Origin of the sequence: Maritalea sp., assembly GCF_051251695.1 — a bacterium.
Lineage (GTDB): Bacteria > Pseudomonadota > Alphaproteobacteria > Rhizobiales > Devosiaceae > Maritalea.
Map to the genome: position 1 here is coordinate 114,978 of NZ_JBPOEU010000001.1, position 56,592 is coordinate 171,569.

Annotated in this window: 59 protein-coding genes, 1 tRNA gene and 1 pseudogene (2 of these 61 running past the window's edge); 28 read left to right on the plus strand and 33 right to left on the minus strand. The window is 49.2% G+C overall.

Annotated features, from left to right (window positions below; all coding sequences use genetic code 11):
• Positions 1–2,933 carry the 3' portion of an alpha-mannosidase gene (locus ACSHWX_RS00560; RefSeq protein ID WP_435666221.1) on the plus strand. 193 nt of this gene lie to the left of the window's left edge, so the window shows 2,933 of its 3,126 coding nt (coding positions 194–3,126); the start codon falls outside the window, past its left edge; the stop codon is at positions 2,931–2,933.
• 2 nt (positions 2,934–2,935) lie between these two features.
• Here ACSHWX_RS00560 and ACSHWX_RS00565 read toward each other — a convergent pair whose 3' ends face one another.
• From ACSHWX_RS00565 to ACSHWX_RS00595, 7 genes are all read right to left on the minus strand, one after another.
• Positions 2,936–3,952, minus strand: a complete 1,017-nt coding sequence (locus ACSHWX_RS00565) for a LacI family DNA-binding transcriptional regulator (RefSeq protein ID WP_435666222.1) — start codon at positions 3,950–3,952, stop codon at positions 2,936–2,938.
• 150 nt (positions 3,953–4,102) lie between these two features.
• A complete protein-coding gene (locus tag ACSHWX_RS00570) occupies positions 4,103–5,173 on the minus strand; it encodes an ABC transporter ATP-binding protein (protein WP_435666223.1) in 1,071 nt (356 codons plus the stop codon).
• Between the two features lie 81 nt (positions 5,174–5,254).
• Positions 5,255–6,082: a carbohydrate ABC transporter permease gene (locus tag ACSHWX_RS00575; protein ID WP_435666224.1), complete on the minus strand. Its 828-nt coding sequence runs from the start codon at positions 6,080–6,082 to the stop codon at positions 5,255–5,257.
• A complete protein-coding gene (locus ACSHWX_RS00580; protein WP_435666225.1) occupies positions 6,079–6,972 on the minus strand; it encodes a carbohydrate ABC transporter permease in 894 nt (297 codons plus the stop codon). The genes ACSHWX_RS00575 and ACSHWX_RS00580 overlap by 4 nt, the downstream gene beginning before the upstream one ends.
• A gap of 91 nt (positions 6,973–7,063) precedes the next feature.
• Positions 7,064–8,383: an ABC transporter substrate-binding protein gene (locus ACSHWX_RS00585; protein WP_435666226.1), complete on the minus strand. Its 1,320-nt coding sequence runs from the start codon at positions 8,381–8,383 to the stop codon at positions 7,064–7,066.
• Positions 8,384–8,653: 270 nt separating this feature from the next.
• Positions 8,654–8,727 (minus strand) — tRNA-Gln (locus tag ACSHWX_RS00590).
• A gap of 191 nt (positions 8,728–8,918) precedes the next feature.
• Complete coding sequence (locus tag ACSHWX_RS00595; RefSeq protein ID WP_435666227.1) at positions 8,919–9,503, minus strand: biotin transporter BioY; 585 nt, start codon at positions 9,501–9,503, stop codon at positions 8,919–8,921.
• A 73-nt stretch (positions 9,504–9,576) separates the two neighbouring features.
• On the opposite strand from ACSHWX_RS00595, the gene ACSHWX_RS00600 reads away from it, so the two are divergent.
• Positions 9,577–10,494, plus strand: a complete 918-nt coding sequence (locus ACSHWX_RS00600) for an MBL fold metallo-hydrolase (RefSeq protein WP_435666228.1) — start codon at positions 9,577–9,579, stop codon at positions 10,492–10,494.
• A 78-nt stretch (positions 10,495–10,572) separates the two neighbouring features.
• Complete coding sequence (locus tag ACSHWX_RS00605) at positions 10,573–11,127, plus strand: DUF2867 domain-containing protein (protein WP_435666229.1); 555 nt, start codon at positions 10,573–10,575, stop codon at positions 11,125–11,127.
• Here the strand turns inward: ACSHWX_RS00605 and ACSHWX_RS00610 are convergent.
• From ACSHWX_RS00610 to ACSHWX_RS00625, 4 genes are read right to left on the minus strand one after another with little or no spacing between them, the layout of a single operon-like run.
• Complete coding sequence (locus ACSHWX_RS00610) at positions 11,096–11,848, minus strand: DUF1499 domain-containing protein (protein WP_435666230.1); 753 nt, start codon at positions 11,846–11,848, stop codon at positions 11,096–11,098. The two genes, ACSHWX_RS00605 and ACSHWX_RS00610, sit on opposite strands and share 32 nt — an antisense overlap.
• Positions 11,849–11,879: 31 nt before the next feature.
• On the minus strand, positions 11,880–12,509 hold the full coding sequence (pdxH, locus tag ACSHWX_RS00615) for a pyridoxamine 5'-phosphate oxidase (RefSeq protein WP_435666231.1): 630 nt from the start codon (positions 12,507–12,509) through the stop codon (positions 11,880–11,882).
• Between the two features lie 52 nt (positions 12,510–12,561).
• Positions 12,562–14,028 (minus strand): aminotransferase class V-fold PLP-dependent enzyme, encoded by a 1,467-nt coding sequence (locus tag ACSHWX_RS00620; protein WP_435666232.1) that lies wholly within the window; start codon positions 14,026–14,028, stop codon positions 12,562–12,564.
• Positions 14,012–14,821, minus strand: coding sequence for a class II glutamine amidotransferase (locus tag ACSHWX_RS00625; RefSeq protein WP_435666233.1), 810 nt, complete (start codon positions 14,819–14,821; stop codon positions 14,012–14,014). Before ACSHWX_RS00625 ends, ACSHWX_RS00620 begins: the two co-directional genes overlap by 17 nt.
• Before the next feature lie 99 nt (positions 14,822–14,920).
• Between ACSHWX_RS00625 and ACSHWX_RS00630 the strand changes: the two genes are divergently transcribed.
• Both ACSHWX_RS00630 and ACSHWX_RS00635 read left to right on the plus strand, forming a co-directional pair.
• The gene (locus tag ACSHWX_RS00630; protein ID WP_435666234.1) at positions 14,921–15,385 is read left to right on the plus strand and encodes an Lrp/AsnC family transcriptional regulator; all 465 of its coding nucleotides are present in this window, start codon (positions 14,921–14,923) and stop codon (positions 15,383–15,385) included.
• Between the two features lie 127 nt (positions 15,386–15,512).
• Positions 15,513–16,451: a DnaJ C-terminal domain-containing protein gene (locus ACSHWX_RS00635; RefSeq protein ID WP_435666235.1), complete on the plus strand. Its 939-nt coding sequence runs from the start codon at positions 15,513–15,515 to the stop codon at positions 16,449–16,451.
• A 3-nt stretch (positions 16,452–16,454) separates the two neighbouring features.
• On the opposite strand, the gene ACSHWX_RS00640 is transcribed toward ACSHWX_RS00635, so the two are convergent.
• Positions 16,455–17,408, minus strand: coding sequence for an L-threonylcarbamoyladenylate synthase (locus ACSHWX_RS00640; protein ID WP_435666236.1), 954 nt, complete (start codon positions 17,406–17,408; stop codon positions 16,455–16,457).
• 73 nt (positions 17,409–17,481) lie between these two features.
• Here ACSHWX_RS00640 and ACSHWX_RS00645 point away from each other — a divergent pair, with 73 nt between their 5' ends.
• The 5 genes from ACSHWX_RS00645 (at position 17,482) to ACSHWX_RS00665 (ending at position 20,362) form a co-directional block, all read left to right on the plus strand.
• Entirely contained in the window at positions 17,482–18,450 is a 969-nt protein-coding gene (locus ACSHWX_RS00645; protein WP_435666237.1) for a histone deacetylase family protein, read from the plus strand.
• Positions 18,451–18,455: 5 nt separating this feature from the next.
• Complete coding sequence (locus tag ACSHWX_RS00650) at positions 18,456–18,704, plus strand: exodeoxyribonuclease VII small subunit (RefSeq protein ID WP_435666238.1); 249 nt, start codon at positions 18,456–18,458, stop codon at positions 18,702–18,704.
• A 2-nt stretch (positions 18,705–18,706) separates the two neighbouring features.
• On the plus strand, positions 18,707–18,925 hold the full coding sequence (locus tag ACSHWX_RS00655; protein ID WP_435666239.1) for a DUF6500 family protein: 219 nt from the start codon (positions 18,707–18,709) through the stop codon (positions 18,923–18,925).
• Between the two features lie 101 nt (positions 18,926–19,026).
• Entirely contained in the window at positions 19,027–19,629 is a 603-nt protein-coding gene (locus tag ACSHWX_RS00660; protein ID WP_435666240.1) for an SCO family protein, read from the plus strand.
• Positions 19,622–20,362, plus strand: a complete 741-nt coding sequence (locus ACSHWX_RS00665; protein WP_435666241.1) for a TlyA family RNA methyltransferase — start codon at positions 19,622–19,624, stop codon at positions 20,360–20,362. Before ACSHWX_RS00660 ends, ACSHWX_RS00665 begins: the two co-directional genes overlap by 8 nt.
• A 100-nt stretch (positions 20,363–20,462) precedes the next feature.
• On the opposite strand, the gene aroC is transcribed toward ACSHWX_RS00665, so the two are convergent.
• From aroC to ACSHWX_RS00680, 3 genes are all read right to left on the minus strand, one after another.
• Entirely contained in the window at positions 20,463–21,572 is a 1,110-nt protein-coding gene (gene aroC, locus ACSHWX_RS00670; protein WP_435666242.1) for a chorismate synthase, read from the minus strand.
• Between the two features lie 108 nt (positions 21,573–21,680).
• A complete protein-coding gene (locus tag ACSHWX_RS00675) occupies positions 21,681–22,289 on the minus strand; it encodes a histidine phosphatase family protein (RefSeq protein ID WP_435666243.1) in 609 nt (202 codons plus the stop codon).
• Positions 22,290–22,339: 50 nt separating this feature from the next.
• Positions 22,340–23,137: an enoyl-ACP reductase FabI gene (locus tag ACSHWX_RS00680; protein ID WP_435666244.1), complete on the minus strand. Its 798-nt coding sequence runs from the start codon at positions 23,135–23,137 to the stop codon at positions 22,340–22,342.
• A 104-nt stretch (positions 23,138–23,241) separates the two neighbouring features.
• Here ACSHWX_RS00680 and ACSHWX_RS00685 point away from each other — a divergent pair, with 104 nt between their 5' ends.
• On the plus strand, positions 23,242–24,660 hold the full coding sequence (locus ACSHWX_RS00685) for an FAD-binding oxidoreductase (protein WP_435666245.1): 1,419 nt from the start codon (positions 23,242–23,244) through the stop codon (positions 24,658–24,660).
• A gap of 9 nt (positions 24,661–24,669) precedes the next feature.
• On the opposite strand, the gene ACSHWX_RS00690 is transcribed toward ACSHWX_RS00685, so the two are convergent.
• Complete coding sequence (locus tag ACSHWX_RS00690) at positions 24,670–25,413, minus strand: SOS response-associated peptidase (protein WP_435666246.1); 744 nt, start codon at positions 25,411–25,413, stop codon at positions 24,670–24,672.
• 67 nt (positions 25,414–25,480) lie between these two features.
• Positions 25,481–26,377: a DMT family transporter gene (locus ACSHWX_RS00695; protein WP_435666247.1), complete on the minus strand. Its 897-nt coding sequence runs from the start codon at positions 26,375–26,377 to the stop codon at positions 25,481–25,483.
• A gap of 118 nt (positions 26,378–26,495) precedes the next feature.
• On the opposite strand from ACSHWX_RS00695, the gene ACSHWX_RS00700 reads away from it, so the two are divergent.
• From ACSHWX_RS00700 to ACSHWX_RS00725, 6 genes are all read left to right on the plus strand, one after another.
• Positions 26,496–26,927, plus strand: a complete 432-nt coding sequence (locus ACSHWX_RS00700; protein ID WP_435666248.1) for an Lrp/AsnC family transcriptional regulator — start codon at positions 26,496–26,498, stop codon at positions 26,925–26,927.
• On the plus strand, positions 26,924–27,331 hold the full coding sequence (locus ACSHWX_RS00705; protein ID WP_435666249.1) for an NUDIX hydrolase: 408 nt from the start codon (positions 26,924–26,926) through the stop codon (positions 27,329–27,331). The genes ACSHWX_RS00700 and ACSHWX_RS00705 overlap by 4 nt, the downstream gene beginning before the upstream one ends.
• An 87-nt stretch (positions 27,332–27,418) precedes the next feature.
• Positions 27,419–28,429, plus strand: coding sequence for a DUF3179 domain-containing protein (locus tag ACSHWX_RS00710; protein ID WP_435666250.1), 1,011 nt, complete (start codon positions 27,419–27,421; stop codon positions 28,427–28,429).
• A gap of 60 nt (positions 28,430–28,489) precedes the next feature.
• Positions 28,490–28,867: a TIGR02301 family protein gene (locus ACSHWX_RS00715; protein ID WP_435666251.1), complete on the plus strand. Its 378-nt coding sequence runs from the start codon at positions 28,490–28,492 to the stop codon at positions 28,865–28,867.
• A 92-nt stretch (positions 28,868–28,959) separates the two neighbouring features.
• Complete coding sequence (locus ACSHWX_RS00720; RefSeq protein ID WP_435666252.1) at positions 28,960–29,220, plus strand: hypothetical protein; 261 nt, start codon at positions 28,960–28,962, stop codon at positions 29,218–29,220.
• Positions 29,221–29,280: 60 nt separating this feature from the next.
• A complete protein-coding gene (locus ACSHWX_RS00725; RefSeq protein ID WP_435666253.1) occupies positions 29,281–29,967 on the plus strand; it encodes a hypothetical protein in 687 nt (228 codons plus the stop codon).
• 14 nt (positions 29,968–29,981) lie between these two features.
• Here the strand turns inward: ACSHWX_RS00725 and ACSHWX_RS00730 are convergent, their stop codons facing one another.
• Positions 29,982–31,313: a dihydroorotase gene (locus tag ACSHWX_RS00730; protein WP_435666254.1), complete on the minus strand. Its 1,332-nt coding sequence runs from the start codon at positions 31,311–31,313 to the stop codon at positions 29,982–29,984.
• An 88-nt stretch (positions 31,314–31,401) separates the two neighbouring features.
• Between ACSHWX_RS00730 and ygfZ the strand changes: the two genes are divergently transcribed.
• The 3 genes from ygfZ to ACSHWX_RS00745 all read left to right on the plus strand — a co-directional run bounded on the left by ygfZ (position 31,402) and on the right by ACSHWX_RS00745 (position 33,494).
• A complete protein-coding gene (gene ygfZ, locus ACSHWX_RS00735; protein ID WP_435666255.1) occupies positions 31,402–32,199 on the plus strand; it encodes a CAF17-like 4Fe-4S cluster assembly/insertion protein YgfZ in 798 nt (265 codons plus the stop codon).
• A 26-nt stretch (positions 32,200–32,225) separates the two neighbouring features.
• Positions 32,226–32,837, plus strand: coding sequence for a hydrolase (locus tag ACSHWX_RS00740; RefSeq protein ID WP_435666256.1), 612 nt, complete (start codon positions 32,226–32,228; stop codon positions 32,835–32,837).
• A 117-nt stretch (positions 32,838–32,954) separates the two neighbouring features.
• A complete protein-coding gene (locus tag ACSHWX_RS00745) occupies positions 32,955–33,494 on the plus strand; it encodes a hypothetical protein (protein WP_435666257.1) in 540 nt (179 codons plus the stop codon).
• 9 nt (positions 33,495–33,503) lie between these two features.
• Here the strand turns inward: ACSHWX_RS00745 and ACSHWX_RS00750 are convergent.
• Both ACSHWX_RS00750 and ACSHWX_RS00755 read right to left on the minus strand, forming a co-directional pair.
• Positions 33,504–33,905, minus strand: a pseudogene (locus tag ACSHWX_RS00750) (cell wall hydrolase); the annotation flags it as partial.
• 799 nt (positions 33,906–34,704) lie between these two features.
• The gene (locus ACSHWX_RS00755; RefSeq protein WP_435666258.1) at positions 34,705–36,978 is read right to left on the minus strand and encodes a putative PEP-binding protein; all 2,274 of its coding nucleotides are present in this window, start codon (positions 36,976–36,978) and stop codon (positions 34,705–34,707) included.
• A gap of 131 nt (positions 36,979–37,109) precedes the next feature.
• Here ACSHWX_RS00755 and ispH point away from each other — a divergent pair, with 131 nt between their 5' ends.
• The 4 genes from ispH to ACSHWX_RS00775 all read left to right on the plus strand — a co-directional run bounded on the left by ispH (position 37,110) and on the right by ACSHWX_RS00775 (position 40,553).
• Positions 37,110–38,063, plus strand: coding sequence for a 4-hydroxy-3-methylbut-2-enyl diphosphate reductase (ispH, locus tag ACSHWX_RS00760; protein ID WP_435666259.1), 954 nt, complete (start codon positions 37,110–37,112; stop codon positions 38,061–38,063).
• Positions 38,063–38,581, plus strand: coding sequence for a GNAT family N-acetyltransferase (locus ACSHWX_RS00765; RefSeq protein WP_435666260.1), 519 nt, complete (start codon positions 38,063–38,065; stop codon positions 38,579–38,581). Before ispH ends, ACSHWX_RS00765 begins: the two co-directional genes overlap by 1 nt.
• The gene (rnhA, locus tag ACSHWX_RS00770) at positions 38,574–39,011 is read left to right on the plus strand and encodes a ribonuclease HI (RefSeq protein WP_435666261.1); all 438 of its coding nucleotides are present in this window, start codon (positions 38,574–38,576) and stop codon (positions 39,009–39,011) included. The genes ACSHWX_RS00765 and rnhA overlap by 8 nt, the downstream gene beginning before the upstream one ends.
• 114 nt (positions 39,012–39,125) lie before the next feature.
• A complete protein-coding gene (locus ACSHWX_RS00775; RefSeq protein WP_435666262.1) occupies positions 39,126–40,553 on the plus strand; it encodes a hypothetical protein in 1,428 nt (475 codons plus the stop codon).
• Positions 40,554–40,567: 14 nt separating this feature from the next.
• Here ACSHWX_RS00775 and ACSHWX_RS00780 read toward each other — a convergent pair whose 3' ends face one another.
• From ACSHWX_RS00780 to ACSHWX_RS00825, 10 genes are all read right to left on the minus strand, one after another.
• Entirely contained in the window at positions 40,568–40,852 is a 285-nt protein-coding gene (locus ACSHWX_RS00780; RefSeq protein ID WP_435666263.1) for a hypothetical protein, read from the minus strand.
• A 94-nt stretch (positions 40,853–40,946) separates the two neighbouring features.
• On the minus strand, positions 40,947–41,756 hold the full coding sequence (gene speB, locus ACSHWX_RS00785; protein ID WP_435666264.1) for an agmatinase: 810 nt from the start codon (positions 41,754–41,756) through the stop codon (positions 40,947–40,949).
• A gap of 24 nt (positions 41,757–41,780) precedes the next feature.
• Positions 41,781–43,871: a glycine--tRNA ligase subunit beta gene (gene glyS / locus ACSHWX_RS00790; RefSeq protein WP_435666265.1), complete on the minus strand. Its 2,091-nt coding sequence runs from the start codon at positions 43,869–43,871 to the stop codon at positions 41,781–41,783.
• Between the two features lie 90 nt (positions 43,872–43,961).
• On the minus strand, positions 43,962–45,950 hold the full coding sequence (locus tag ACSHWX_RS00795) for a DUF2207 domain-containing protein (RefSeq protein WP_435666266.1): 1,989 nt from the start codon (positions 45,948–45,950) through the stop codon (positions 43,962–43,964).
• On the minus strand, positions 45,913–46,464 hold the full coding sequence (locus ACSHWX_RS00800; RefSeq protein ID WP_435666302.1) for a LemA family protein: 552 nt from the start codon (positions 46,462–46,464) through the stop codon (positions 45,913–45,915). The genes ACSHWX_RS00795 and ACSHWX_RS00800 overlap by 38 nt, the downstream gene beginning before the upstream one ends.
• 71 nt (positions 46,465–46,535) lie before the next feature.
• Positions 46,536–46,715, minus strand: a complete 180-nt coding sequence (locus ACSHWX_RS00805; RefSeq protein ID WP_435666267.1) for a hypothetical protein — start codon at positions 46,713–46,715, stop codon at positions 46,536–46,538.
• 75 nt (positions 46,716–46,790) lie between these two features.
• Complete coding sequence (locus tag ACSHWX_RS00810) at positions 46,791–47,690, minus strand: glycine--tRNA ligase subunit alpha (protein ID WP_435666303.1); 900 nt, start codon at positions 47,688–47,690, stop codon at positions 46,791–46,793.
• 137 nt (positions 47,691–47,827) lie between these two features.
• Entirely contained in the window at positions 47,828–48,055 is a 228-nt protein-coding gene (locus ACSHWX_RS00815; protein ID WP_435666268.1) for a hypothetical protein, read from the minus strand.
• Positions 48,056–48,076: 21 nt separating this feature from the next.
• On the minus strand, positions 48,077–48,946 hold the full coding sequence (locus tag ACSHWX_RS00820; RefSeq protein WP_435666269.1) for a S49 family peptidase: 870 nt from the start codon (positions 48,944–48,946) through the stop codon (positions 48,077–48,079).
• Positions 48,947–49,004: 58 nt separating this feature from the next.
• On the minus strand, positions 49,005–49,790 hold the full coding sequence (locus ACSHWX_RS00825; protein ID WP_435666270.1) for a tRNA1(Val) (adenine(37)-N6)-methyltransferase: 786 nt from the start codon (positions 49,788–49,790) through the stop codon (positions 49,005–49,007).
• A gap of 179 nt (positions 49,791–49,969) precedes the next feature.
• On the opposite strand from ACSHWX_RS00825, the gene ACSHWX_RS00830 reads away from it, so the two are divergent.
• Positions 49,970–50,986, plus strand: coding sequence for a polyprenyl synthetase family protein (locus ACSHWX_RS00830; protein ID WP_435666271.1), 1,017 nt, complete (start codon positions 49,970–49,972; stop codon positions 50,984–50,986).
• On the opposite strand, the gene ACSHWX_RS00835 is transcribed toward ACSHWX_RS00830, so the two are convergent.
• The 3 genes from ACSHWX_RS00835 to ACSHWX_RS00845 all read right to left on the minus strand — a co-directional run bounded on the left by ACSHWX_RS00835 (position 50,983) and on the right by ACSHWX_RS00845 (position 54,167).
• Positions 50,983–51,456 (minus strand): BLUF domain-containing protein, encoded by a 474-nt coding sequence (locus ACSHWX_RS00835; RefSeq protein ID WP_435666272.1) that lies wholly within the window; start codon positions 51,454–51,456, stop codon positions 50,983–50,985. The two genes, ACSHWX_RS00830 and ACSHWX_RS00835, sit on opposite strands and share 4 nt — an antisense overlap.
• 116 nt (positions 51,457–51,572) lie before the next feature.
• Positions 51,573–52,439, minus strand: coding sequence for a 4-(cytidine 5'-diphospho)-2-C-methyl-D-erythritol kinase (locus tag ACSHWX_RS00840; RefSeq protein WP_435666273.1), 867 nt, complete (start codon positions 52,437–52,439; stop codon positions 51,573–51,575).
• 6 nt (positions 52,440–52,445) lie between these two features.
• Positions 52,446–54,167, minus strand: coding sequence for a tetratricopeptide repeat protein (locus ACSHWX_RS00845; RefSeq protein WP_435666274.1), 1,722 nt, complete (start codon positions 54,165–54,167; stop codon positions 52,446–52,448).
• Positions 54,168–54,336: 169 nt separating this feature from the next.
• On the opposite strand from ACSHWX_RS00845, the gene ACSHWX_RS00850 reads away from it, so the two are divergent.
• The 3 genes from ACSHWX_RS00850 to ACSHWX_RS00860 form a co-directional block, all read left to right on the plus strand.
• The gene (locus ACSHWX_RS00850; protein WP_435666275.1) at positions 54,337–55,158 is read left to right on the plus strand and encodes a uracil-DNA glycosylase; all 822 of its coding nucleotides are present in this window, start codon (positions 54,337–54,339) and stop codon (positions 55,156–55,158) included.
• Positions 55,159–55,269: 111 nt separating this feature from the next.
• Positions 55,270–55,806, plus strand: coding sequence for a molybdenum cofactor biosynthesis protein B (moaB, locus tag ACSHWX_RS00855; RefSeq protein ID WP_435666276.1), 537 nt, complete (start codon positions 55,270–55,272; stop codon positions 55,804–55,806).
• Positions 55,807–55,950: 144 nt separating this feature from the next.
• A protein-coding gene (locus tag ACSHWX_RS00860) for a PA0069 family radical SAM protein (protein WP_435666277.1) crosses the window boundary here: on the plus strand, positions 55,951–56,592 show its 5' portion. 513 nt of this gene lie beyond the right edge of the window; the window shows 642 of its 1,155 coding nt (coding positions 1–642); the start codon lies at positions 55,951–55,953; its stop codon lies beyond the right edge, outside the window.

Below are 56,592 nucleotides of genomic sequence, written 5' to 3' on the forward strand. Positions count from 1 at the left end.
GTCACCACTGGTTCGCAGCAGAGCTGGCTGTACCTAAGGCCCAATCTGGGATCACCCCTTTTGTGAAGCTGATCGCTAAAAATGAGATCCTTCTAGGTCGCACTGATCCACAATGTCAGGTCTGGCTCGATGGAAAACTCTGCCAAGCGTTTGATGGTTATCACCGAGAGCTTTATCTTCCCAAGTCAACTATGGCGACAGGAAAAGCAACCATTCACGTCAATGCTTACACCGCTGAGATCGAACGCCAATTGGGCATTTCATTGGCATGGTGTGAACAACATGATGATGCAGCAGACCTATATTATGATTTGTCCATATCGTTTGAGGCCGCCGTTCGCTTGAATGAAAATGATGCGCGTCGACACAAGATGTTCAATCTCATCGACAAGGCACTGAACACAGTTGATATGCGGAGCCGTAACGAACTGTTTTCAACTTCTGTCAAACAAGCCCTTGCGATTGCGAGCGAGCTATTTGACGGGGGAACTAACACAGATAAACCGACTCTTTCGTTGGTGGGGCACACCCACATTGACGTGGCATGGCTTTGGCCAATTTCGCAGACGCGGGAAAAAATGGTGCGGTCCATGTCAACCGCATGTAAACTGATGGACGAGTATCCAGAGTTCGTCTTCATGTACAACCAATGCATCCTGTTTGAATGGTTGAAAGAAGATGCACCCGAACTGTTTGAACGGATTAAAGTTCACGTTAAATCGGGCCAGTTTGAAATAGAAGGCGCGATGTGGCTGGAGCCGGATGTTAATCTCATTTCCGGTGAATCTTTAGTCCGCCAAATTACGCGCGGCGTTGCCTTTCAACAAAAAGAATTCGGCATCACCCCTCGCATTTTGTGGCTACCAGACACGTTTGGTTATACCGCAGCCATTCCGCAGCTTATGACCCAAAGCGGGTTAGATATATTTGTTACGTCCAAATGTTCATGGAACGACGCAAACCGCATGCCTTACGATACGTTTGATTGGCAGGGCATTGATGGCTCCAGCGTTACCGCTTTTCTCATCACCGCTCAAACTGACGACAAGGGCGAACGCGGGGATCACCGGACCGACTATGGCCCTCACCTTGACGTCAGTTCGGCAGTCGGCGCTTGGAACAGATATGAGCCAAAAGCACTAAACCAAAACGTTCTTGTTCCTTATGGCCATGGCGACGGTGGTGGTGGGCCTTGTAAGACGATGCTTGAAAACGCCAAACGCATGCAAAAAGGTGTCCCTGGACTACCTAACGTCAAGCTGGAAGGTATCAGCCCCTATTTTGATCGTTTGCGTAACACAATCGAAAATAGCGACAAACAGTTTCCGCGATGGGTCGGCGAGTTATACTTCGAGTACCATCGTGGCACCCTCACCTCGCTGGCCAAAAACAAACGCCACAATGCCAATGGCGAACATATGTTGCGTGAGCTGGAATTGCTTACAGTTTTGGGCAAGCTAAATGGAAGCGACATCGATCAAGCACTCACTGAAATTGATGCGCTTTGGAAGATATTACAGCTCAACCAGTTCCATGACATTCTGCCCGGCACGTCAATTCCTGAAGTTTATGAGGACAGCGACAACGACTACGCAAACATGTTTGCTCGTGGCGAAACGCTTTATGCTTCGCTCGCATCTCTAGCCCTTGGCGACAGCAAATTGTTAAACAGCGTTGGAATTCAGCGCCGAAATTGCCTTGTGCATTTTGACGCCAATCAAAAAGCTAAAGCTGTCTTAGTCGGCACCAAAGAGCGTTCCCTGCAGACCATCCACCGTGCGGACGGCACATCGCTGCAGGCTGTACCGTTGGCAATTGTCGCACCTTTAGCGCAGCTCAGCGTTCAAGCAGCCGACGCAGCGGACAATGAACTTGTTGAATTGGCAATCGACGACCAACGTTTAGAGAATGCCTTTTTGCGTGTCACATTGGACCAGAATGGCGAGATCACCTCAATTTACGACAAAACTGCCAAACGAGAAGTGTTACGCGAAGGCACGTTGGGCAATCAGTTACGCGTTTATGAGGACAAACCATTAAATTGGGACGCTTGGGATGTCGATTGGTTTTATGAAGAACAATCTTGGCCTGTTGATCAAGCAACCAATATCGAAGTAATCGAAACCGGACCCCACCGCGCAGCATTGCGAATTGAGCGTCAGTACAACCAATCAAAAGTGGTTCAGATCATCTCTTTGGCCGCCGATGCGCGCCAAGTAGAGTTCGATTTTTACGCCGATTGGAAAGAAAGCCAATCCTTATTGAAGGCTGAGTTTGAATTCGACGTGGTCACCGATCATATCAAATCCCAAATTCAATTTGGGCACGTTAGTCGTCCCACGCACCGCAACACAAGTTGGGACGAGGCTCGATTTGAAGCAAGCATGCACCGTTGGGTGGCTTTTGCGGAAACGGATTTTGCCGTCGGCGTGCTCAATGATTGCAAGTATGGCTATGGTGCTAAAGACACTCAATTTGGCATTACATTGATTAAATCAGGCATCTATCCGCACCCATCTGCAGATCAGGAAGAACATCTTTGTCGCTACGCCATTACAATCAAAGATGGGCCGAATTTAGTTGAACAAATCAACCGAAAAGCCATGGATTTTTCCTCACCCCTTACTTTCAAAGGCGAAATCGGATCAACCGCACCAGAAGCATCAATCCCACCAATCACCTGGGATGCAGACAATGTCGTTCTCCACGCGGCAAAATTGGGTGACAATGGCTTAGATGCTGTTTTCAGACTCTGTGAAGAGGCAGGAAAACGCACGCGTTTCACTGTGCAGCTAGATAGTCGCTTGAAAGAAGTACGTATCGTCAATCTGCTTGAACAGGATATTTCTTCGTGCCCCATTAATCAGCATGGTACGCTCGAAATTGAATTGAAGCCGTTTGAAATTATTACCCTAGCCGCAGCTTTTGGGTAATTCTACCAACTCAAAGCGGGCGGACTTATGAATTGAAGTTCCTCTGGGTCCGCTCCCTTAATACGTTGCAACAAAAACTGCGCCAAATGTTCGCCTGCTTGAATCAAATCTTCTTCGACCCACTCAATGCGGGGGTGAAGATATTCAAGCAGAGATGAGGTCTTCCTGGAGATGATTTTTACGTCATGTCCCACTTTACCACCTGCCGAACTGACGCCGTCAATTACCGCCATTGCCGCCATTTCGCCCGAGCAGATCACACCTTGGGGCATTGTCCCGTTTTGCATAGCACAAAGCGTTTCTTCGCGTAGCCAACGCACATAGTCGCCACCAGGTTGAGCTTGCGCCCGAAAACTTGAAATTTCGCAGCTGGTTTCTTCAACAACTTGGTGTAGTCCAGCCAGCAAGTGCTGATAGTAAGTTAAGTCTTTTTCTGGTGCCAGCAGACCAATTGATTTGCAACCCAATTCAGCCAAACGCATTCCTGCAAGATAGGCGAACATTTGGTTGTCAAAATCGTAAAAGGCGTGCGCGGTTTCAATGCAGGTTCGACCGTGGGTGACCACGGGAAAATTGTGTTCCTGCGCGTATAAAATGCGCGGATCATTCGGCGCAGTTTGAGCTAAAACCAACCCGTCCGCCGAGCGGTTTCGCACGATTTTTTTGATTTCATCTAGTTCAGTATGATCGGGTAAAATGGGGTGGAACACCAATTCATATGGCGTCCGCTCCAAAATGCGCGCCATGCCCAAAATCAAACGACGTGAAAAATCCGAAATCTCATGCTCAAGCGGCATAAGCAAAACGATTTTGTTTGTTTTGCCAGTACGCAACGACACGCCGGCACGGTCTGGTTGATACCCCAATTCATCAGCAATGCTGCGCACATATTGTTTTGTTTTTTGCGAAATATTGGGCGCATCGCGCAGCGCCTTTGAAATGGTGGTTACAGCAAAGCCAGTGCGCTCAGCAATCATTTTGAGAGAGGGCTGTTTGGTCAATAGCTTAAGCCAGTTCATTTCAATTGGTGTGCATATACTCACATGTTGATTTACTTGTTTAGCAAGTGCATGCGCGAACGCCAAGCGCTAACCACTATGGTCGCCCATACAACTCGTACTGTCGCTCAGCACTTCCGAAAAAACGACATATAGCAAAGCCTGACTAATTCAGGCAATGCGGCTGTCGTTGCTGTCGAACAAATGCGCGCTTTTCGGGTTAAAGCTGAGATTTACTTCATCTCCCACCTTGCAGTCGATGGCGTGGTAGAAGCGCCCAGTGATCCGCTGTTCTCCGGCGATGAAATGAACAATTGATTCATCACCCAAACTCTCAATCAGGTCGACCGTTGCGAGTAGATTACCCCCTGCATCATCATTTGAAAGGGACAAGTGCTCGGGTCGAATGCCCAACGATTTAGCGTTGCCCAATTGGGTTTTATCCATGCTGTTTGCGAGCACTAGCTTTGCGCCTTCGCTCGTCGACATCGTGCCGTCTTCAATGTTGGAAAGTTCAAACACGTTCATTTGTGGCGAACCGATAAAGCTGGCAACGAAGGTGTTTGCCGGTTTTTCGAACAAGTTCTTCGAACTGTCAAATTGCCGGATATATCCCTTTTCCATCACCGCAATTTTGTCGGCCATGGTCATCGCTTCAACCTGATCGTGCGTCACATATATTGACGTGATGTTATGGCTGCGATGAAATTTCATCAGCTCCATCCGCATTTCCACACGCAATTTCGCGTCAAGGTTAGACAATGGCTCATCAAACAAAATGATACGTGGTTTACGCACAATCGCGCGTCCAATGGCGACACGTTGGCGTTGCCCGCCAGATAGATGAGCGGGCCGGCGCTGAAGCAACGCGTCAAGTTGGAGTTTATCGGCGACCTCATGAACAGCATCTGCAATTTGTTTTTTGTTGCGGCCCTCGAGTTTCAAGCCAAAGCCAATATTGTCGAAAACCGTCATATGCGGATAAAGCGCGTATGACTGAAACACCATTGAAATGCCACGCTCACGCGGGTGCAAATTGTTCGCTTTGCGCCCGTCGATTAGCAGTTCGCCATCAGTTATCTCTTCCAATCCAGCGATCATGCGCAACAACGTTGATTTGCCACAGCCAGATGGCCCCACCAAAACCGTAAAGTCACCTTCGTTCACTTCGAAATTGAGATCAGAAATAACATTGACCTCACCGTAGTTCTTTTTCAAATTTTTAGCTGAAAGAACGGCCACTATTTCTTCCCTTCAATTTCGTGCAGCGATGCAATTTTGCGTGTGCCCGTTTGGGCCATTTGTTTAATATCAACCATCAGATTACCCCTTAACGCCCACACCAGCGAAGCCCGTGGTTAAGTTGCGTTTCAAAAGGAAATACACAACCACAGCAGGTGCGGTGTAAATGATTGAATAGGCTGTCAAAAACCCATAATTGGTGGCGCCATATTGACCAAATGCGGAATATAGTCCCACCGCCATCGGGAAATCTTGGTCACTTCGCAACATCAAGAACGGAAACAAAAACTCATTCCATGCGCTTGTGAACGACATGAACCAAATCACCGAAAGCCCGGCGCGGGACAGGGGTAAAACGATATGGGTGATAGATTGGCGCAAGGTTGCGCCTTCCATATAGCTTGCCTCTTCCAGTTCGGTCGGAATGGCATCAAAAAAGTTCTTCAACAGCAGAACAGCAAACGGCAAATTCAGCAATGTCATCACCATAATTACGCCGCCAGCGTTCAACAGTCCCAACACCCGCCCCGTTAGGAACACCGGAATAATAATCGCTGTTGCAGGCAAAATTCGCAGTAACGCGAGGCCCCACAGCAACGTATTCTTGTAGGGGATGTTAAGACGGGAAAATGGGTATGCCGCCATGGTCGCCAAAATGGTCGTTAGCGTTGCCGTGATGACAGCAATCACTAGCGAGTTAATGAATTGGCGCAAAGATGTGCCCGTCATAACCGTCGCAAAATGCTCTAAGCTGAACCCCGTTGGGAATGCAAAACTGCCTGTGGCGCTTGGATTTATCGATGTCATCACCAGCCAGCTTAACGGGCTTAGCCACGCAAAGATAACAAAGATCAACAACAGGTTCAAAAACCCTAGTTGAGTTGGTGATTGTTTTACGCCAGTCATCATTTGCTCTTCTCCTGAGATTGACGCACGTAAAGAATTGATAGCCCACCAACAATCACCATCATGGCGATAGCCACGGCACTGCCGTAACCAAGCTTACCGACATCAAAGGCTTGCTTGTACATGTAGATCGAGATCACTTCTGTTTCTCTGCCCGGTCCACCACCTGTTAAGGCGTAAATGAGCGAGAAGAACGCATAGGTCCAAATGGTTACGAACAGGAGGTTGGTGGCAATTTGCGCCCGTAAAAGTGGCAACAACACATAGCGCAGGCGTTGCAGGGCGTTGGCCCCATCAACGTACGCTGCTTCCAACACCTCGCGCGAAACTGTATCGAGCGCTGCAGAGAACAATAGATATGACCACGCCGTGCCTTTCCAGACATTGGCAATGATCACCACTTCCATGGCATATTCGTTAAGCAAGTTGACCTTATCAAACCCGAGTGGGGACAATATCAATTCGTTTATAAATCCATCAGAACTTGCAAAGGCGTTCCACATAAACGCGCCCACAACATCTGGCGCAAGCCAGCCAAATAAGAGCGCAAATTCTACAAAACCTTTTAGTCGCGTTTTTGCATTTTTGAGCAGCAGTGCGAGAATAAACCCGATACCGCATTGCCCAACAATTGCCGAGAAAAAAGTGAAAACTGTCGTGGTCCACACCGATTCCATGAAGCCACGTCTGGTGAACAAGCGAACATAATTGTCGAACCCGACAAAGCTGGGATCAATTGCCTTTCGACCTAACAATGCCAAGTCGGTAAAACTGACATAAATGGTCCACCCGGCATAAAACATGAACAGCATAATGAACAGAACGGCAGGGATCGCGGCGATGGCGATTTGCCCCGCAGATCGACGCAGCCAAGCATGCGATGTGGTTATCATGGCGACTAACCTTTTTTGCGATGATTTAGTGAGCCGCTGCGAAAACCGCGCAGCGACCCACAGGAGGAAGTCGTATTAAAATACGGCTCAATTAGTCGATTGTTTTGACGTTTTCTTCGCCGAACTCGTCAACCATGTTGAGGTTGAACTCTTCAACAACTTCATCAACCGAACTGCCCTCAAGGATAGAGGTTGTCGCTTGCTGTACGAAAGCGGAAACCGACGAATAGCCTGGGAACGTATCCCGGCCCGTTGTTTTTTCTACGAGTGGAGAAATTGCTGCAAGATAATCGTCCGACTTATAGGCTTCAGTTTCAAGCGCATCTTTACGCACCGATACACGGCCCTGTTCAGCAACCCAACTCGCATAGCTATCTGCTTCCAGAATGGTCTCAATCAGCTGCCAGCCCAAATCTTTTTTGTCAGATTGTGCGGCCACTGCCAAATTCCAGCCACCAGAGATATTGCTGTATTCAGGTGCATTTGCTGAGCCGTCACCAGGGAAAGGTGTCCAAGCCATGAACTCAGATTTTTCTTCCTCGGTTTTTTCAATGCCAGCTGCACGCCAAACAGAACCAAACTCCCAAGAGCCATTGGCCATGATGCCGATTTCGCCACCTGCAAAGGCACGACGCATGTCGCCCCAAACATCAGGCGTATAGTAAAGTTCTCGACTTGAAAGCTCGCGGTTGACGAAGATATCTTGATAAAGACCAAGAACTTTACGGATAGCAGGACTATCGCCAATCCATTTACCTTCTTCCCAATCACGCAAGCGGTTTGCACCGCCTTCTGTACCGTCAGCGCCGAGCAATGCCATGTAGAAACCCTGCATGGTTGTCGCTTCGCCAAGCTTTGTGCCGACTGGGAAGTAAATTGGGTAATCAACTTCTGGAACATTTGCCTTCACTTTTTCAGCGGCGTCCAAAATGTCGGTCCAGTTTTTTGGCTCCCAAGGCAATTCAATGCCAGCTTGTTTCAACACAGCACGGTTGTACCAAAGCATACGAACGTCAGTGTAAACAGGAATACCGCGTACTTCATTGTTGATTGTTGAAATGCTTTTCAACGAACCAAAATAAAGCGACCAATCTTCCCAGCTTTGCGTGTAAGCGGTCAAGTCCGCTAGGTACTCACTTTCAGTATATTCTGCGGTACGATAGCTATCGTAAACGATAACATCTGTTGAAGCGCCGCCGGCGAAATCAACTGTAATCCGCTGATCCATATCTTTTGGCACCACCGTTGCTACAACCTTCTCGCCCGTCTTCTCCTCGAAGGCTTTAAAAGCTGGCTCCATTAACCCTTCCCATCCAGACGGATAGGTAATTGAAATATCCGCATATGCAGCGTTCGCGGTTACACTAAGTGTCACACTCGCCAATAATGCCATTGTTCTAAATTTTTGCATCTGTTCCTCCCAACATTAGTACAACGTTGTACATTTACAATCCCAGATGTACAACGTTGTACTACCTCAGTCAATATCTGACGTTGTTTGCCTGAGCTCCCACCACCATAATTTGGCGAATTGGTTGTCCCGACCCAGATTCATTGCCGTGGATAGGGATCAGCATAAATGAAAATAGACATCGTTATGAAAGGCAGTTAATCTTTCGAACAACCAAAACAACTCTGTCGCTCAAGATGTTAGGTTACGAATTCAACCCTACGAGAAAGATGGCTGGGGCGCCTGGATTCGAACCAGGGATGGCGATACCAAAAACCGCTGCCTTACCACTTGGCCACGCCCCAACAATGTTCAGTGAAATTTTATGACCGAACGGTGCGGTCTATACGCGGTTTAAACTCAACGTGCAAGCGTTCAGGCGATGGTTTTTCATACTTTTTTTTAAAGATCACAGATTTTGAAATTTCTGCAATAAAATAGGGCCCGCAACTGCATGCGAGCCCTGCAAATATATTTGCTATCTAGTTGGCCTAAATTACTTTTTTGCCAAAGTAGATACGCCACCAAATACAAGCGTTGCAGCGATTGCTGTTTTAAGCAGGTCACCCAAAATGAATGGCTGTACGCCAAACATCCAAGATTTTTCTACGCCGATTAGGTTAGCCAACCAGCTAAAGCCTAGGGCGAACATAACGACCTCACCCACCAGCATAGCGGCGAACAAAAGCACAATGTTTTTGCCCATTCCACGATCAACTGACCAACCGACAATCGCGGTGAGAGCAATATAACCTGCAAGGAAGCCACCTGTTGGGCCGGCCATATAGGCAAGACCAGCGCCAGTTGCGAAGACTGGAAGTCCTAACGCGCCTTCCAGCAAATAAAGGGCGATCGTTGCCAAACCAAGACGAAACCCGTATGTGCCGGCAATTACAAGAATTGCTAGGGTTGTTAGGGTCATTGGAACGGGGAAGAAAGGCACTGCCACTTTAGCGGCGGCTGCAAGCACGATTGTGCCGGCCACTGCCATTAGAGCATACCCCAAAAGACGTCCCACGCCTTCAGCTGGTAAAAACTGTTCGGCCAATGATAGTTTGCGTGAAGCGGTAGTTGCAGCCATTCTCATTTCCTTTTATTGAATTGGTTATCGCCCTTTTAATCGCTCAAACGTTCAAGAGCAAGCTTGGCAGAACATGCAAACCCAATCCGTGCCGAATTACAATAAGACTTTTGATCCAGAAGTGGGCAAATCCCAAATTCTGACGCCGGGCATCAAGCGCATTGTCGCGCCAAATGGTAGTCCATATACTTTTAGGGGTACGAACAGCTACATAGTTGGTTTTGACGATGTGGTGATCATTGATCCAGGTCCAGAAGATGATCATCATTTGCAAGCGTTGCTTGACGCTGCTGTGGGCAGGAAATGTAAAGGCATATTGCTTACCCACACCCACAAAGACCATTCGGCCCTTGCGCCCAAACTGGCGGCTGAACTGCGCGCGCCCCTAATATTTGAGGGCCCACATCGCCCCTCTAGACCAATGAAAAAATTTGAGCGGGACCCGCTGAAAAATTCTAGCCATTATGGTCTAAACCCACAATATGTGGTTCGAGATGGCAGCAAGATCGATTTAGGGGAAATGGGCTTAATTGTTCATACGACCCCGGGGCACTGTGCCAACCATATTGCTGTTTCAATTGATGGTTCAAACCACATCTTCACGGGCGATCACATCATGGGCTGGTCCTCCACTCTGATCTCTGACCCTGACGGCAGCCTAGAAGACTATTTTTCCTCTATGGAAAAGGTCATCAACCTGCCCCAAACTTGCTACCTGCCTGCCCATGGTGGGCGAATCGATGATGGTCGCACCTATGCGCAGCAATTGCTTGCGCATCGCCACTCGCGCAACGAGCAAATCATCAAGGCATTACATGCCGGACCGAAATGGACATTGCAGTTATTGTCAGCCGTTTACCCAGAGATTAGCGCGAATTTGAAACCAGCAGCCTTGCTCACCCTCAATGCGCATTTACACTATCTCAAAAACAAGGGTGACATTAAATCCAGCGAATATTTTTGGGGTAAGCGCTATTCTCTACCAACCTAAACTGATGCGACAATCCGCTTCCCCATCAATGGCCAACATGGGCTAATCTACCCTCGTAGACCGAGATAGGGAAAGCTCATGGCGAATAGATCCACTCTTCCAGAAGATAGCGTGATGCAAAGCTATGCTCGACCGCAAGACTACGCTGATAGTTTTGCAGTTGATATCAGCGGCAACACTGACTTAATCAATTGCGATATTCGAGAATTAGCCACGCAATTCTGCGTAATTGAATTGGGATGGGCAAAAGCCCTGCTTTCCCTGCGCAATAAATTGGTGAGGCCGTTAAAAATGAAAACGGCGGATGACCATCCATCCGAGGCTGTTAACAAACCCACTTTAGAAAAACAAGTTGGTGATCGGATTGGCTTTTTCAAAATTTACGCGATCCGCGACAACGAGATCATTTTGGGCGAAGACGACTGGCACCAAGATTTTAGGACTTCGATTTATCGCAAACTTGGCGAAAAATCAGAAGCCATTATGAGTACAGTTTGTCAGCGACATAATTTATTTGGACATTTTTATCTCGCTACCATTTTGCCAATTCACATACTGGGGGTGCGGACGACCTTGAATGACGGTGCTACCAAACCGTTGGTTACGAATCGCTATCCTGCACCGTCTCGCTAATCACAAGGCTTGACGTAAGTTCATCCAGCCGAAGCAGGAACTCTTCGATACGCGTTGAGTTTCTGCCCAAGTCATGTTGGCCAAACCTTGATGCTGAACGGACATCAACCACCACAGCGCTGTCCGATCTGCGCACTCGAAGTGTAATATCGTCAACAAACCCCAAAAGGGTTTTTGCCTCAAAAAACTGGTAGGTTTCGCCTGCCGCGCCCTGCTCGCTTGCGACTTCTTTCCAGCCGAAATCACGCGTGGCTTGGCCAATGAGCTCATCTGCAAATTCACCCGGCAACTGGAGCTGACGCGTCGCGGCATTGGGAAAAAGCCCTTTATCTAAACTGTCTGGCGTAGATGACGGGGCGACACGATCTTCCCACAAGGGAAGGGACATGTCCGTCGCAACATCCATTGTTTGCGGAAATTTAGCGCCATAGAACATGACAACGCCCAAAAGCACCAATGCAGGAATACCCATCAAAACGGCACCACTGGCCGTCCGCCATCCCGCATCGCCATTGTACCAAATGCGGATATAGGCGACGAGACCAAGTAGCAGCGCGACCAAACTGAGGGTAATCGCGAGCATGATCACCGTAAAAAAGACAGGGCTCGATATAATGCCTAAATAGTGCAAGCCAATTGAGAGAACCACCAGTGGCAGCACCGGACGCTTTATACGGGCAGCCCAAATGGCCCAACTTGAAGTTTGAATGAAAAAACGCATATTGCCCTGACTTGCTACTCTTGAGGTGAGATTAAGGGTAAAGGCGTTGTCTTGTCCAAGGCTGGTTTAGGTTTTCACGCGAAAATTGCACACGGTCATGCAGCCTGAATTCACCATCACACCAAAATTCGATTTGGGTTGGTTCAACGGTAAAACCGCTCCAGTGTTTCGGGCGGGGTACATTTTCACCAAACTCGTTTTCATATTTTGCTACCCGGTCCATCAATTCTTGCTTTGTTTCCAGTGGACGCGACTGATCCGAAGCGTGGGCGCCAATGCGAGAACCATAGGGCCGCGATTGATAATAAGCGTCAGCGACTTCGTCAGTTACAGGCACAACATCACCGCGTATGCGCACTTGCCAGTTTAGCGATTTCCAGTAGAACCCAAGGGCCGCCTTTGGGTTAGCAGCAAGTTCACTACCCTTTTGACTTTGTTTGTTGGTGTAAAACGTAAAGCCATTTGCCGCGCGCTCTTTAAGCAAAACAATTCGTGAGTCTGGAAGACCATTTTGGTCAACCGTCGCTAAAGACATTGCATTGGCCTGAGGCTCTTCTTCAGACGCAAGTTCAAGCCATTTGTCGAACAGCAAATAGGGATCGATTTCCCCTTCAAACTTATGGTCAAACAGTTGCTTATTTAGGGTTGGAACATCAGACATGGGTGCGCTCACTCGAGTTGGTCATTGGTGCATGGCAACCAGTTGCCCCAAATCAGCAAACAGCGGCTTTCAACTCGTCGGAAAGCGCCAATTCACTTTGATGGATGTAGCTTCCAGTTGCTTTTACAAAGACATAATCGTCAATATATTTGCCTGCACTATTGGCCAATTCAGCAACAGATTCAATGATGAAATTAGCTTTTTCATCATCGAGCAAATAGCTAAAGTTCAGCCGCACCCAACCTGGACGTGCAAGCGCGTTTCCTTGTTTTATCTCATCGCGCATAACAGCCGATTGATCAGCGTCAATCGCCAGCAATTCATGACCATATGGCCCAGCACAGGCGCACCCGCCCCGCGCTTGAATGCCATACATATCCGACAGCATCCGGGTAAAGTGTTGGTGATGAATAAGTTCACCATCATTGTCCATGATTTGGAAGGAGAAGATGGGCAAGCGCTCTGCCGTTTGGTGGCCGAGTATGTTGATACGATCATGGTTTTGCCAAGCGTTGAACGCGCGTTCTTTTAACTCTTTTTGACGTTGGGCGAGCAGGTCAGCGCCAATGGCATCTTTGACCATGAAACACAGTGCGGCGCGGATGTCACCGATGACATTTGGTGTGCCCGCTTCTTCGCGAGAAGATAGTGAAGAAACATAATCATGGTTCCACGGCGATACATAGGTCACCGTGCCACCGCCGGGCCAACTGGGGCAATTGCTGGCGCTTAACTTATCTCTTACCACCAGAATGCCCGACGCTGCAGGTCCGCCAGGAAACTTATGAGTCGATAAAAACATCGCATCCAGTTCAACCTCTTCAGCCTTCACACTAATTGGCAAATATGGCGCGCCACCCGCATAGTCCCAAATCGCTAGAGCCTGATTTTGTTTCAGAACACGCGTTACGGCTGCCACATCGGTAACGATGCCGGTTACATTTGAAGCGGCAGAGAAAGAGCCGATTTTTAGCGAACACGATTGGTGATTTGCCAATTCAGCTTTCAGCACTTCTAGGTCAGGGCCGCCCTCTTCCGCTTCGGGAATGATGACCACTTGTGCGCCTGTTTCGCGCCACGGCAAGATGTTGGAATGATGCTCATACGGTCCGATAAAGACGACCGGTTTGATGCCAGAGCGTACCGCATTTTCAACGCCCAAAATCTTGACCAGTCGATTGACCGCAGCGGTTGCGCCTGCACCTGTGAACACAACAGAGTAATCCTCACTCGCCCCAATCGATTTCGCAATTTCTTCACGGGCCAATTCGCGCATTTGCGTCATATAGGCACCGCAATAGGACGAGCGGGTGTGGGAATTCGCGTAATAGGGCAACACGTTATTTGCGATAAAATCTTCGATTTGGCGCAAGGCTCTGGCGGAGGCAACATAGTCTGCATAAACCAGCTTCTTTGCACCGAACGGTCCGGGAATGCTGATCCCGTCGCCAATTAGGCCGCCACGCAGCTCACCAATAAGGTTGTCGCTCACTAATTGTGATTTAAACTGTTCGAACATTTTGCACCTCTTCGACGAAAAGCGTCTGAATTTGAATTTTCGTGATCTGATCATCGCCACGCTTAAGATTAATCAATGAGTTGGGGGTGATTTCGCACCAATTTTGCACCTCGCCATCCAGTGGCTCCGACGCCAAAAGGACATCCCCATCCAAATTGCGTTGATAAAGGGATGGCGCATATTCATCGCTCGACCATCTAACAGCCCAGATTTCGTCGCCGTTTGAAACGGCAAATGTTGCCCGAAACGGCTCCTCAATGTTCGACTTCACAGACAAATCATTTATTGTTTCGATGGTTTTTCGGATGGCCGTGGGCGCACATTCATACAATCCGTAAGTGACCAGCAGTCCAAACATCAACTCGCTATCAGTGGTGCCGTTGATCGCTTTATATGCTTCATCGCTGATCAACCGCTCAATCTGGCGTTGCAGCTTGGAAAATCCACCGATTTGGCCGTTATGCATAAACAGCCAATGGTCCATTCTAAACGGATGGCAATTCACGAAGGTGTTGGGAGCGCCAGTGGAAGCGCGAACATGGCCAAAAAATAACTTAGCTTTTAGCTGTGCGGTTAGTTCTCGAAGGTTTGGATCTGCCCATGCAGGCCCAGCGTTGCGATAAAGACCAGGACATTTGTGATCGCCATACCAACCCAGTCCGCCGCCATCGCCATGCACACCCAACTTTGCTTTGTGAGAATGCTGTGCCTGTGCGCAAAGGGAGCGCGTCCCGTCATACAAAAAATCATGTATGTAAGTAGTTTGGCCCAAATAGGCGATCCAACGACACATAAACCCTCACCACCGCGTTAAGCTAAGATACCACCTCAAAATGTAATTATTTCACCATTTTACTTGCGTATACCGCCATTTGTGTTGTCAAATGATCGAATGAATGGTGTAAAACTAGATCAACATGACAGAAATATTCTGAAAATCCTGCAAAGGGATGCTTCAATTTCTCAGCGCGAGCTGGCGGATAGAATCAATCTGTCGCAAAATGCGTGCTGGCGGCGAATAAACGCGTTGCGCGATGCGGGCCTTATCCTGAACCAATCCATGATGCTCAACCGGCGCCTGCTTGGGCTTGGCCTCGTGGTTTTTGTGATGGTTAAAACCAGACATCACTCGGCGGACTGGCTCGAAAAATTCCGCAATCATGTTTCAACACTGCCCGAAGTGGTTGATTTTTACCGGATTGGCGGCGATTACGACTATTTCCTCAAAGTCGTGACCAACGATATGGACAGTTATGATGAAGTCTATCAACGACTGATTGCAAAGGTTGAATTGGACTCGGTGACGTCCTATTTTGCCATGGAAGCGATTGAGGAACAACGTCCGCTGCCGCTCTAAACCTGTTATCGCAAGGCCTGCACTAGACAATTTGACCTTGGATCGCCATATATGTCGCAACAAGTGAATATATCCGCGCCGGTGCTGTTTTTAGTGCTGATTGCGCGTTGATCGGAGACAATTTAAAATGCGTGATCCTTATAGCGTATTGGGTGTGCCAAGGTCCGCGAGCGATAAAGACATTAAACTCGCTTACAGAAAACTCGCAAAGACCTATCATCCAGACCAAAATAAAGACGACCCAAAGGCGCAAGCCAAGTTTACCGAAGCGTCCAACGCTTACGACTTTTTGTCTGACGGCGAAAAACGAGGACAATATGATCGCGGTGAAATTGACGCCGAAGGTACACCGAAAATGGCCGGATTTGATTTTTCCGGTTTTGGTGGCGGCGGCCAACGGGGTGCAAGAAGTAGCGGCGGATTTGGCGGGCGCGCAGGCGTAAACCCAGAAGATATTCTGAAAGAATTTATGGGCGGCATGGGCGGTCGTGGCGGCGGTTCTGGCCCAATGGGTATGGGCGGAGCTGGTGGTTTTGGCGGTGCAGGACGCGCGGCCAAAGGCCAAGATGTGAAAGTTGGCCTTAAAGTCACGCTAGAGCAAATCAGCGCGCGCCAACCTGTACCCGTTCGCTTGCCAAACGGTAAAACCCTATCAGTTAACTTGCCTTGGCCACTGGAGAGTGGACAACAGGTCCGCCTAAAAGGTCAAGGCGAAGCACCAGCCATGGGCGGCAGCAAAGGTGATGTGTTGGTGAATGTGCGCATTCAACCGCACAAGCATTTCCGCAAAGATGGCGAAAACCTTCGCGTGGATGTACCCCTCACCCTTTACGAAGCAATACTTGGTGGCAAGGTGCGCGTTCCAACGCTTTCAGGTGCAGTGGAGCTGAACATTCCCGCAGGCGTCGACACAACAAAAGCCATGCGCCTGAAAGGCAAAGGCCTTTTCGGCGAAGGCGATCTCTATGTGAATTTGCGCATTCAGCTGCCCGAGCAAAGCGACCCGGATCTGGAAAGCCTGATGCGGTTTTGGCGAGATCAAAAACCTTACAATCCGCGCGGCTAAGGTCTAGCTTGAGCGGTCTGCAGACGCCCTCTTCAATCTATCATTGATTGCAAGTCCGATCCCGATTTCAGGGATCGGCGCGACGGCGATGGTTTGCACGTCGCTGGCATCAAGTTTACGCAAGTGGCCAAACAGGTTTTTCGCTGCCTCATCTAGATCGCCAACAGCCGAGAGATTGAGAACTGTTGGTCCTGACGCATTCGTTGCCCCAAACGCCAAATAGGCTTCGCCGGGCTGCGGGGTAGTCACGTTAAGGCGCACTGACGCGTTGGGCGCGTAGTGAGATTTAAGCATGCCCGGTGCTAAAATCTTAGCGTCAGATGCAAAATAAACAGTCACCCCCAACGCCGCCGTGATCATCTCGTCCGTAATACTGCCTGGGCGCAGCAAGGTGAGTTGCTCGTTAGATATGGCGAGAATCGTTGATTCAAGCCCCGTTTCACACGCCCCCCCCTCAACCACCGGCACCGCGCCATCAAATGCGTTGATGACGTGTTCAGCCGCGGTTGGGGAAAGCTTGCCTGACGGGTTCGCTGATGGGGCTGCGACTGGCTGCCCCAGTTTGCGCAACAGTTCTTTTGCCAGCGGATGCCGTGGCAATCGCACAGCAACAGTTTCAAGACCAGCGGTGACAAGATCAGAAATTTTGGCGTCATCCCGCTTAGGCAAAACCAAAGTGAGTGGGCCCGGCCAGAAAGCATCGGCTACTTTTTTCGCCAATTCGCTGAACTGAGCAATTTCTTGTGCCATCGCCAAATCAGCACAATGAACAATCAAAGGATTAAATCTTGGCCGACCCTTGGTTTCAAAGATTTTGAGCACCGCGTCATCACTCGCCGACAATCCTGCCAGACCGTAAACCGTTTCGGTAGGGATCGCGACAACGCTCTCGTTATTCAAATGTTCAACAGCTTCATTTACTGAAACTGGAATTCGGTATAGATGACGTTGCTTCATTTGCGCTGTTTGGCAATTGAAGTTCGTCGCGTCAAGGAACATAGTGATCATGGCGGAAAATTTAGAGGCATAAATGTCGACAATTTTGATAACTCAACCTCAGGGACTGGACCACGCAACGCCTGCTGGGCATCCTGAACGCGCAGACCGTTTGCGACGGCTAAACAAGGTATTTGCTTTACCCCAGTTTGCCGACATCCAAACCAAAGAAGCTGCTTGTGCCGGGCTCGACTTCGCGTTGGAAGTTCACCCCAAAGAATATGTCGAAAAGATCAAATCATTGCGCCCGGTTGAAGGCATGTCCCCTATCGATGGCGACACTTATATTTCAAAAGAATCCCTTGGCGCAGTGATGACTGGCATGGGTGCGGGTCTTGGCGCTCTGGACGACGTCTTGGCTGGCAATTTTGACAATGCATTTTGCGCCATTCGTCCACCGGGACATCACGCTGAACGCCTAGCACCAATGGGCTTTTGCCTGTTCAACACCATTGCAATTGTCGCCCGTATCGCCCAGCAAAAAGGCTTTGAGCGAGTCGCGATTGTTGACTTTGATGTTCACCACGGCAACGGCACGCAGGACATTTTTTACACCGATCCGAACGTTCTATATGCCTCAAGCCATCAGATGCCACTTTTTCCCGGCACTGGCGCGCTGAATGAAACTGGGGTGGGGAATATCTTTAACGCGCCATTGTCGGAAGACACCGACGGCAACGAGATGCGGCTGGCTTACAATGATGTACTTCTGCCCGCCATTGACAATTTCAACCCGGATATAATCCTGATTTCTGCCGGGTTTGATGCTGACAAGCGCGATCCTATGGCAGGTCTTAACTGGGGGCCCAACGATTTTGCGTGGATCACCGGCAAATTGATGGACATTGCTGGCAAGCGTTGCAACAATCGAATCATATCACTTTTAGAAGGCGGATATGATCTTGATGGGTTGGGTCAGGGTGTGGCTGCGCATTTATCGATGCTGGCACACGGTGTGAATGGCCCGGCAATCGATCATATCAATTTCAAACATGAGGAGTAGTTTGAGTGAGCGAAGATCAAAAAGCCGTTATTGAAGCACTTAGCTTTGAAGACGCACTGACCGAACTTGAACAGATCGTGGGCAAACTTGAAGGTGGCCAAGCGCCGTTGCAAGAATCCATCGACATTTACGAACGCGGCGGATTGTTAAAAGCCCATTGCGAAAGCCTGCTGCGTAAAGCCGAAGCACGCATCGAAAAAATCACACTGGACCGCGACGGCAATCCTGCTGGCACAGCACCTTTGGACAGCTAGGGATGCGCAAGAGTTTGCGTGCGAAGGTTGTCGAGGTCTGCGACGCTAAAATGGCGCAAAAGAGCGACAATGTTGGCCTTTCGTTTTATGCGTTTTTTAAAAACAAAAACGATGATCCAGAAATGCTGATGGAAGCTGCCACATGGTGGATATCGACACACAAGCTTGACCATTTCGAAAAAGCCCACAAAATCAAGTCTATGGTTTTGTCTGGCGTATAATTGATAAAAACCAGCTCATTCGCCGCATCGTCAGCGCATATTTTCTCAACTAGGTTGATTTCTATCTATGTTGGCGAAAACTAATTTTGGTAGGGAATAAAATGTCACTCTCTCGCGTTCGTATGATCCTTTGGGGTCTTGTTGTTGCTGTCGGTATCGCGGCGACTTTATTCACCGTTTATCAGCAAACCCAGCCAAAAAGATCGCAAACCGTACATTTTGGCGGCGACTTCACCCTGCAACAAGCAAGCGGTGGCGAATTTACCCAAGCTGATTTTTCCGGCAAACCAACAATGCTGTTTTTCGGCTACACATTTTGTCCTGATGTTTGCCCGACCACGCTTTTTGAAAGCACCAATTGGCGCAAAGAACTGGGCCTTACCGGCGAAGATATCCGCATTGTGTTTGTCTCAGTTGACCCTGAGCGCGACACACCCGAACAATTGGCTACCTACCTTTCTTCCTTTGGCGATGACTTAATCGGCCTGACCGGCACACCGGAGCAAGTCGATCACGTCAAAAAAACCTTCGGCATATTTGGCGAGCGGGTCGAAAGCGAAGGCGCGTCAGATTATCTGGTCAATCACACAGCCACGCTTTTCTTGCTCGACAAAACCGGCGACCTTTTCGGCACCATCGGGTTCGGCGAAGCAAAAGATAGTGCGGTCGCCAAACTGAAACGCCTCATGGCAAATAATGGCTAGTGAACCCCATCGCTTAGATGTTGCATTGGAGGCACGTGGGCTTTGCCGTTCGCGTGCTCGCGCTCGTGACGCGATTGTGCGTGGCACCGTCAAGGTGGACGGCAATGTGGTGTCCAAACCCGGCTTTCGGGTCACCGCACAAATGCACATCGAAGTGGACGACCCGGCCCAAAACTATGTCTCCCGTGCAGCTCTAAAACTCAAATCAGGTTTGGACGCATCAGGCATCAGTCCGGCTGGCAAAACATGTTTAGACCTTGGTGCATCCACTGGTGGTTTTTCCCAAATATTGCTGGAACGTGACGCCGCAAAAATCTATGCGGTTGATGTCGGACATTCGCAATTGGCGGTCGAAATCAGCAACGACATTCGAGTTGTCCAACTCGACAAAACAAACGCTGTGGATTTAGGTCCTACCCTGATTGGCGAGCCAATTGACCTCTTGGTTTGCGATATTAGTTTTGTCTCGCTGGAGAAAGTTCTTTCCCCGGCGCTTGAACTATGCGCCCCAAACGCGGACGCGATTTTTCTGTTTAAACCACAATTTGAAGTGGGTCGCGAACATGTTGGAAAAGGTGGCATTGTCCGGGACGATGCTGCGACTGAAGCGGCACTAAACCGGTTCAAATCCTTCATGTCTCAGTTAGGTTGGCAAGATCGCCTTACCCAAAAATCACCGATCACCGGCTCAGATGGCAATGTGGAATATTTGCGAGTCTTTTCAAAGTCCTAGTCGCCACACTTCAGCTTCAGATTCAACATGAACAAATCCGATTTAGTGATTCAAATGAATCACTTATTTGGATTTGCGAAACCGCTCTGAACTGACAAAATTACTGGTGACCAAAGCCGCCTTCACGACCTGTTTGGCCACGGTGTCGCAAGAAATGATCAGCCAAAACCAACGCCATCATTGCTTCACCAACAGGCACGGCTCGGATGCCCACGCAAGGGTCGTGACGACCCTTGGTGATGATGTCCGCATCCTCGTTTTTCTCGTTGACAGTTTGCCGGGAAACGAGAATTGACGAGGTTGGTTTAACAGCAAAACGCACAACAACCGGATCGCCATTTGATATGCCGCCCAAGATGCCGCCGGCGTGATTTGAAAGGAAATAGGGTTTGTCGTCCCCTGCCCGCATTTCGTCGGCGTTGGCAACGCCGGTGAGTTCTGCAGCATCAAAACCAGCGCCGATTTCGACGGCCTTAACCGCATTAATAGACATCATAGCTGAAGCCAAATCTTGATCGAGCTTGCCATAAATTGGCGCACCCAATCCGACCGGCACATTCTCAGCGACAACTTCAATCACCGCCCCAACGGATGAACCTTCCTTGCGAATGCCGTCCAGATATGTTGCCCATTCTTTGGCAGCAACAGGGTCAGCACAGAAGAACGGGTTGTTGTTCACTTCATTCCAATCGAAGCGCGAATAATCGATTTTATGTGGACCAACCTGCACGAGCGACGCCCGAATTTTAACGTCAGGCACAACAAGTTTTGCCACCGCACCAGCCGCCACACGCGCTGCAGTTTCCCGCGCCGACGAACGTCCGCCACCGCGATAGTCGCGAATGCCGTACTTTTGATGGTAGGTAAAATCTGCGTGGCCAGGACGGTATTTGTCTCTAATGTCACCATAATCTTTGGAGCGCTGATCAGTATTTTCAATCATCAGCGAAATGGACGTGCCGGTAGTTCTTTGCCCGTTCGACAGATCATCCTCAAACACACCAGAAAGAATTTTCACCTGATCCGCTTCACGTCGCTGGGTCGTGTATTTGGATTGGCCGGGCTTACGCCGATCAAGGTCCCGCTGGATGGTCTCAGCATCAATTTTCAAGCCGGACGGGCACCCATCAATAACCACACCCAAGGCCGGACCGTGGCTTTCGCCCCAGGTCGTAAATCGAAATAGGTGTCCAAAGGAATTATGTGACATTTAGCGCCTGATATTTGAGTTTTCTTATGGTGCAATGGTTTTAAGGTTCGCCGCAATTTTGGTCAAGCGTGCGTCTGTCCATACGGTTCGGCGTCAGCACATATTTAGCTAGCCAAACTGCCTGAATGTGCCATTTTCAAAGCACATCACTTTATCTTGAGGCGCGGGCCAATTGTCCAATTCTGGGCCGATTTCGTTTGCCAGAAACCCTTTAAGCGCCCGAACAACCCCACCATGGGCAACCACGACCGAGGGACGACGCAATTGTGCGCCAAAATCAGCTAGGCGCGCCAAGAGCATCTCGTAGTTTTCGCCCTTTGGCGGCAAATGGTCCCATTTTGATTTGTTTCGCGCCGCTAGTTCTTCGGGGTGCTTTTGCGCCAAATCAGAGAGTAAAACGCCCTCCAGAATACCGAAAGAGATTTCTTTCAAACGATCATCATATGTTACCGCTGGCAAGTCATCATCAAATGAAGAGCGCACCAAATCCATCGTTTCGCGCGTGCGATCAAGAGGCGAACAATACCAATCCAGAGACAACGGATCGGTGCCATTTTTAGCCAACAGGTCGCGCAAAATTTGCCCGTTTCCTTTGGCCTGTTCCCGCCCGAAGTCGTTGAGCGGAATGTCGCGCTGTCCTTGAAAACGTTGCGCGGCATTCCAATCTGTTTGACCATGACGAATAAAATAGATGAGCGGCCAGTTGTCGCCGGACATAAAGCACCAATTTTCTTGTTGGGATTAAAGCCAGGGCGGCCGCCCCCAATCTAGTCTTCTTTTTGAAGAACCGACATACCCATGACGTTATAACCAGCATCCACATAGTGGATTTCACCCGTTACACCAGACGACAGGTCAGAAAGCAGATACATACCAGCGCCGCCCACTTCGTCTGTCGAAACATTGCGACGAAGAGGCGAATTGACCTCACCATAGGAAAGCATTTTTCTGAAATCACCTATGCCGGATGCGGCAAGTGTTTTGATCGCGCCCGCAGAAATACCGTTCACCCGAATGCCTTCAGGGCCAAGATCTGCTGCGAGGTAACGAACAGATGCTTCCAGTGCGGCTTTAGCAACGCCCATCAAATTGTAGTTCGGGATGACCTTTTCCGCGCCGTAATAGGTCAGCGTAAGAATTGAGCCGCCGTCTTTCATCAATGGCCGCGCACGTTTTGCAACGGCGACCAATGAATAGGCTGAAATATTCATGGAGTGGGTGAACTGTTCGATCGTTGTGTCGATGTAACGGCCTTCAAGTGCTGCTTTGTCGGCAAACGCAATGGCATGCACGAGGAAATCAATTTTTCCCCATTTAGCTTCAATTTCGTTGAATGCTTTGTCCATCGCGTCAGCATCAGTCACGTCGCATTCGACGACCATGTCTGAGCCGACTTCTTCGGCCAATGGTTCAACCCGACGCTTGAGCGCTTCGCCTTGATAAGTAAAGGCGATTTCAGCGCCTTGGCTAGCTAGTGCTTTTGCAATACCCCAAGCGATAGAACGTTTATTTGCCACGCCCATAATCACGCCGCGCTTGCCCTGCATCAAGTTGCCGTCAGTCATATATGCACTCCGAAAGAAATAATCTTAATTTGGGTTTTGACACAGGCTGATCAAACGGGCAAGTTTTCGTATAATTGTTCCCACAAAAGATGCAGTTTTTCAACATGACCACTTCCAATACAATGCTTGCAGCCCTGACCGAAATTGTTGGTGCGCAAAACATCATCAGTGAACCGAATCAGATGGCGAGCTATGTGGAAGAGCCTCGGCGCTTGTACAACATATTGCCGTCCCTCATCGTCACGCCGACTTGCGTGGAAGATGTGCAAAAAATCATGCGTTGGGCCCATGCCAACAATGTATCGGTCGTTCCGCAAGGCGGGAATACGGGGTTGGTGGGCGGTCAAGTATCGATGGACAGCCAAGAAATCATTCTTTCGCTGAAAAAGCTGAAAGCTGTTCGCGATGTTGATCCGGCGACCAATGTGATGATTGTTGAAGCAGGCACCACCGTTTTAGAAGCGCAAGAAATCGCCGAAAATGAAAATCGTCTATTTCCCTTGTCCTTAGGGTCAGAAGGATCATGCCAAATTGGCGGCATTCTATCCACCAATGCTGGCGGCACTGCTGTGCTTGCGTATGGCAACTCACGCGACCTATGCATGGGCGTCGAGGCGGTATTGGCAGATGGCAGTCTTTACAACGGCCTTTCAAAACTACGCAAAGACAATACGGGGTATGATTTGAAAGACCTATTGGTTGGCGCAGAAGGCACGCTCGGCATCATCACAGCCGCTTCGCTTAAAATGTTCCCGCGCCCGACAACTTTTGAAACAGCATTGCTCAACATTGAAGACCCTGCCGCTGGGGTCAAAGTGCTGGAAATGGTGCGTAGAAAAAGCGGCAACAAGGTCACCTCGTTCGAAATCTTGCCAACACTGGGCATTGATTTGCAGCTCAAACATGGTTTGGCAGAACGCGACCCCAGATCAGGCAGCAGCCCTTGGCATATCCTGGTCGAATTCTCGCTGTTCGACGGTGAAGATGCTGGTGCGCTTACAGACACGTTGGAAGCTTTGTTTGAAGAAGGTCTGATTTCAGACGCGACCCTGTGCAACTCCCTAGCAGATCGCAAAATGATGTGGCTGATGCGCGAAAACTTTGCTGAATGCCAAACTCGAGAAGCAGACGGGATTAAGCACGATATTTCCGTGCCAGTGCGCGACATACCCGAATTGATTGAACGATGCGACAAGGCAGCGGAAAAAGCAGTTCCTGGCATCCGGACGTTTGCCTTTGGCCATATGGGTGACGGCAACATTCACTATGACTTTTTAGCTCCAATCGGCATGCCCAAGGGAGAGATTCGAACCCATGCCAATGCCGTTCATGAAGCTATTTATGAAATTGTTGATGACCTGAACGGATCAATTTCCGCCGAACATGGCATTGGTCAAATGAAGGCCCCATTGCTTCAGCAAAAGAAAGACCCAGTTGCCCTAAACATGATGTATGCGATCAAAAACGCGCTTGACCCGAAGGGCATTTTAAATCCCGGCAAAGTGTTGGTTAAGCGAAACTAGGGTCTAGCCCTAAAACAGATCCAGTTGGTCTTTGGGTGGAGCGCTTTTTGCCGGCTTCTTTGTCGCTGCGTTACTCGAAACCTCGTCCAAACTGATCGGCTTGATCAGTTCTTCGCCTTCGTTTCGAGCATTGTTGACGTTCTTAGACACCGGATATGTCCTCATTTTAGTGCGCTCCAACGGTTGCACGAGCGTCAGTGCCTCTTTGGCATTTACGCTTTTTGTGTCCAACCAGAGTTCTGCTTGCTCTTCATCCAAATGCACGGGCGTGCGGTGGTGAATATCTGCCAGTTTGCCTGTGGCCTCCTGCGTCAAAATAGCCATCGTGTCCACTTCTTCGCCGTTGGGCCCTTCCCATGTTGAATAAATGCCTGCGAGCGCCAACATCTCTCCGTCATTGCGGGAAATATGGAAAGGCTGTTTATCGTCACCTCTTCGCAGCCACTCGTAATATCCGCTGGCCGGTACTATGCATCGTTGGTTTTTGATCGAAGACTTAAATGACGGCTTGTCCAGAATGGTCTCTATCCGCGCGTTGATAAGAATTGAAAAATCACGTGGGTCTTTCACCCAGTGCGGCACCAACCCCCAGCGCATGAGCACAGCATCTCTGCCAGCGGGCTGATTGACGATGGTCAATACAGGTTGCGTTGGCGCAATGTTGTAGCGCGGGGGAAACGGAGTTACGCTAGACAGCGTAAAAAACTCACGCAGTTTTTTCTCGTCGTTTTGCAGTATCAGTCGTCCGCACATTTCACTTCGCCAAATCAATTTTGTTTAGGCTGAGCGAAACAAGCCTTCAGATCAAGCACTGATTGGATTAAGCTGATTTTTGAACCTGTTTCATAAACGGCATTTTCCAACCCAACGTCATCGCACAAGCGGCGAAAAGAATTGCTGCTGAGCCGACCCATTGCCCTAACGTTAATTGGCGGTCGAACGCAACATAATCCACGACAATCGCGGCGACCGGGTACACAAATGACAAAGCGCCTGTGAGCGAGGTTGGAAGCTTTTGAAACGCATCATACATGATCACGTACATGATGGTTGTGCACAGAATGCCGAGCGCCAACACGCTGGTCCATTGTACTTGTGTTTCAGGTTGAACCGCCCAATTTGTCAATGGCGCGAGCATTAGCGTGCCAACGCTAACGTGGATCATGGCCACCAATTGCGGTGGGGTGCCTTTGAGCCGTTTCACCAAAATAACGGTGATCGCATATAGAAACGCAGCCCCTAAAGACATCAATATTCCAAGTAAATAGTCAGTACCCGTATCGGCACCGGCTTGGCGCGCCTGTACAACAAAAATCATCCCTATAAAGGCTATACAAAGCCAGATGATTTTTTGAATGGTCAGTTTCTCAGAAAGAAAAATCGCCCCCAGCGCCACCAACATAAAGGGTTGCGTGTGATAGGTGACCGTTGCGATGGTAATCGAGGCTTTTGAAAAGGCAGAAAACAACAACACCCAGTTTGTGACCACTGTGACCCCGCTGATGAGGCCCAATATTACAACGCGTTTGGTAAAATACTCGCGTTTCACGAACCCCAGTGCCCAACACAGGGCGAAAAGCGTGATTGCACCGAGCAGGCAACGATAAAACACTACATTGAAAATCGGCAGTTCAGAGACCACCACGAAATAGCCGATGGTGCCGGATATCAGCATCGCCGCGACCATTTCAATTATGCCTATTGTAGAGCTTTTCATTTTTTAGTTCCTTTGTTGCCTGCACTTTAGGTCGGAACAGCAAGCTTGAAAATAGAAAATAAAAGGCCTAAAGTCGAATTTATCATTCAAAATTAGACAGAAACTCGGTTATACCTAAATGGATAATGTTGATCGTCAAATCGTCAAAATATTGCATTTGGACGCCAAAACGCCCTTAAAACTGCTGGCACAGGCCGTCGGCCTATCGTCGCCAAGCACATCGGAACGGCTTAAACGTCTTGAGGAACGCGGCGTTATCGGCGGATACACGTTACGTGTGGACCATGGGCAGCTGGGTTATCCGTTGCGTGCAGTTGTTCGTATCAACCCCATGCCGGGAAAGCTGAATCTGGTACAACAAATGATTGTGGATACCGCCGAAATTGTTGAATGTGACAAAGTAACGGGCGATGACTGTTTTGTTTGCAAACTCTATTTGAAGTCGATTGAACAGCTCGACTTGATCCTTGATCGGATTTCAGAACATGCGCGTACCAACACATCAATTGTTAAAGCATCACCTGTGAAACGTCGATTACCTCCCCTATGAACGCAGATACAAACAAATCCGTACAAGTCGTCAGCTGCGCTTTGTTTGATGGGCCAAAGGTTTTGTTGATCCAGCGCGGCAAGCATCCCTATAAAGGGCTTTGGAGTCTTCCGGGCGGTCGGGTCGAATTGGGCGAAACATTTATCGCTGCTGTTAAAAGGGAACTGCTTGAGGAAACGGGGCTACTTGTCCCTGCCCCCAAATTCGTCCACTCCATCAGTTTTGATACCCCACGTCACGACCTTCATGTTTTTGCGGCCCATGCAGACATCAACAACGCCCAGGCAATGGATGACGCAATCGACGCGCGGGTGATCAACATTAATGATGTGTCGAATTGGCCAACAACGCCGGACTTGGAGGCTTCAATTCAAGCTGCCATTGCGGTGCTCGGTCAGGGTTAGGGCCGTACAACCTCACATAAGCGTTACGAAACTTGAGTTGTTTTCTTTTGCACCAAGGTTATTCTGAGCCAACATGAGGAGGATGGAATGGTCTTAAAGTTTGCAAAAATACTGGCGGTCATCGCGATGGGTGCTGGTGGTTTTTCCACAAGCCCAATTTTGGCAGAAACAATTCCACTTTGGGAAGCCCAAGAAACGCCACGTCGTTGGGAACTTGAAGGATGGAAAACCGATTTCACCCGCGCCACCATACCCTATTGGGACGTCACAGACGTTATTGGCCGGGACAATATCCCCTCAATTGACGATCCAAAGTTCGACCTCGCTTCAAATGAAGCTGTCATTCCGGGCAATGAGCCTGTGATTGGTTTTGAAATGAATGAGGTAGCTCGCGCCTATCCCTTGCGCATTATGATGTGGCACGAAATTGTAAATGACAATGTTGGTGGGGTGCCCGTTGCGGTGACCTTTTGTCCGTTGTGCAACACATCCATTGTGTTTGACCGCCGCATTGACGATGAAATTGTTGAGTTTGGCACTTCGGGCAAGCTACGCAATTCCGACCTGATCATGTATGATCGCACTTCCCAAACATGGTGGCAGCAATTTGATGGTGCTGGTTTGGCAGGTGTTCACGCTGGCGATAAACTGAAGTCCTACCCATCGCGCCTAATGAGCCTTGATCTGTTCAAAGAGACTTACCCTGAAGGCGAAATATTGCTTCCTGACAACCGCCGCAGTTCTCAACTGGGTCGCAATCCATATGCTGGTTATGATAGTTCGTTTAACCCCTTTTTGTTTAAAGGCGAAATGCCAGAAGACATTAACGGCATGGTACGTGTGGTGCTCATACAAGGAGAAAAACCGTTTGCAGTTTCGCTCCCTAAACTGAGTGAAGAAGAGAATTTAACCTTGAACGGTATTGAATTCCGTTGGAGCGCAGGTCAATCCTCAGCGCTCGACACGTCGCTCATTTCCGAGGGGCGCGACGTTGGCAATATAGAAGTGGTCAATGCGAACGGCGACCCCGTTGTGCATGAAATAACATTCGCCTTTGCTGCGCGCGCCTTTTTACCCGACCTTGAGATTGTTCAATGATTGCTTGAGATTGCCACATTCCTCTGGCAAAAGTGAGAACAGAGCAGTTTGGATTTAGATTTGTTTTTTTCGCGTCTCAAAATTGTGGTATTGGCCAGCTTGGTTGTCTTGTTCTCAACGCCAAACGTTTTGGCCATTGACCCGCCATATCAAGAAGATATGGAGCGCTTTGCATCTATCATGGGCGCTCTTTATCATTTGGATGATCTGTGCGTTCAATCAGGCAATGACTGGCGTGCGGAAATGGATGAGTTGATGACGCTTGAGGAAGTCGACGAAGACCGTCGTGCGCGCCTCACTGGCGCTTTTAATGACGGTTATAATGATTTTAGCCGCTTTCACGTTCAATGCACCCAAAACGCCCGCCTGGCCATGGAACGCTTTGTGGATGAAGGCGCAAATATAGCCAAAAATATCCACACAAGATTTGCTGAATAGCATTTTAGCTCGCGCGTTAACCTTTTGATCATTTGTTTGGTTACCTTCCCAAAATCACATGCTACATCTCCTTTGTCAGGAGTTTTGCATCGATGATTCAATTTGAAAAAAGTCAGGCGCTTTTTGAGCGCGAGGACGAGGCGCGTAAACGCGCCCTGGAATATTTAGCCGAAGCTTGGCGCAATGCCGAAGACGAAGAGGTCGACACCGAGGCGCTCGCTCATGCAGCGCTTTTTGCTGGCCTTGCCACCCTAGTGGAACAGTATGGCGAAACGGCAATCTCTGAATTGATGAAACGCATTCCAGACAAAGTCTTACAGGGCGAATATACGGTCGATAAAACCTTACAATAGTTCTCTAAAATCTGCACAAACTGTGCAACTATCAACCAGAATCGTCGGGGAGAATCTGCGTTGAATATTCTTAGCAATTCCAAGTTCAGTTTGGCTGCGCCAATTGTCTTCGCATTTGCCTTTGCGATGATTTTTGCGGCGCCCCAAAATGCGTTTTCCTATTCAACTTCCCCCACCCCGGTTGAAGATGTTGAGCAACACGATGGCGAAACTTTCGATCAAAATGAGCGTATTGTTTTGCCCAACGCGCCGGGAAAAGAATCGCGGCAGCCCTTTCAGAATCATGAAATAAAGCGCGATTTAGCAGAGCTGCCTGACAATGTTGCACAAACACGCGCAGCGCTGATGGCCGTTGCAAAGTCTGGCGATGTCGAACAGTTACGAACATTGATCATGCGGCAAACAAATGCGCCCGTTTTGACCTTTGGCGACACAGCCGAGCCGATTGAATTTTTGCGCTCATCGTCCAATGACGGCGAGGGTCGCGAATTGTTGGCTATTATGATCGAACTGCTCGAGGCACCCTATTCGATTGTCCCTGCGCAAGGTGGAGAGCCGGAGATTTTTGTTTGGCCAGCTTACGCCACAAACGATTTGAAAAATCTCACGCCATCCGAATTGGTCGAGGTTTACAAAATTGTCAGCCATCTCGACCTCGAAGAAATGCAATTGTTCGGCGGCTGGTACTTTTACCGCGTTGGCATAGATGCAAATGGCGAATGGCGATATTTTGTGGCTGGCGACTAGAGCCTAGTCCCTAATTAGTTCGCAAGCGATTCTGAAAAGAGCATGGGTTCGCCTTTATTTGGCGTGACCAACTCACCTTCCCACATCACCTTGTTGCCGCGAATGATGGTGCCAACTGGCCAACCTTGCACTTCTTCGCCGTCATAAGGCGTCCAGCCCGGCTTGGAAGCAATCCAATCGTTTGAGATCGTCACTTTCCGTTTCAAGTCGACAATCGTCAAATCAGCATCATAACCAACACCAATGCGCCCCTTGCCAGCGATTTGGAACAAGCGATTTGGGCCATGACTTGTCATGTCGACAAAACGCTCAAGGGTCATTTTGCCTTTGTTGACGTGATCAAGCATCACAGGAACCAATGTCTGCACCCCAGTCATGCCGGAGGGAGAATTTGGATAAGGCTGGTCTTTTTCTTCTTTTGTATGCGGCGCGTGGTCAGACCCCAAAATGTCCGCAATACCAGCGTCAACGCCCTGCCAAATTCCCGCGCGATGATGCGCGTCGCGCACTGGCGGATTCATCTGAACGTAGGTGCCTAGCTTATCGTATGCGGTCTCATCAAGTGTGAGATGATGCGGTGTTACTTCAACGCTCGCGAGATCTTTATGCTCAGCCAATAGCGCCATTTCGTCTGCGGTGGAGATGTGTAAAACGTGAATGCGTTTACCTGTCTTTTTGGACAGAGCCAAAAGGCGCGTTGTGCATTTCACTGCGGCTTCAACATCGCGCCAAACCGGATGGCTTTTAGGGTCGCCATCAACACGCAAATGTTTGCGTGATTCTAGCCGAGGTTCATCTTCAGAGTGGAATGCCGCACGTCTAGAAATTGCACGCAGAATTTTTTCGACACCATCATCATCTTCAACCAGCAACGAACCCGTTGAAGAGCCCATGAAGACCTTAACGCCAGCACAACCGGGAAGTTTCTCCAGCATCGGCAATTGATCCACATTGTCGTGGGTGCCGCCAATGTAAAAGGCAAAGTCGCAGTGCATGCGGTGTGTCGCGCGTGAAATTTTGTCCTCAAATGTCGCCTTGTCGATTGTCAGCGGGTTGGTGTTGGGCATTTCAAAAACACCAGTCACCCCACCCATAACAGCGGCAAGCGAGCCGGACAGAAGGTCTTCTTTGTGTTCATTACCCGGTTCACGGAAATGAACTTGCGTGTCGATAACGCCGGGCAATATATGCAAACCAGAACAGTCAACAGTTTCGCCCGCATCCCGCCCTTTTAGATCGCCAATTTCAGCAATTTTGCCCTTTATGACCCCCACATCTCCTTTGGTGACACCATTGTGATTGGCAATAGTTCCATTGAGAAAAATAGTGTCAAATTTGGCATTCATGCTGGTGCGTCCTAAAGAAGCTGATATGGAGTGATGCATCGGGTGTAGCGCGATGCTCGACTTAAGAGCAAGACAGAAGGAGCGATTGATGGGAAAAATTGTTAAACTAGATCGTTGTGTGGTCCAGATTTCCGGTCCGGACGCGCAAAAATTGTTGCATGACACCCTCACCTGCAATCTTTCGACACCTCTCGGCGATCAAGCGCGTTGGTTTGCATTGCTTGCTCCGCAAGGCAAAGTCTTGGTTGAAGGCCTAATATCCAACTTTGACGAGGGTTATCTTTTAGATGTTCCAACAAGCGAGTTGGAAAACTTTTCAAAACGGATGCGCCTTTATAAAATGCGCGCGGATCTTTCGATCACCCCACGCGAGGACCTCAGCGTTGGTTGGAGTTCAGACCCAATCGACGGCGGCGTACAGGATGCCCGTCCTGAGATGGGTTATAGAACATACGCGAACGCCTTCACAGATTGGGACGAAGATACAGCGTCCTATCACAAGGAGCGGATCACCCAATCCATTATGGAAATGGGTGCTGATTTCGCGCCAAACAGCGTCTTCCCGCACGATATCGGCATGGACCAACTTGCAGGCGTTGATTTCAAAAAGGGCTGTTATATCGGCCAAGAAGTGGTTTCGCGAATGCAACACCGTGGCACGGCGCGTAAGCGGCCCGTTTGTGTTGTCGGCGCAACGTTGGCGATTGGTGAGCCTATTTTGAATGCGGACAAATCTGTTGGCACCGTTACATCACTGTCACACGATAAGGGCATAGCTCTTGTTCGACTGGACAAGGTCGAAGAAGCTAAAGACTACACAAGCAATGGGGACGCGGTTCAACTTGCGATCCCCCATTGGGCAAGCTACGGTTTTAGCGATTCTTAATACGCACTCATTTGCTGGGAATACCTATGGCACGCCCCCCCCAAAGAGCTTGGCAACGTATGTTGTCAGGACGTCGACTTGATCTTTTAGACCCCTCACCACTCGATGTAGAACTGAGCGACATTGCCCACGGGCTTGCACGGGTTGCCCGTTGGAACGGACAGACCAATGGCGACTATGCGTTTTCCGTGGCGCAACATTCAGTGCTGGTGATGCATCTGGCAATCGCTGCAAAACCCGAACTGGACGGCAGCGGTCGGCTTTATGCATTGCTCCATGACGCGCCTGAATATGTAATGGGGGATATCATATCTCCCCTCAAAGCAGCCATGGGTGGGCAATATAAAGACCTGGAAAACCGCCTATTAGCAGCGATACATGTTCGGTTTTCGCTCAACGCTAAAGCACCAACAGCCACCACCAAATTGGTCAAAAAGGCAGACAAAGAAGCAGCCTATTTCGAAGCCGTCAGCCTAGCTGGTTTTGAGGCTGATGAGGCGCGCAAAATATTTGGTGAGCCATCTATGGCCAGTTTTGATTTGCCTGATTTTGAGCAGCTCATTCGGCCCTGGCCCATTCACGTAGCACACGAAAACTTTGTCTCTGTTTTCACCCAAATCCTGGGTCCAGTAAAATAATACATATTCAAGTGTTTCAATATGAGACGCATGTTAACCTTATGTTAAGCATTGCTTTGACCTGAGGGGTCAATGGTTGATAAATCCTTAAAGCATACTGACGCTAAGGATTTTGATATGTTTGGAACTGCTCGCAACAAGACTAACCTCCTCCCGCTCGCCATTGTGCTGGCTGCTGTTTCTGGCGTTTTTCTCGCTGAAAGTGGTGTTAAATTTTCAACGCCTGCGATTGCGTCAAACATCTTGGATGTTGCGTCGAGCGCCAAATCAACGCCTGCTGGCTCACTGGATTTAGAAAACTTGGTGAAAATTGATGGCCGCATGTTCAACGTAACTGTTGATGACAGCGTTGATCTAAATCCAATGTCATCCACAATGGTCAAGAAAATTAGCGGCGGGCGCGTTTTTAACGTCAATATCGCAACAACATCTACCGGGACATACTCGACGGATTCGATGCAATCCAAACATGTTCTATACCCGGGCATGACGGTTGAACGTGTTCACCCAGTTTTGTTTGCAGACAACGGACTTGTCTATTTGACAAAGAAACAGGCAAGAAACCTATCAACGTTCTTCAAAGACCTTGATGGGTTCGCCAATGACAGCGCGGCCAAAGGCTGCCAGTCATTGGGCAGCTATCTGGGTTGCAAATAATTCCAGATACTAGCTGTTTTTAAACCGATAAAAGATGTGAACGCCGATTTTCGTGAGTTTTCTCAACTTAGGTGCCCATTTCGGCCGGACATAGTTGGCGTGATAATGGGTGGCGTTGGCCACTTCCGCTAAATAGATATCGCCGTTAATGACTTTAGTGGCGATCTCTTCAGCTTGTTTCCATGCCTTCTTTTCTTTGATCCGCTCAGGAATGCCGTCACATGCAAATGAGAATTGGCAACGATTTTTCCAACTTTGGTTTTGGAAAACAACCGAGCAAATCGAATTGGGGTACGCGCGGTGCTTAACCCTGTTGCGCACAACCTGGGCAACAGCCACCTGCCCGCGATAGTTTTCGCCACGCGCTTCAAAATATATCGCCGTTGCCAGACACCAGTGCTGCTTTTGGCTCGCGATCATAGAAGCTTGCGTCAAAGGACGCGTTAAGTCTTTTGTTTTGGGTGCGTTGTCACGGGCATAGGCCAATTTCGTGGGCACGTTCGCTGGGAATGGCAAGGATGGATCGCGAGCAGTAATGGATTTTTCAATTTCCCCTATTGCCTCGATGGCTTCCAGTGCGGCCAATTTGGGCATTGGTTGGTTAGCAAAGTTCACGATTTCTTTTGCCACAGGTTTATCTGTGTTTACCTTCTGAGCAAGGGAAATGGCTGCGACAGCAAAATCGTTCGCCAATTTCAACACTTGAGCTTTTGTGCGTGTCTCTAGAACCGCAAAACGTTGTTGATTGAAACTTTGTGCAATTTCGACGGCGCTCGGATAATCAATCTCGTCAATGATCGAGGGCTGATTTATGGCCTCAAATATACTATGGGATAGCATTGCTTGCACGCCGCTGGGCGCAATAATTTCAGTCTCTAACTGAGCGGAAACAGCAACCGGATCAATTGTCGGCTCACTGCGTTTTTCAGTCGGCAGAACTGTGAGTGCAACCATAACGGTCACAGAAAAACTCATCAATACCGAAAGGCTATTACGCTTCGCGGCCCGCTTACGCCGGGCGCGCTGAAGCCGTGCGGCCACATAAATACTCATACTCAACTCAATGCTACTCTATCGACTAAACACATGCCGACCCCGCTAGTATCTCAAATCTTGGTTTATGGTGTGTAAACAAGGTGTGTGAGCATATTTAGTCGGCATCCGGGCACTGGCGCGGCTGTTTCACGGCTAAATTGTGATGGGTAGAATTCTAGCGTTCTGGTTGGGCGAGCGCCAGCCGAGCAATGGGCAGCCGGAACGGTGAGCAGCTTACATAATCAACGTCTAAACTCGCAAAATATTTAAGGCTTTCCGGGTCACCAGCATGCTCACCACAGATGCCAATTTTCAGGTCAGGATTGGCTTCTTTGCCCCGACGAATTGCGATCTCGATCAGTTCACCGACACCGTTTTTGTCAATAGTTACAAAGGGATCAGCGTCGTAAAGGCCGCGCCTTTGATAGGTGGCTAAAAATGCCGGGGCGTCATCGCGCGATATGCCAAAGGTTGTTTGAGTTAGGTCGTTTGTACCAAAGGAAAAGAAGTCCACATGTTTGGCAATTTCATGTGCCCGAAGGGCCGCGCGAGGTAGCTCTATCATCGTGCCGATGGAGAACTTGAAACTGTCCGTTTGGTTGACGCTCAAGCGCTCCATGAGTTGTAAAATTTTATTGCGCACCCAATGCACTTCGCGCGCAGAAGAGACAAATGGCACCATAATTTCCAAATTTACATTGGTGTCATTTGATTCTATCGCGGCGCGCGCACCGGCGACCAACGCTCGAATTTGCATATCAAGAATTTCGGGATGAGAAATCGCCAAACGACAGCCGCGATGGCCGAGCATTGGATTAACCTCCGCCATCCGCTCCAACCGATTGCGCAACCGTTTTGTATCAATCCCTAAAGATGAAGCCGTGTCTTCCAATTCATCCTCAGTACGCGGCAAAAACTCATGCAGTGGCGGGTCGAACAGTCTGACGGTTATTGGCAACCCGTCCATGGTGGAAAACAGGCGTGCATAATCATCTGCCTGATATTCAACCAATCCGTCCAAAGCTTGTTTGCGGTCGTGATCGTTTTGGGAAAAGATCATTCGCCTTAAAGCGACCATGCGTTCGGTGGAAAAAAACATATGTTCAGAACGGGCTAAGCCAATGCCCTCAGCACCAAACGAAAGTGCGACTTTCGCCGCTTCCTCAGTTTCAACATTGGTGCGCACAGCGATTGTGCGACTGCCATCTGCCCAATCGAGCAATGTTCGCAAATTTCCGCCAATATGGGGCTGCGTTAGCGGCAAGGCACCTGCGTAAACTTCTCCGGTACTGCCATCAATTGTTATTTCGGCACCGGCCAATATCTCGCGTTCCCCGATCTGAACTTTTTGCAGATCAACATCAATCGACAAAGACCTAACGCTGGCGACGCAGGGTTTACCCGTTACCCTAGCAATAACAGCCGCATGGCTGGTGATCCCACCACGAGCGGTGAGAATACCAGCAGCTGCTTGCATGCCTTCAATATCGGAAGGGCCGGTTTCGACGCTAACAAGAATACAATCCTTGCCTCGGGCACGATAACGAGATGCATCTTCTGAAGAAAACACAATCGCACCACTTGCAGCACCAGGCGATACGCCAAGACCGCTCGCCAAGGCCGCAACGCGCTTAGCGCCAGAAAGACGTGGGTGTAGGACCTGTGGCAATTGTGCGGGATCTATTGCTGAAACCGCTTTACGCGGGGTCCAGTCGCCGTTTGACACCCTATCGATGGCAGCTTCCAGATTTGCTGAAATACTGGCCTGCGCCGGGCGGGCAGATAAAAACAGCAATTCGCCGTTTTGTTCAGCAACCAGGCAGATCATGTGTGCGCCGGCTACCCCATCCATTCGACGACACAATTGCTTTGCAGCCATTGGGTTCTTGAACGGATGCAGCTGGGATTTGTCTGTTGTTGAAAATGGACCAAGTTCGCCGGTTGATAGGTCCCGCGTCAAAATCGCTATTGGTTTTTCTGCAACGGCGGCCTGCACCAAAACAATTTGTTCAAGCGAAAGATCCCGCCCGGTATCCATGGTCCAAACCGGTGTGCCATGTAGATAAGAATCAAATGCACGATCAATCGCTCGCCCCAATGGCTTGGCGGTATTGGCGGCATCGCTTTCTTTTTTCGGTGCTTCAATTTTGCCGCGTACCCGCGCCAGCCCAGCCATATGTGCCCGCGCGGCGGTGCGCACAACAAGTGCTGGTGGCTCCATCCCCTTCGGGACCAGTTTGAACAAAACCCCTATCCAACTGGTGTGCAATGAACTACCGGGCTTAGCGTCTTTTACCGCTTCCCAGGCTTTGCGAGTGATACAAATAGTTGGGCAAACGGACTGTCCAGATTTTGCCATTGCAAAAATCCAGGCCGCTTTACCTGCAATCAGTCGTTCCTGCTCACGCGATAAATGTGGGCGCTCGTTCGCCGGGGCGATCGCGAACATTTGTTGTGATACATTTATCAGCACAGCTAACTTGACCTAGATTGCATTCAAGATTCGGTTTAGTATGGCTTAGTGTCGCCGTAAAGTGCAACAAACATGACACCAGTTCCAAAACAAAGCATCTCACATCTATGGCAAAAAAAAGTCCTTTGGAAATACTACTTTGTGCGCCGCGCGGTTTTTGCGCCGGGGTTGATCGTGCAATTCAGATTGTTGAGCTGGCGCTCGAAAAATATGGCGCGCCCGTTTATGTGCGTCATGAAATCGTTCACAACAAATATGTGGTTGATGGATTGAAGAAAAAGGGTGCCATTTTCGTTGAGGAATTGGATGAAATTCCTGAAACGGATGCACCCGTAATTTTTTCCGCCCATGGCGTAGCAAAAAGCGTGCCCAAAGAAGCAAAACATCGCAATATGTTTTTCTTGGACGCAACCTGCCCCTTGGTTTCCAAAGTACATGTGGAAGCGCAACGTCATCATGAAACTGATTTTGAAATCATCCTTATCGGCCATGCGGGCCACCCCGAAGTTGTTGGCACCATGGGCCAACTCCCAGACGGTGCTATTAGCCTGATTGAAACGGTTGATGACGTTGCCCGCTTTGTGCCAAAGGGCGACAAAAAACTCGCCTTCGTTACCCAGACGACCCTTTCGGTTGATGACACAGCAGCGATTGTTGAAGCGCTACGCGCGCGCTTTCCTGATATTAGTGCGCCACACAAAGAAGATATTTGTTACGCCACCACCAATCGCCAAGAGGCCGTTAAAGTTGTTGCCCCTCTGGTCGACGCTGTAATTGTTGTTGGTGCGCCCAATTCCTCGAACTCCATGCGCCTTGTTGAAGTTGCTGAACGTGCCGGGTGTCCCAAGTCTTTGCTCGTCCAACGGGCAAGCGAAATCAATTGGGGCGATTTTTCGGGCATTAAGTCGTTGGGCATAACCGCTGGTGCCTCCGCGCCAGAAGAACTGGTCGATGAAATTATTGAAGCCTTCGGGGAGCGCTACGACATTTCAGTTTCTGCCAAAGTTACTGCCACAGAAAACATCGCCTTTAACGTCCCCCGCGAACTTCGGACTGCGTAATGACCAATCCCATTATTCTAAAATCTGAACGCTTGACGTTCAGCGCATGGTTGCCTGAACAAATTGATGATTTGGTTGCCCTACATAGCGATCCAAAAGTAACTGAATATATTTCAGGGCGAGTTGAAGACAAGGCTGACGCCGAGCGGCGCATGTCGGTTTGGGGGAACGACCTGAAAGAACATGGCTGGTGCAAATTTCGTATTTCCCGAAACTCGGACGGTAAATTTATTGGCCGTGCAGGATTTGGTGATCATGAGGGTGAGCCCGAAATAGGGTATGCCATAATGGCATCTGAGTGGGGCAAGGGATATGCGTTTGAAGCCGCCTCAGCGCTTCGAGACTGGATGTTTCAAACCACAGATCATCAATATTTTATTGGCTATGCTTATTCCAGTAATGCGGCCTCGACCCACATTCTGCGTAAAATTGGTATGCAGTTTACCCACACAGAAGTCGACGACTCAGGTAAAGAGCTTTCTTTCCATAAACTGACCAAAGAGCAATGGCATGGCTGAGCGCGTTACAATTTTCACAGATGGTGCCTGTTCAGGAAACCCTGGTCCCGGAGGTTGGGGGGCTTGGCTTAAATTCAATGACAAGCAAAAAGAATTATGTGGCGGCGAAGAGCTGACCACCAACAACCGTATGGAGCTGATGGCTGCTATCCAGTCCCTTAATGCGCTCAAACGTGACTGCAGTGTTGATCTTTATACAGACAGCCAATATGTCAAAGGCGGCGTGACCGGCTGGATGCATAATTGGAAACGCAATGGCTGGAAAACAGCCGCCAAAAAACCCGTCAAAAATGAAGACCTATGGCGTTTACTGGACACAGCCCTAGAGCGGCATGACGTGAGTTTTCACTGGGTCAAAGGCCATGCAGGGCACGAAGGCAATGAACGCGCCGACCAATTGGCAAACCAGGGTATGGCGCCTTTCAAGTAGGCCTAAGCCTTTGGACTAAGGATTGCCGAAAATTGACGGCACCCCCTACCTCAACTAACATCTTGGTGAATTGCTTGTTTAAATCAGCAATTCTTGTTGGGGGAAAATATTTTCATGCGCTCAAGGACTTTCAAATCCATTTTTGCAGCCCTGCTTTTATCGTCCAGCAGTTTGGCGATGGCGGCCCCTGCCTGTGTCTTGCCGGAAACAAAAATTTCAGGTGAGCGCGGCATTGAACTGGGTGATCAGTTCACCAACTATGTTAAGGGCACTATGAGTTCAAAAACTCAAAGCCTGTTTGCTGGCATGTTGATCGATAAGTATTTACGCAAGGCAGTTGCCTCCGGCAATTTATTTGACGACATTTTCTTTCGCATTGATGCTGGTTTGGTTGAAGCCAGCGATGAATATATTGATTTGCTTAAAGTCGCGGCCGCCAGCAAGGCCATTTTACAAGGCGAGTTTGGTGAAGTAGGTGGTCAAATACTTGACGAAGCCATCGGCAAAGGCAGCGAAAAATTTCTCAAAGCCATCGGCGCGACATCCAATGCCACATTGGTCGGCGCTCTACTCGCGTCCATAAAGATTGTGCAGGAAAGCTACGCCACACTTCAAAACGAAGAATGCTTATTGGGTGTTGATGTGGCGTATTACAGTTTCTTGGAAACACCCCAACTACGGTGGGACAAGTCCCGAACACTACCCGATGGCGCTGTGAAATATTTCATTGAGAATTTCCTATTCGGCGGAGGCGCAGACCCTAACAATGGTAGCCGGGCTATAAACCGCCAGCATCTGCAGTGCTTTATTGATAATTCAATGCCTGAAAGCGAGCGTATTGTTGTTTCCGAACTGGATGCAACGGCCGACGACAAAGCGTTTTTGGGATGGTTCGAACGGGTATTTTCAGTTGTTACGGATACACTCGGCAGCGCCGCCGACCGAGCATCTGGCGATAACCGCCTGAGATTACCTGTCACGGTGATGCTGCGCGATTTTAACGCGCGCCTTGATTTAGAAGAACAAGCCAAAGAAATGGCAAAACTGCGCCGGTCACAAGAGTTTCAAACCTTTGAGGCAACAATCGATGCGATGCAAAGCGCAAAGCTTGCAGAAGAATGGTTGTGTGAAAAACTAAATGAAAAACCCGACCTTCAGAAGTTCGTTGGCGATTGGGTGCCCACGGCATTTGCGGATACACCTGCATGGATGGCGGAAAATCCATTCCCGATGCCATCAGAATTGAAATTCTCTGTTCTCGGTGATGGCTCGATAAATACAAAATTTGACGATGGGGCGGGGATTTACACCTATGCCGGGTCAATTGATGCCGACGGCCTCAAAGTCCGTTTTGATGGTAAGGGGATTGATAGCGACACCAATATTTGGGAAACTATTTTTGATATTACCGCGACCAGTGACCTTAGTGCAGATGAATTGTCTGGTGAGTTTACGGGCACAATCATTCAATGTGACGATGACTTCGAAAACTGTAACCTAGTGCCCTTTAGCGGAAAATGGACAGCTAAACGAATCAATTAGCAAAGCACTTTGGCTTAGTTGACCGCGCAGATTGGCTTGCCGTCTTTTACGATAACCAATTGCTCGCCAGCATAACGAAGATCTTGAATTCGACTGAACGCCGTTTGTCCGATCCAGATTTCATTGGAACAGAAATAGGCAGATGCACAGCCATCGCTTGCTTCTCCCTCACAATCGGTTTTCCCAGACCAGCCGTGCTCGATTGTTGAGGCAGACTTCACTTCAAAATTCGCGGCATACGCGCCAGTTGAGGCGAATAAAAACGTTAAAGCGATCAGTAATTTAGTGTGCCAGTTCATTTTCAACTTGTACTCATTCTTTTCGCACATGGTGAACCTTAGTATTCACGTCACATTCGTTTAGTCAAATATGATGAATTAAGTGTTTTAATCATCACTTTGAAATCATGCGCGCTAATGTTTCTTTTGCCAACCGAGCCGCCACCATTGCGGTCATGTTGTTGATGTCACGATTGGGGTTTAACTCCACAATATCGGCACCAATAAGGTCACCTGCAAATTTATGAATAATATTTATAACTTGGCGTGAAGAAAGACCTCCGGGCTCGTGATGCGAAACGCCCGGTGCGAATGCGGGATCAAGCCCGTCCAAATCAATCGACATATAGACCGGCCCATCAAATGAAATTTGATGGTCATCAGACCAATCCTTCATTTCGATAATTTCAACGCCAAACTTTTCGGCCTGTTCTCGTTGGTGACCATTCAACGTTCGGATGCCCACCTGCAAAAGGCGTCGAATTCTTCCGGTTTCCATCAAGCGCGCAAAGGGCGACGCATGAGACAGCGGGTTATTGTCCATATTGTCATATAAGTCGGCATGGGCGTCGATGTGCAAAATGTTCAGGCCATCATAATGCATGGCATGCGCGTCGATTAGCGGAAATGAAACCGAATGATCGCCACCCAGAGACAATAGTCGCTCGCCCCGTTTGATCAACTCGTCCGCTGATGAGCGTATAATTTGTGAGGTTTGCTGGCGATCATTATTGGGGAAAACAAGATCACCCATATCGATCCATTGGGGATTATCCCCCAAATCAACACCAAGCTCAGACCACATGTTGGAGCTATCGCAATGGATTGCTTCGCGTATCCGCTGGGGTGCAATTGCTGCGCCCTGCAGATAGGTTGAGTTGTGGTCAACTGGCACACCCAGGAGTGCAACTTTTTGTTGCGACATATTCCCTCCCTATGGCCGGTTTTTCTACCCGGCCAGCTTTGAAAAATCAGCGATCAAATGCATCGTGTCACGCAGTTTGGCCAATAGATTAAGGCGATTTACGCGTATCGCATCATCGTCATCATTGACCAACACGCCTTCAAAGAACGCGTCTACAGGCTCGCGTAACGATGCTAGATCATTCATCGCGGCTGCAAATTCTTCGTTTGAAATGTTCGCCGCAACGCTTTCATTCACAACTTTTATCGCAGAAAATAGCTGTGCTTCTTGATCGAGCGCAAATGCTGAATTGTCGACTGGATCAGCAAAGGATTTGCCGTCCTTTTTCTCTTCAGCACGCAAAATGTTCACTGCCCGGCGATATCCGGCCAACAGGCTCTCCCCGGCTTCGCTTTTTAGCAATGTGGCAAGTTCGGCCGCGCGCGCTACAACACTTGGTAGTGTAAAGCCTTTGGCTAAACCACCATTGCCCAATACCGCATCCAAAACGTCGTGCGCCACACCATTATCGCGCATTTGTACAACAAGACGATCTTCAAAAAATGCCATAAGGTCGGCCATTTTGTCCTGATCCGGTGTTCCTAAAATCAGTTCAATATGATCGCCAATCAAGGTGGCTAGATCAAGATCGAGTTGATTTTCCAAGGAAATTCTGATCACGCCAAGTGCTGCGCGGCGCAATGCAAACGGGTCTTTAGAGCCTGTCGGTTTTTCGTCAATTGCCCAGAAGCCTGCAAGGATATCAAGTTTATCCGCAAGGGCGGCAGCAATAGAAACCGGTTCAATTGGCACTTCATCACTTGGCCCAGATGGCTTATAATGGTTCAATATAGCAGCGGCCACATCAGGTTTTTCACCTTGTGCCAGCGCATAATATTGACCCATAAGTCCCTGCAGCTCAGGGAATTCGAACACCATGTCGGTAACCAGATCAGCTTTGGCGAGTTTAGCGGCCCTTGCTGCATCATCAGCATGAGCGCCAACCATCGGCCCAACTTTGGCAGCAAGCCCGACCAAGCGTTCAACCCGCTCGGACTGTGTGCCAAGCTTTTCGTGGAACACCATCGCATCAAGCTTTGGCAAACGAGCTTCAAGCGGTGTATTCAAGTCGGTGTCATAGAAGAATTTGGCATCCGAGAGGCGCGCATGAATGACCCGCTCATTGCCAGCAACGATGGTTTTGCCACCATCTGTCGCGGCCAAATTGGAAATCAGCAGGAAACGATCAGCCAGTTTACCAGTTTCGCTATTGCGCAGACAGAAACATTTTTGGTGCGACCGGATTGCGGTGGTCACCACTTCTTCAGGCAGGTCCAAAAATTCTTGTTTGAATTTTCCCAGCATCACAACTGGCCATTCAACAAGCCCAGCCGCTTCTTCCAAAAGCCCTTTGTCCGCGATGACTTCAAGCCCTTGCGCGAAGGCCAAATTGTCAGCGTCTGCGCGGATGATATCCATACGGCGATCTAAATCGAGCACCACGTTGGCCTTTTCAAGTGCCGCAGCATAATCCTCAAACCGGCGCACTGAAATTGGCTCTGGAGCCAAAAACCGATGCCCATAAGTAACATTGCTAGACTTCACGCCATCCACTTCAAAATTGATCGTCTGGGTATCTTCGCCGTCCACCGCAAATGTCGCTGTGATCGCGCGCAAAGGGCGGATCCAGTTGAGTTTTCCGCTTCCCCATCGCATGGATTTTGGCCAAGGAAATTTCTCGATCATCTTTGGAATGATTTCAGCGATTACATCAGTGGCTTGCTCACCCGGTTTTTCAGTGACAGCAACGTAGAAATCGCCTTTTTTGGGATCTGTCTGAATTTGCGCTTCATCGACGGAAGAAAGGCCCGCCGCGCGCAAAAACCCTTCGAGAGCTTTCGCTGGCGCATCGGTGCGTGGTCCCTTGCGCTCAACTTTGGTTGGCGCAGATGCTGCGGGCAATCCCGCTACGGTGAGGGTTAGCCGACGCGGCGTTGCGTATGACATTGCCCCTTCGTAAAGCAAACCGCGTTCCACCAGCGCATCAGTTACCAGTTTTTTCAAGTTCTCTGCCGCACGACGTTGGTGACGCGCAGGGATTTCTTCTGAAAACAATTCGAGCAGGAGTTCAGGCATGTTGGCTTACTTTATTTGATGAATTTTTGTTGCAAGTTTGATAGCGGCCAATCGGCCAAATGTCTATGATTTTCGCCGCTTTGGCGTTTCTTACCAACCACCACCACCACCACCGCCACCGCCGCCGCCGGAGAACCCGCCGGACGATGAACCAGATGATGACGAGGATGCAGGCTGCGCAGCGATCATGGCCGCACTCATACCCGTCGCAGTGGACGCAATATTAGAAGCGATACGGTCAGCACGCCAGCCCCGCCCAGAATGCCATGCCGGATTGTAATTTTGCTCTTTTGGGTTCGTTGCGTTACGCGACAGTTCATTTTCGAAGTGCTCGGACCATGGTTTTTCAACCCCCAGCGCAACCGCAAATGGCAGGATTTGTTCAAACCGATTAACCGTCAAATCTGGTGCATCATGAATGTTCAGCCGCTCTTTTTCAGCGGTTTCCATATACATTTTAAAGCCCTCAATTTGGTCCATCACTTTACGCCCCTGCACTGTTGCAGAACGCATGGTCAGGCCAAATCCAACATTGATCAAAACGATAGAAATCGTGGCAATGGCGCCCGGCTGTCCATTCACAAAGGCAGCGGCATCGTCAAATAGGTTGCCGGAAAAAATATCGCCAAATTCAAACCACTCGCTAAAAGCCAGCGCTCCGGTCACCGCGTTTCCAAGAATTGAAAAAATGATAAAAATCGCAATTGCTCGCGAAGAACGCGGCATCATGCCGATGTGGGATACAGCTCCGCTGACAACAGCCGCCACAACACCAATGGCGATCGCGATGACAAACCAGACGAAATGCAGCACCTCAAAGTAAAGCATTCCAGCGACGCACCCAAATGACAAAGCCAACCCCAGCAGCACAAAGGAAGTGTTGCGGTTAAAAAATGTACGTCGGTTTTCGTCTTCAATCGTGTCAATAAAATCTGTATGTAGAGCGTGCAAACTGCTCCCGACGCTTTTATCGATCACCACGCTCCCCTTGGCGTGAAGCCAGTCGTATAGCTTGAGTTCGCCGCTCGGCAAATCGTAAGCTTCTTTGTTTGTCACCGTAATTTTCGTGTCATCACCGGATTGTCCCAACACCACCAGCCCTTTGGTGGCGAGCGACATGAGTGCAGCGGTAAAAGCTGTCCAGCCGGAACGCTTCCAGCCAAAATTATGCACAAAATGAACCAAGGCCGGAGAGAACCCTTCCGGCGGGTAAAATAGGGGAATAATCGTCCCTTTTTTGGGGTCGCGTCCTACAGAGTGCCAAGTGGAGTAGAAATATCCAAGCACGAGCAAAAAGCTGATCGCTGGCAAAATCAGTGCCCGTCGATCCGAAACATACTCGACAAAATTGTCCCAACTTGAGGGCGGCAACATCGCGCCCTTATCAAACGTGACCACAACACTCATCCCCTCGGCGGGACGAAGAATGTTGTTTGCGCGAAATATCGCCTTGCAATCACCATCTTGGGTGATGGTGGCGTCTTGGGTTTCGCTGCCAAATTTGCCGGTATAGGCCGTCGTTTGTTGAATGCGTGTGCCCTCTGGCAGACGAACCCGAGCAACAGCTTCTTGGATGGGAAATTGCCAAAAATTACCGGTCGCATTCCAGTAAAGCTCGTCATTGCTTTCAAAGTTACGAACCTGCCGCCAAGATTTATATTTCAACGTGTAAGTGTAAATGCCAGTTTCCAAATACACATCGGCGTCGCCGATATAGATGCGCTTGCCATAGGCTTCGCCCTCGGTGTGCCATTCGTCTGGCTCCCCATCGCGCAAGACTTCTAGCACTTCAAGTCCGTGGTCTATGGCATATCCGTTGTCGCCCCGGCTCCCTGTTGGCACATAACGCCATATCCCACGCCGGATATCATTACCCTCCGCGCGCACCCGAATGGTTTCCGTTACCACGACCGAACGATCTTCTTGCACTTCAATCAATGCTGAAAAAGACTGAATTACCTCAGCGCCCAGCGCCGGCGTAAGGACAAGACCAAACGCAATAAACAAAAATAGAGTGCGAATTTGCCGCATTGGATTGAACTTAAAACGATACATCAGGAACTGCGCGCTCGGCTTCATTTTCGAGTTCAAAATACTCGGCCTTAAAGAACTGGAACATGTTGGCGATGATGTTGGAAGGAAAGCTTTCAACCATCACGTTCATGTTGCGCACCGTGCCATTATAGTAACGCCGTGACAGTTGAATTTCATCTTCTGTGGATTGCAACGCGCCTTGAAATTCTAGAAACGAGCTATCTGCTTTCAAATCCGGATAAGCCTCGGCAACAGCAATCAGTTTGCCAAGCGCGCCAGACAAAAGACCTTCTAACTTGCCGCGCTCTTGTGGCGATGCGTTGCTCGCGCCTTGCACGGCTGCCCGAGCCTCAGTAACCGCCTGCAATGTTTCGCTTTCGTGGCTCATATAGCCTTTGACGGTTTCAAGCATGTTGGGGATTAAGTTGGCGCGACGCTTAAGCTGCACATCAATACCGGACCAACCTTCTTCAACCAACTGTCGGTTTTTGACCAGATTGTTGTACACCATAATGGCGTAGCCGCCTGCAGCGACAATTATTAGTAGAACTACCCAGATGATTTCCATGAACCCACGCCTTAAAAATTTGCTGTAACGAGTTTATACAAAGACTTAGCAATTGTGAACAATCAAGCAGCCAATAAAAAAGGGGCATTTTGGTGATGATCCAAATGCCCCTTTTTGTGTTTTGCTTTGCGAGAATAATCACGCTTGTTTTTGACCACCTTGAGTTTGAACTGATGCTCGCTCAAAGCCTTTGCTGCCCGGTTGGGCGGCGTGACCACGCGTCGATCAACTGATCGCTTCATGTCACATCTCCTTTTCAATGCGCACTGGCTCAGTGCAACACTTATATAGGTGACGTGTCAGTAAATTTCAAAGAATTAGGCACCGCCCGCTTCTGTTTGTAGCCAAGCTCCGCCACATGCCTTTGCCAAATCGCGCACACGCAAGATGTAACTCTGGCGCTCGGTCACTGAAATAACGCCACGTGCATCCAGTAAATTGAAGGCGTGGGATGCTTTGATGCATTGCTCGTAAGCAGGCATCGCCAATTTGTGCTGATTACCGTCAACACCAGCTTCCAGAAGGGCTTTGCACTCGTCTTCGGCATCTTTGAAATGGCGGAACAACATCTCTGTGTTCGCATGTTCAAAGTTGTAACGTGAGAATTCTTGCTCGGACTGCAAGAAAACATCCGCATAAGTGACTTTTTCATCGCCTTCACGGCCGTTGAAGTTCAATTCCATGATGCTATCAACGTCTTGCAAATAGCATGCAATCCGCTCAAGCCCGTAGGTTAGTTCGCCAGAAACCGGTGAACACTCAAAGCCAGCGACTTGTTGGAAATATGTGAATTGGCTGACTTCCATGCCGTCGCACCAGCATTCCCAACCAAGACCCCATGCGCCCAGTGTTGGGCTTTCCCAATCGTCTTCCACAAAGCGCAAATCATGCACTTTTGGATCGATGCCGATCGCATAAAGAGATTGCAGATAAAGTTCCTGCAAATTCTCAGGCGATGGCTTCAGGATGACTTGATATTGGTAGAAATGCTGCAAACGGTTTGGGTTTTCACCGTAACGCCCGTCAGTTGGGCGGCGCGAAGGCTGCACATAAGCAGCGCGCCAAGGTTTTGGGCCAAGGGCGCGCAATGTGGTCGCAGGGTGAAAAGTACCCGCGCCCATTTCCATGTCATATGGCTGCAAAATGACGCAGCCTTGATCAGCCCAGAAATTTTGCAGGGTTAGAATGAGACCCTGAAATGAGTTTTTGGGGTCCATATGCGAAAGGATTTTGGTGTCGCTCATGTTTCGCAACCTTTTGTCGGGCAACTTATTGGCGTGAATTATCAAGGCGCGAACCTAATGCGACGCAAAAGAATTATCAAGCGTCGTTCTTTATCAACTGCCGCTATTCATCAAGTATCTTGATCTTTATCTTTTTTATCGCCACCGGGCCGAAAAATACCGTCCTTGGGATCACGCTTCAAATCGACAATCTCCGCACGATCCCGATCTGCACGGTCACGTTTGAGTTTTTCCTTATCTGCATCAGAAAAATAGTCATTAATGTTGCGCTTAATTGAGCGCACGCCATAAATGATCAAAGCAATGATCACGACAAAAATGATAATGCGTAGCCACATTGGCGCGCCCTCCCCGCAAATCTAAAGCCCGAAACGGCTCCATAGCGATTTTGCTTCAACACTGGCGATCAAATCGTCCGTCAATCCGCCTTCCGAAACCCCAATTTGCGCAAAAGGCAAACGCGGCATACCGAACATTGATTTTTTCGGCGTGATCTTTTCCAGCTTTACTTTCTTGCCGAACTTTTCGCGCAAGACCTGGTGCATATCACCTAGACGATCAACCAGCCCCAGTTCAATCCCGGTTTTAGCTGTCCAAAATTCGCCAGTGAACAGTTCGTGGTTTTCTGTGTCCAACTTGTCGCCACGACGAGACATCACATAGTCGGTAAATATCTCATGGATATCCAGCTGCAACTTCTTCAAGCGATCAACGTCGGACTTCTTTTCAGGCAAGAATGGATCGAGCGTAGATTTGTTTTTACCCGCTGTGTACATCCGCCGTTTTACGCCGAGTTTTTCAATAGCATCTTCGAACCCAAACCCTGCGGATATAACCCCGATTGAACCTACAATGGAAGATGGATCAGCAATGATCTCATCGCCAGCGGTTGCGATAAAGTAACCGCCAGATGCAGCCACGTCTTCAATAAAAACCAATACTTTTTTTTGTTTTTCGTCAGCAAGGTCGCGGATATATTTCGCCACCAAACGCGATTGAACTGGCGATCCGCCCGGTGAATTGATGATAATTGCAACGGCTGGCGCGCGCTTTATGCTAAAAGCTTTTTTAAGCAATGGCCCGGCCATTTGAATGTTAATCCGCCCCTGACGCGAAGACGCTTCGATGACACCAGACAAGCGGACAACTGGAATAACAGTATTGTCGCGACCGAGCAGTCTGGCATGCCAAGGTGCGGGCGCTGCTGAATTGTGAATGTCGTCGGTCATAGATTTATCGTCCTTTGGGTAACTCTTCTTGGCAGACATGTAGTTATATTTTGCCACACTACCAGTGCAAACAGTCTTTTCCTTGCAATATTCTTTCAACGTCAGGCGAAAATTCACGCCCCGTTTCACCATGCAAATGCAGCGGGCTCATCAACGTGGTTGGCGCTCGTGATCCTTTGCGGCCACGTAACAACACGCGGCTGGCAGGTTGCCCGGGCCGGGAAACGATGGGCAATATTGAAATATCTCCGAGCCGCCGGTCATAAGCCCGAAGCAGGTCATTGATCGCTTCGGCTCTATGGATGAAGATGATTTGCGCCGCCGCAGATGACGCACTAACAGCGGTTTTTACCCATCGCTCCAAACAGTCTTTATCATGCGCGTGCGCTTGGGCACCATATTGATCGCGTGGCAATGAAACCGATTTGTCGTCAAAATACGGCGGGTTGGCGATCACGCAGTCAAAATGATCGGGTTTTAGCCCAGCGGCTTCTCGGTGAGGGCCTGATCCCATTATATCCACCTGTGAAACCGTAACCCGGTTGGCCAGCGCATTATTTTGCGCATTTAACTTACAAAGGTCGATGGCCGCACTGGAAAGTTCAGCGAGATGCGCGTTCAAATTTTGATTGTGAACAAGCGCTGTGAAAGAAGCGACCCCAACGCCAGCGCCCAGTTCAAGCAGATCACGGCAGTCTTTATCCAACGAAGCGCCCAACAACACGCTATCGACGCCCGCGCGAAAACCTTTTTTCGGCTGCGAGATTTGCAAAACACCGCCCAAAAATGCGTCTAATGTGACACATTGTTGTTTTACTTTCACATCTGGCTGGTCTACGGACATGAATATGACATTGCAAATGGCCTGTTCAGGTTGACGTTATGCCTTTGGTTATAGCATAGCCTTAGCGCGAGAGACCAAGACCAACAAGATCATTTGCAGATTGCGAAGGCGGCATGTTGCCTCCATCAACGACTTGAGATCAATTGACGCTCCTCGAATGGGCGTTAGGGCGAGCATTAATGACGACAATTGAAGCAACAGCGGAACAAGTGAACACTCAACCAGTTGTTGAGCAGTTGATTGCGCACACTTCAAGCGAAATGGAAGCTGTCAACGAGCTGCTTCTTTCGCGTATCACGTCCCATGTTGAAATGGTCCCAGAGATCGCCAATTATTTGATTTCGGCTGGTGGCAAACGCTTGCGCCCCATGCTCACCATCGCTGCGGCGATGATGTTTGAACCCAAAAACAGTCAACATATTAGCTACGCGGCTGCCGTTGAATTCATGCATACAGCCACGCTGTTGCACGATGATGTGGTGGATGAAAGCGACAAGCGTCGCGGTCGTTTTGCCCCCCGCAAGATTTGGGGAAATGCCGCGAGCGTTCTCGTTGGGGACTTTTTGCTTGGCCAGGCCTTTATGATGATGGTTGAAGCTGGCGATTTGGGGGCACTTCATGTGCTGTCTCGGTCAGCAGCAATTATTGCAGAAGGCGAAGTTTTTCAACTTTCAAAGGCCAACGACTTAAACACAAATGTCGACGAGTATTTTGAAGTTATAAAAGCCAAAACAGCAGCGCTTTTTGAAGCCGCAACTGAAGTTGGCGCAATGGCTGGCGGTGCTAACGATGCGCAACGTGAAGCGCTTAAAGCTTATGGCGCTGAACTTGGTATCGCGTTTCAATTGGTCGATGATGCTTTGGATTATGGCGGATTGTCTGGCACAATCGGCAAAAATATCGGCGATGATTTGCGTGAAGGCAAAATGACCCTACCCATTTTGCACGCCCTAAAACATGCGCCTGAGCAAGATGCTCAATTTATCCGCGAGCACCTTGGAAAAGTCGATGCCGATGAAGCGATTGTTTCGCGCGTTGCACAAATTTTGCAAACATGCGGTGCGCTTAAAGCAACGATTGATCGCGCACTTGACCACGCTGCCCGAGCGAAATCAGCTCTTGAACCGCTCGCAGGCCTTAATGGTGCAGACATTCTTATAGAAATTGCAGACTATTGTGTTGAACGGGCCAGCTAAGCGCTTAGGATTAGCTCTTCGTCCAGCACCACATGACGCCAATTGCCATTTTTAAATCGGCGCAAAACTCGCAGCGCGCGGGTATCTACCTGCACTTGTTCTTCCAGCTGTTCTAAATAATTGACATAGCCTTCGATGCTTTTGTTTTCGCCATCCGCGTTAATGCAAGCCATTGACCGGTCAGAAAACTCAGCGTCAACGATTTCGCATTTCAGCAAGAGATTTACATTTGTATGGCGCGGATCGGTTGAAACACGTTTGAATATCGCCTCAACCGCAATTCTTGGCCCTTCAAGCACCTGCAAAAAGCAGTCGTCATGATAGACCAACATGCCGCCCACATTGACGCTAGAATTGTTCTTGCGCGCAATTTGCAACAGATCTCTCATATTATCTTGATCTAGCTCTTTAACGGCCAAACTGGCGTAAATGATCTGAAATGATTGCAACATATTATCTGTTGTAAGCATTGCGCATCTCCTGTGCTGAATTTCACCTGGAGAGGATAAAGATAGATATTTGAAATTTATGAAAAAAAATGAAGTTAGAACCGGCGATTAAGTTAATTAGCTGTTTAGATTTACCTCTAGATGATTGGCGTTTGAGCAATCCAATAATGGGGGAATTGGGCGCGCAATTGCTGGGCCGCCATCAACGCTTGGCGTTCCGCGCCAAATACACCAAACACAGTCGCCCCGGACCCCGACATACGCGAAATGATGCAGCCCGAAAGTTTTGCCATTTCACGGGTGAGCTGCCCGATCTTAGGCTCCACACTGGTTGCAGGGATTTCAAGGTCATTTCTGGTGTCCTGCAACCATAACCCAAGTGCTGCACTATGCGACATTTCACTTGGCAAGTTTGGCAACGGCGCGTTGTTTTTAGACTTTAGCGCCCGAAATATTTTGGCCGTCGGCACGCCAATGCCGGGATTTGCCAGGACAAGCTGTAATTTGGGGAAAGGTTCTAGGATTTGAACTTTTTCGCCAACACCGCGCACCAAACAAGAGCGCGAAAACAGGCACATGGGGACATCAGCGCCAAGTTCCAGCGCCAAATCCGCCAATTGATCTGTTGCAATATTGGCCCCAGCCATCTTAGCCGCAATGCGCAAAGCCGCAGCGGCATCGGCGGACCCTCCCCCGATACCAGCGGCAACCGGCAACATTTTATTTAGGGTGATATCCACCCCGTCAGGTATTGTGTTTGGCCACGCGGCGCGAAAGCCGTCCAGCGCTTTAAGCACAATATTCGCGCGTTCGTCAGCCAGCGCTTTGGCAAACGGTCCAATCGTATGTAAGCGATCTACCTTGGCTTCTCGTATTGTTAGCTCATCGCATAATTGGGTAAAAACCGTTAGGCCTTCCAATTCGTGATAGCCATTTTCGCGTTGACCCACCACATGCAGCGACAAGTTGATTTTAGCTGGCGCAGGTTCGCTCCATACACTCATATGGATCTAGCCTGCATCTGCGACCGTGGTATCGTCTTGCAAGCCAGATTTGAGCTTTTCATTGAGTATTTCGATCAAATCTTCATCTGGGTCCATGTCCAAAGATTTCGCCCACTGAAAACCAGCTTCCCGCTTACGTCCAACGCGCCAATAAGCGTCGCCAAGGTGATCGTTTATTGTCGGGTCACTTGGGGTCAAACGTGTGGCGCGTTCAAGCGTTTCAACCGCATCTTCAAACCGCCCAAGCCGGAAGTAAGCCCAGCCCAAACTGTCAACAATGTACCCGTCATTTGGTCGCAAGCTGACCGCTTCTTCGATCATCGCGAGCGCTTCAGAAAGATTGATACCCTGATCAACCCAGCTATACCCCAAATAATTCAGCACCTGTGGTTGATCGGGATAAATCGTAAGAGCTTTTTTGAAATCACTTTCGGCTTTGTCCCATTCGCCTAAACGTTCAAATGCAATACCGCGCACATAGAAGAGGTGCCAATCCGTCGGAAGTTCGCCTTTAGTAATTTCTAGCGCTTGGGAATAGATTTGTTTTGCTTCCTCATAACGCTCGTCTGAGCGCAGCGTATCACCCAAGGCCAAAATCGCCGTGATGTTTGATTTGTCGTGATTGACGATATTAGTTAGCGTTTTGATCGCGCCATCAACTTCGCCTAGTTCGCGCAGATTTTCCGCAGTACGCACCAAAGCAGTTCCATGCAAATTCGATTTGCGTGGAATTTTTGCATAAATTCCATTGGCTTCCACATACCGCTCAGACTGTTCTAAAATGTCAGCTAAGGAGAAAGCGACAAAATCAGATTTGGGATGCATATAGGTCGCCAGCCGCATCAAGACGAGTGACACGTTGGATGCAGCCTCCCGCGACAAAGCCGAAGACAATCCGCGCAACAATTCTGCGGCGCCTTGTTGAACGTTTTCCGCCATTTTGCCGGGACGTTTGCCTGCTTTAATCGTTTCGGTCAGGTTCGCGATATTTTCATGGGAAAGGCCGCGTGAATTAAACCGCTCGATCACCGCTAGGGCTTCATCGAACCGGCCATTGTTCGCCAAAAAACGCGCATATGCGTCAACAATTGAAAACACGAACGGGTCGACTTTGTGTGCTTGAGCGTAAAGCAACTCAGCATTTTTCTTGTCGCCACCAACATCAGCCATCAATGCCCGTTGAAAAACCAGAAAGCCCTGAAAACCTTGTTGGGTGATATCCTCAACAGTATCAATCCCCTTTTTGGGATTACCGTCGCCAATTTGAGACCAGCCTAGAACCACATTTGATGTGATCCCGAATAAAGTGTCCTTCGACATATCAGATAGAGCGTTTTGAACCGAACGATAACGTCTTTCTTTTAGGGCGACGACGCCCAAAACAAGCCGAGCAATTTCATTATTTGGTTCAAGTTCTATGAGCCGACGGGCAATATCTTCAGCCTCTTCAACCCGACCAGACGCCAACAATGACATAAAGGCGCGGTCCAGCAAAACGATATTGTCCCAGTCTGCGCTTAACGCATCGACAAAATAGCTTGCGGCTTTGTCGGCCCGATGATCAAGAAAAGCACTACGCCCGGCCAAAAAACTTCCGGATGGAGATGGGTAATAAAGATGGAATTGATCCGCGTTGGAAACGTCTTGCGCGTTCGCGCTTTGAACGACACCGCCCAAGGCCATGGATGCGCTAAGAATTGCGGAAATCAATGTGGTTTTTATGCTCACGTATAAATGCTTTCTGTCGCGATTGAATCGGCTAGATATCTATCGGGCCTGAGATTGGCCATTTTATGGCACATGTGCAACCGTTTAACGCCAAATGTTTGTTCACAACCAAGCAACTTTTTCTCGATTGCCGCTGACAGGGGCGCTGCACCCATGATAAGACACCAATATGCATTCAAGTGGTGATGAAATTTTGCAAATGCGTGCTGCTCTTGAGTGGTACAGCGCAATGGGCGTTGACATCGCCCTTGTCGACGAACCTATTGATCGGTTTGCAGCGGCGGCTCAACCCGTAAAAGCGCCAACAAAAGCAACTCATCCCGCAAACTCTGCCAGCACCAATGCGTCTCGTCCGCCGGCTGAACAAAGTCGTTTGCAGCCCGAAACACACAATGTTGATGAAGCCAAAAAAATTGCAAACGCTGCACAAAACCTAGATGCGTTGCGCGCTGCAATGGAGCAATTTGACGGCTGCCCCCTAAAACACCGCGCCACAAATCTAGTATTTGCGGACGGTAACCCAGACGCCCAAATCATGTTGATTGGTGAAGCACCGGGGCGCGAAGAAGATATGCAAGGCACTCCGTTTGTGGGGAGTTCAGGAGAGTTGCTCGACCGTATTCTGGCCTCTATCGGCTTGGACCGAGAACAGGTTTTTATTGCCAACGCCTTGCCTTGGCGTCCGCCGGGCAATCGCAACCCAACGCCTGCTGAAACCGCTGTTTGCTTGCCGTTTTTGATCCGCCAGATTGAACTGGTTGCCCCCAAAGTGATCATTACATTGGGTGGCGCTGCATCAAAGACACTATTTGAAACAGACATGGGCATTTTGAGGCTCAGGGGCAAATGGCGTGAATTAAACGTTGGCGCGCATTCCTGCGTCGCAATGGCCACTTTGCACCCTGCCTATTTGCTGAAACAGCCGGCCCAAAAAGCCTTGGTTTGGCGTGATGTTTTAAGCCTTAAATCCAAGTTGGCTGAACTAAACTAGGTATTTTATGGTTGTTCTGTCGCATTGATTGTTCTGCCCCATTTGCGCTAGATCATTGTGACATCTCGAAAGAATGCCAATGGTCTGCTCGACGCTCATAAGGACAAGCTCATGTTCAAATCCAAAATCGATGAATCACAAGAAATGGTGAAGCTCAACTTCGCTATTCTGGCCGTTTCGGACACGCGAACACTAGAAACCGACGATTCGGGTGCGCTTTTGAAACAGATGATAAAAGATAGCGGACACCTTGTGCTCGACAGAGACATCGTCACAGACGATGAGCATTTGATCCGTCGGCGCGTGCAGTCATGGGTCGACAATGAAGAAATTGATGTGGTGATCACAACTGGTGGCACCGGCTTTTCACAACGTGATGTCACCCCCGAAGCAATTACCCCGCTATTTGATAAAGTTATGGACGGTTTTTCGGTTCTGTTTCATCAATATTCCGCTGCCCAAATCGGCACCTCGACCATTCAAAGCCGCGCAACTGGCGGACTTGCTGGCTCGACGCTGATCTTTTGCCTTCCCGGCTCTCGAGGCGCTTGTCGCGATGGCTGGCAGGGGGTGATAAATTTCCAATTGGATTCGCGGCATAAGCCATGCAATTTCTTGGAAGTTTTGCCCAAATATTCTAGTCGATAAGCTACCTGAGATAGCAATAAACCTCAGATTTCCAGCGTGAACAAGCGCGCATGTAAACCCATGCAAAATTGCTGATTGACAATTTGTTCTCATTTTGTTCTATTTGACAAGAACGATTTGTTAACTTTTGTCGCGAGGTTTCTTGTGCCCATTCACGCTAGTTTGCCGCCCCCACCGGACAGTTTTGCCCGCATCGCCAAAAGTGCTGATCGCGATATATTAGCCAACAATATGGTATCGCCAGATCGCAATCGCGGACGCGGCGCACAAAGCAACATCTCTGGCCGCTTTGAGCCGTTTGAACGCGAGAGTTTTGACGATGGATGGCAGTCTTTAGAAAGCTTACCGGCCTTCAAAACCAATGTGCGCGACGAACGCGCGAAAACAATCATCACTAAGAATGAATCGCCTGATCTGAATTTTGATCGCTCAATTAACCCCTATCGGGGATGTGAGCATGGTTGTTCTTATTGTTTTGCACGCCAAACCCATGCCTATTTGGGGCATTCGGCGGGCATCGATTTTGAACGGGAGCTTTATGCGAAGGTCAACGCGGCAGAGCGGTTGCGCGAAGAGTTAAGCCGCAAAAAATATGCACCTAAAGCAATTGCCATCGGCACCAACACCGACCCCTATCAACCCATTGAACGGGAACGCAAATTGATGCGGGAAATTTTGACGGTGCTGCTTGAGTTCAAACATCCAGTAACCATCGTCACCAAATCCGCATTGATCGTGCGCGACTTGGATTTGCTCACAGAACTGGCCAAGCTTAAATTGGTGCAT

Bases quoted from the DNA above. Each gene is read 5' to 3' on its own strand.
- pdxH (WP_435666231.1), bottom strand. From the start codon at position 12,509: ATGTCTGATGTTCCAACCCTAAATAAGCAACTGTTTGACCATAAGTTT.
- ACSHWX_RS00565 (WP_435666222.1), bottom strand. From the start codon at position 3,952: ATGAACTGGCTTAAGCTATTGACCAAACAGCCCTCTCTCAAAATGATT.
- ACSHWX_RS00775 (WP_435666262.1), top strand. From the start codon at position 39,126: ATGCGCTCAAGGACTTTCAAATCCATTTTTGCAGCCCTGCTTTTATCG.
- ACSHWX_RS00850 (WP_435666275.1), top strand. From the start codon at position 54,337: ATGCATTCAAGTGGTGATGAAATTTTGCAAATGCGTGCTGCTCTTGAG.
- ACSHWX_RS00720 (WP_435666252.1), top strand. From the start codon at position 28,960: ATGATTCAATTTGAAAAAAGTCAGGCGCTTTTTGAGCGCGAGGACGAG.
- speB (WP_435666264.1), bottom strand. From the start codon at position 41,756: ATGTCGCAACAAAAAGTTGCACTCCTGGGTGTGCCAGTTGACCACAAC.
- ygfZ (WP_435666255.1), top strand. From the start codon at position 31,402: ATGGGAAAAATTGTTAAACTAGATCGTTGTGTGGTCCAGATTTCCGGT.
- ACSHWX_RS00730 (WP_435666254.1), bottom strand. From the start codon at position 31,313: ATGAATGCCAAATTTGACACTATTTTTCTCAATGGAACTATTGCCAAT.
- ACSHWX_RS00580 (WP_435666225.1), bottom strand. From the start codon at position 6,972: ATGATAACCACATCGCATGCTTGGCTGCGTCGATCTGCGGGGCAAATC.
- ACSHWX_RS00630 (WP_435666234.1), top strand. From the start codon at position 14,921: ATGAATGGTGTAAAACTAGATCAACATGACAGAAATATTCTGAAAATC.
- ACSHWX_RS00795 (WP_435666266.1), bottom strand. From the start codon at position 45,950: ATGAAGCCGAGCGCGCAGTTCCTGATGTATCGTTTTAAGTTCAATCCA.
- ACSHWX_RS00625 (WP_435666233.1), bottom strand. From the start codon at position 14,821: ATGTGTCGTTGGATCGCCTATTTGGGCCAAACTACTTACATACATGAT.
- ACSHWX_RS00645 (WP_435666237.1), top strand. From the start codon at position 17,482: ATGTCGACAATTTTGATAACTCAACCTCAGGGACTGGACCACGCAACG.
- ACSHWX_RS00825 (WP_435666270.1), bottom strand. From the start codon at position 49,790: ATGTCCGTAGACCAGCCAGATGTGAAAGTAAAACAACAATGTGTCACA.
- ACSHWX_RS00700 (WP_435666248.1), top strand. From the start codon at position 26,496: ATGGATAATGTTGATCGTCAAATCGTCAAAATATTGCATTTGGACGCC.
- ACSHWX_RS00745 (WP_435666257.1), top strand. From the start codon at position 32,955: ATGTTTGGAACTGCTCGCAACAAGACTAACCTCCTCCCGCTCGCCATT.
- ACSHWX_RS00620 (WP_435666232.1), bottom strand. From the start codon at position 14,028: ATGTTCGAACAGTTTAAATCACAATTAGTGAGCGACAACCTTATTGGT.
- moaB (WP_435666276.1), top strand. From the start codon at position 55,270: ATGTTCAAATCCAAAATCGATGAATCACAAGAAATGGTGAAGCTCAAC.
- ACSHWX_RS00655 (WP_435666239.1), top strand. From the start codon at position 18,707: ATGCGCAAGAGTTTGCGTGCGAAGGTTGTCGAGGTCTGCGACGCTAAA.
- ACSHWX_RS00665 (WP_435666241.1), top strand. From the start codon at position 19,622: ATGGCTAGTGAACCCCATCGCTTAGATGTTGCATTGGAGGCACGTGGG.
- ACSHWX_RS00830 (WP_435666271.1), top strand. From the start codon at position 49,970: ATGACGACAATTGAAGCAACAGCGGAACAAGTGAACACTCAACCAGTT.
- ACSHWX_RS00710 (WP_435666250.1), top strand. From the start codon at position 27,419: ATGGTCTTAAAGTTTGCAAAAATACTGGCGGTCATCGCGATGGGTGCT.
- ACSHWX_RS00695 (WP_435666247.1), bottom strand. From the start codon at position 26,377: ATGAAAAGCTCTACAATAGGCATAATTGAAATGGTCGCGGCGATGCTG.
- ACSHWX_RS00780 (WP_435666263.1), bottom strand. From the start codon at position 40,852: ATGAACTGGCACACTAAATTACTGATCGCTTTAACGTTTTTATTCGCC.
- ACSHWX_RS00600 (WP_435666228.1), top strand. From the start codon at position 9,577: ATGCAAACCCAATCCGTGCCGAATTACAATAAGACTTTTGATCCAGAA.
- ACSHWX_RS00685 (WP_435666245.1), top strand. From the start codon at position 23,242: ATGACCACTTCCAATACAATGCTTGCAGCCCTGACCGAAATTGTTGGT.
- ACSHWX_RS00815 (WP_435666268.1), bottom strand. From the start codon at position 48,055: ATGTGGCTACGCATTATCATTTTTGTCGTGATCATTGCTTTGATCATT.
- ispH (WP_435666259.1), top strand. From the start codon at position 37,110: ATGGCAAAAAAAAGTCCTTTGGAAATACTACTTTGTGCGCCGCGCGGT.
- ACSHWX_RS00805 (WP_435666267.1), bottom strand. From the start codon at position 46,715: ATGAAGCGATCAGTTGATCGACGCGTGGTCACGCCGCCCAACCGGGCA.
- ACSHWX_RS00810 (WP_435666303.1), bottom strand. From the start codon at position 47,690: ATGGACCCCAAAAACTCATTTCAGGGTCTCATTCTAACCCTGCAAAAT.
- ACSHWX_RS00635 (WP_435666235.1), top strand. From the start codon at position 15,513: ATGCGTGATCCTTATAGCGTATTGGGTGTGCCAAGGTCCGCGAGCGAT.
- ACSHWX_RS00835 (WP_435666272.1), bottom strand. From the start codon at position 51,456: ATGCTTACAACAGATAATATGTTGCAATCATTTCAGATCATTTACGCC.
- ACSHWX_RS00740 (WP_435666256.1), top strand. From the start codon at position 32,226: ATGGCACGCCCCCCCCAAAGAGCTTGGCAACGTATGTTGTCAGGACGT.
- ACSHWX_RS00820 (WP_435666269.1), bottom strand. From the start codon at position 48,946: ATGACCGACGACATTCACAATTCAGCAGCGCCCGCACCTTGGCATGCC.
- ACSHWX_RS00575 (WP_435666224.1), bottom strand. From the start codon at position 6,082: ATGATGACTGGCGTAAAACAATCACCAACTCAACTAGGGTTTTTGAAC.
- ACSHWX_RS00595 (WP_435666227.1), bottom strand. From the start codon at position 9,503: ATGGCTGCAACTACCGCTTCACGCAAACTATCATTGGCCGAACAGTTT.
- ACSHWX_RS00585 (WP_435666226.1), bottom strand. From the start codon at position 8,383: ATGCAAAAATTTAGAACAATGGCATTATTGGCGAGTGTGACACTTAGT.
- glyS (WP_435666265.1), bottom strand. From the start codon at position 43,871: ATGCCTGAACTCCTGCTCGAATTGTTTTCAGAAGAAATCCCTGCGCGT.
- ACSHWX_RS00765 (WP_435666260.1), top strand. From the start codon at position 38,063: ATGACCAATCCCATTATTCTAAAATCTGAACGCTTGACGTTCAGCGCA.
- ACSHWX_RS00705 (WP_435666249.1), top strand. From the start codon at position 26,924: ATGAACGCAGATACAAACAAATCCGTACAAGTCGTCAGCTGCGCTTTG.
- ACSHWX_RS00755 (WP_435666258.1), bottom strand. From the start codon at position 36,978: ATGTTCGCGATCGCCCCGGCGAACGAGCGCCCACATTTATCGCGTGAG.
- ACSHWX_RS00660 (WP_435666240.1), top strand. From the start codon at position 19,027: ATGTCACTCTCTCGCGTTCGTATGATCCTTTGGGGTCTTGTTGTTGCT.
- ACSHWX_RS00640 (WP_435666236.1), bottom strand. From the start codon at position 17,408: ATGAAGCAACGTCATCTATACCGAATTCCAGTTTCAGTAAATGAAGCT.
- ACSHWX_RS00605 (WP_435666229.1), top strand. From the start codon at position 10,573: ATGGCGAATAGATCCACTCTTCCAGAAGATAGCGTGATGCAAAGCTAT.
- ACSHWX_RS00840 (WP_435666273.1), bottom strand. From the start codon at position 52,439: ATGAGTGTATGGAGCGAACCTGCGCCAGCTAAAATCAACTTGTCGCTG.
- ACSHWX_RS00610 (WP_435666230.1), bottom strand. From the start codon at position 11,848: ATGCGTTTTTTCATTCAAACTTCAAGTTGGGCCATTTGGGCTGCCCGT.
- ACSHWX_RS00675 (WP_435666243.1), bottom strand. From the start codon at position 22,289: ATGTCCGGCGACAACTGGCCGCTCATCTATTTTATTCGTCATGGTCAA.
- rnhA (WP_435666261.1), top strand. From the start codon at position 38,574: ATGGCTGAGCGCGTTACAATTTTCACAGATGGTGCCTGTTCAGGAAAC.
- ACSHWX_RS00690 (WP_435666246.1), bottom strand. From the start codon at position 25,413: ATGTGCGGACGACTGATACTGCAAAACGACGAGAAAAAACTGCGTGAG.
- ACSHWX_RS00680 (WP_435666244.1), bottom strand. From the start codon at position 23,137: ATGACTGACGGCAACTTGATGCAGGGCAAGCGCGGCGTGATTATGGGC.
- aroC (WP_435666242.1), bottom strand. From the start codon at position 21,572: ATGTCACATAATTCCTTTGGACACCTATTTCGATTTACGACCTGGGGC.